The 49,739-nt window shown below is 64.2% G+C and carries 48 protein-coding genes and 2 tRNA genes (1 of these 50 only partly in view); 27 read left to right on the top strand and 23 right to left on the bottom strand.

Going from position 1 to position 49,739, the window contains the following annotated elements:
• The first annotated feature begins 421 nt into the window (after positions 1–421).
• Positions 422–670 carry an IS66 family insertion sequence element accessory protein TnpB gene (tnpB, locus tag H146_RS22460; protein WP_083920842.1) on the top strand — a complete coding sequence of 83 codons (249 nt, stop codon included), beginning with the start codon at positions 422–424 and terminating at the stop codon, positions 668–670.
• Between the two features lie 56 nt (positions 671–726).
• Here the strand turns inward: tnpB and H146_RS0110800 are convergent, their stop codons facing one another.
• Both H146_RS0110800 and H146_RS20725 read right to left on the bottom strand, forming a co-directional pair.
• On the bottom strand, positions 727–1,653 hold the full coding sequence (locus H146_RS0110800; protein WP_026351917.1) for an Rpn family recombination-promoting nuclease/putative transposase: 927 nt from the start codon (positions 1,651–1,653) through the stop codon (positions 727–729).
• A gap of 17 nt (positions 1,654–1,670) precedes the next feature.
• On the bottom strand, positions 1,671–1,838 hold the full coding sequence (locus H146_RS20725; RefSeq protein WP_083920841.1) for a BrnA antitoxin family protein: 168 nt from the start codon (positions 1,836–1,838) through the stop codon (positions 1,671–1,673).
• Between the two features lie 323 nt (positions 1,839–2,161).
• Between H146_RS20725 and H146_RS21385 the strand changes: the two genes are divergently transcribed.
• The 8 genes from H146_RS21385 (at position 2,162) to yjgA (ending at position 8,095) form a co-directional block, all read left to right on the top strand.
• Positions 2,162–2,353, top strand: coding sequence for a hypothetical protein (locus tag H146_RS21385; RefSeq protein WP_156826783.1), 192 nt, complete (start codon positions 2,162–2,164; stop codon positions 2,351–2,353).
• A gap of 165 nt (positions 2,354–2,518) precedes the next feature.
• A complete protein-coding gene (locus H146_RS0110795; protein ID WP_019951887.1) occupies positions 2,519–3,931 on the top strand; it encodes an RNA polymerase factor sigma-54 in 1,413 nt (470 codons plus the stop codon).
• Positions 3,932–4,053: 122 nt separating this feature from the next.
• Positions 4,054–4,365 carry a ribosome hibernation-promoting factor, HPF/YfiA family gene (gene hpf, locus H146_RS0110790; RefSeq protein WP_019951886.1) on the top strand — a complete coding sequence of 104 codons (312 nt, stop codon included), beginning with the start codon at positions 4,054–4,056 and terminating at the stop codon, positions 4,363–4,365.
• Between the two features lie 22 nt (positions 4,366–4,387).
• On the top strand, positions 4,388–4,861 hold the full coding sequence (gene ptsN / locus H146_RS0110785; protein WP_019951885.1) for a PTS IIA-like nitrogen regulatory protein PtsN: 474 nt from the start codon (positions 4,388–4,390) through the stop codon (positions 4,859–4,861).
• 5 nt (positions 4,862–4,866) lie between these two features.
• On the top strand, positions 4,867–5,763 hold the full coding sequence (gene rapZ, locus H146_RS0110780) for an RNase adapter RapZ (RefSeq protein ID WP_019951884.1): 897 nt from the start codon (positions 4,867–4,869) through the stop codon (positions 5,761–5,763).
• Positions 5,750–6,019: an HPr family phosphocarrier protein gene (locus tag H146_RS0110775; protein ID WP_019951883.1), complete on the top strand. Its 270-nt coding sequence runs from the start codon at positions 5,750–5,752 to the stop codon at positions 6,017–6,019. The genes rapZ and H146_RS0110775 overlap by 14 nt, the downstream gene beginning before the upstream one ends.
• A 108-nt stretch (positions 6,020–6,127) precedes the next feature.
• Positions 6,128–7,483, top strand: a complete 1,356-nt coding sequence (gene mgtE, locus H146_RS0110770; RefSeq protein WP_019951882.1) for a magnesium transporter — start codon at positions 6,128–6,130, stop codon at positions 7,481–7,483.
• Positions 7,484–7,528: 45 nt separating this feature from the next.
• Positions 7,529–8,095 (top strand): ribosome biogenesis factor YjgA, encoded by a 567-nt coding sequence (yjgA, locus tag H146_RS0110765; protein ID WP_019951881.1) that lies wholly within the window; start codon positions 7,529–7,531, stop codon positions 8,093–8,095.
• A gap of 36 nt (positions 8,096–8,131) precedes the next feature.
• On the opposite strand, the gene H146_RS0110760 is transcribed toward yjgA, so the two are convergent.
• From H146_RS0110760 to H146_RS0110735, 6 genes are all read right to left on the bottom strand, one after another.
• Complete coding sequence (locus H146_RS0110760; protein WP_019951880.1) at positions 8,132–11,965, bottom strand: YhdP family phospholipid transporter; 3,834 nt, start codon at positions 11,963–11,965, stop codon at positions 8,132–8,134.
• A gap of 4 nt (positions 11,966–11,969) precedes the next feature.
• Complete coding sequence (gene rng, locus H146_RS0110755; protein WP_019951879.1) at positions 11,970–13,427, bottom strand: ribonuclease G; 1,458 nt, start codon at positions 13,425–13,427, stop codon at positions 11,970–11,972.
• Between the two features lie 91 nt (positions 13,428–13,518).
• Positions 13,519–14,136 (bottom strand): Maf family protein, encoded by a 618-nt coding sequence (locus H146_RS0110750; protein WP_019951878.1) that lies wholly within the window; start codon positions 14,134–14,136, stop codon positions 13,519–13,521.
• Between the two features lie 52 nt (positions 14,137–14,188).
• A complete protein-coding gene (gene mreD / locus H146_RS0110745) occupies positions 14,189–14,665 on the bottom strand; it encodes a rod shape-determining protein MreD (RefSeq protein ID WP_019951877.1) in 477 nt (158 codons plus the stop codon).
• Positions 14,662–15,531, bottom strand: coding sequence for a rod shape-determining protein MreC (gene mreC, locus H146_RS0110740; RefSeq protein ID WP_019951876.1), 870 nt, complete (start codon positions 15,529–15,531; stop codon positions 14,662–14,664). The genes mreD and mreC overlap by 4 nt, the downstream gene beginning before the upstream one ends.
• A gap of 110 nt (positions 15,532–15,641) precedes the next feature.
• Entirely contained in the window at positions 15,642–16,679 is a 1,038-nt protein-coding gene (locus H146_RS0110735) for a rod shape-determining protein (protein ID WP_026351915.1), read from the bottom strand.
• 296 nt (positions 16,680–16,975) lie between these two features.
• Here H146_RS0110735 and gatC point away from each other — a divergent pair, with 296 nt between their 5' ends.
• The 7 genes from gatC to H146_RS0110700 all read left to right on the top strand — a co-directional run bounded on the left by gatC (position 16,976) and on the right by H146_RS0110700 (position 25,036).
• Positions 16,976–17,263 (top strand): Asp-tRNA(Asn)/Glu-tRNA(Gln) amidotransferase subunit GatC, encoded by a 288-nt coding sequence (gene gatC / locus H146_RS0110730; RefSeq protein WP_019951874.1) that lies wholly within the window; start codon positions 16,976–16,978, stop codon positions 17,261–17,263.
• A 90-nt stretch (positions 17,264–17,353) separates the two neighbouring features.
• On the top strand, positions 17,354–18,829 hold the full coding sequence (gatA, locus tag H146_RS0110725; RefSeq protein ID WP_019951873.1) for an Asp-tRNA(Asn)/Glu-tRNA(Gln) amidotransferase subunit GatA: 1,476 nt from the start codon (positions 17,354–17,356) through the stop codon (positions 18,827–18,829).
• A gap of 17 nt (positions 18,830–18,846) precedes the next feature.
• The gene (gatB, locus tag H146_RS0110720; protein WP_019951872.1) at positions 18,847–20,301 is read left to right on the top strand and encodes an Asp-tRNA(Asn)/Glu-tRNA(Gln) amidotransferase subunit GatB; all 1,455 of its coding nucleotides are present in this window, start codon (positions 18,847–18,849) and stop codon (positions 20,299–20,301) included.
• 236 nt (positions 20,302–20,537) lie between these two features.
• A complete protein-coding gene (locus H146_RS19110) occupies positions 20,538–21,461 on the top strand; it encodes a polyprenyl synthetase family protein (RefSeq protein ID WP_019951871.1) in 924 nt (307 codons plus the stop codon).
• Complete coding sequence (crtI, locus tag H146_RS0110710; RefSeq protein ID WP_019951870.1) at positions 21,458–22,930, top strand: phytoene desaturase family protein; 1,473 nt, start codon at positions 21,458–21,460, stop codon at positions 22,928–22,930. Before H146_RS19110 ends, crtI begins: the two co-directional genes overlap by 4 nt.
• Positions 22,927–23,913 (top strand): phytoene/squalene synthase family protein, encoded by a 987-nt coding sequence (locus H146_RS19105; protein WP_019951869.1) that lies wholly within the window; start codon positions 22,927–22,929, stop codon positions 23,911–23,913. The genes crtI and H146_RS19105 overlap by 4 nt, the downstream gene beginning before the upstream one ends.
• Positions 23,906–25,036 (top strand): lycopene cyclase family protein, encoded by a 1,131-nt coding sequence (locus H146_RS0110700; RefSeq protein ID WP_019951868.1) that lies wholly within the window; start codon positions 23,906–23,908, stop codon positions 25,034–25,036. The genes H146_RS19105 and H146_RS0110700 overlap by 8 nt, the downstream gene beginning before the upstream one ends.
• Before the next feature lie 66 nt (positions 25,037–25,102).
• Here the strand turns inward: H146_RS0110700 and H146_RS0110695 are convergent, their stop codons facing one another.
• Entirely contained in the window at positions 25,103–26,428 is a 1,326-nt protein-coding gene (locus H146_RS0110695; protein ID WP_019951867.1) for a dicarboxylate/amino acid:cation symporter, read from the bottom strand.
• Positions 26,429–26,748: 320 nt separating this feature from the next.
• Here H146_RS0110695 and H146_RS0110690 point away from each other — a divergent pair, with 320 nt between their 5' ends.
• The gene (locus H146_RS0110690) at positions 26,749–28,131 is read left to right on the top strand and encodes a glutamine synthetase family protein (protein WP_019951866.1); all 1,383 of its coding nucleotides are present in this window, start codon (positions 26,749–26,751) and stop codon (positions 28,129–28,131) included.
• Between the two features lie 9 nt (positions 28,132–28,140).
• Here the strand turns inward: H146_RS0110690 and H146_RS0110685 are convergent, their stop codons facing one another.
• From H146_RS0110685 to H146_RS0110650, 9 genes are all read right to left on the bottom strand, one after another.
• Positions 28,141–29,445, bottom strand: coding sequence for an NAD(P)/FAD-dependent oxidoreductase (locus H146_RS0110685; protein ID WP_019951865.1), 1,305 nt, complete (start codon positions 29,443–29,445; stop codon positions 28,141–28,143).
• A 13-nt stretch (positions 29,446–29,458) separates the two neighbouring features.
• The gene (locus H146_RS22320; RefSeq protein ID WP_019951864.1) at positions 29,459–29,593 is read right to left on the bottom strand and encodes a hypothetical protein; all 135 of its coding nucleotides are present in this window, start codon (positions 29,591–29,593) and stop codon (positions 29,459–29,461) included.
• 68 nt (positions 29,594–29,661) lie between these two features.
• Complete coding sequence (locus H146_RS0110675; RefSeq protein WP_019951863.1) at positions 29,662–31,044, bottom strand: glutamine synthetase family protein; 1,383 nt, start codon at positions 31,042–31,044, stop codon at positions 29,662–29,664.
• Between the two features lie 40 nt (positions 31,045–31,084).
• A complete protein-coding gene (locus H146_RS0110670) occupies positions 31,085–32,152 on the bottom strand; it encodes an ABC transporter substrate-binding protein (RefSeq protein WP_019951862.1) in 1,068 nt (355 codons plus the stop codon).
• Positions 32,153–32,209: 57 nt separating this feature from the next.
• Complete coding sequence (locus H146_RS0110665; RefSeq protein ID WP_019951861.1) at positions 32,210–33,010, bottom strand: ABC transporter permease; 801 nt, start codon at positions 33,008–33,010, stop codon at positions 32,210–32,212.
• Between the two features lie 11 nt (positions 33,011–33,021).
• Positions 33,022–33,933: an ABC transporter permease gene (locus H146_RS0110660; RefSeq protein WP_019951860.1), complete on the bottom strand. Its 912-nt coding sequence runs from the start codon at positions 33,931–33,933 to the stop codon at positions 33,022–33,024.
• Positions 33,930–35,075 carry an ABC transporter ATP-binding protein gene (locus H146_RS19100; protein WP_019951859.1) on the bottom strand — a complete coding sequence of 382 codons (1,146 nt, stop codon included), beginning with the start codon at positions 35,073–35,075 and terminating at the stop codon, positions 33,930–33,932. The genes H146_RS0110660 and H146_RS19100 overlap by 4 nt, the downstream gene beginning before the upstream one ends.
• 182 nt (positions 35,076–35,257) lie before the next feature.
• Positions 35,258–36,130, bottom strand: coding sequence for a hypothetical protein (locus H146_RS21380; protein WP_156826782.1), 873 nt, complete (start codon positions 36,128–36,130; stop codon positions 35,258–35,260).
• A gap of 121 nt (positions 36,131–36,251) precedes the next feature.
• The gene (locus H146_RS0110650; protein WP_019951858.1) at positions 36,252–37,550 is read right to left on the bottom strand and encodes an NAD(P)/FAD-dependent oxidoreductase; all 1,299 of its coding nucleotides are present in this window, start codon (positions 37,548–37,550) and stop codon (positions 36,252–36,254) included.
• A gap of 179 nt (positions 37,551–37,729) precedes the next feature.
• Between H146_RS0110650 and H146_RS21375 the strand changes: the two genes are divergently transcribed.
• Positions 37,730–37,930 carry a hypothetical protein gene (locus tag H146_RS21375; protein ID WP_156826781.1) on the top strand — a complete coding sequence of 67 codons (201 nt, stop codon included), beginning with the start codon at positions 37,730–37,732 and terminating at the stop codon, positions 37,928–37,930.
• Positions 37,931–37,950: 20 nt separating this feature from the next.
• Here H146_RS21375 and H146_RS0110640 read toward each other — a convergent pair whose 3' ends face one another.
• Genes H146_RS0110640 through hemA form a run of 4 tightly spaced genes read right to left on the bottom strand, consistent with a single transcriptional unit; the run spans position 37,951 to position 41,981 of the window.
• Positions 37,951–38,700, bottom strand: a complete 750-nt coding sequence (locus H146_RS0110640; RefSeq protein WP_019951856.1) for a HesA/MoeB/ThiF family protein — start codon at positions 38,698–38,700, stop codon at positions 37,951–37,953.
• Positions 38,697–39,578 carry a peptide chain release factor N(5)-glutamine methyltransferase gene (gene prmC / locus H146_RS0110635; RefSeq protein WP_019951855.1) on the bottom strand — a complete coding sequence of 294 codons (882 nt, stop codon included), beginning with the start codon at positions 39,576–39,578 and terminating at the stop codon, positions 38,697–38,699. Before prmC ends, H146_RS0110640 begins: the two co-directional genes overlap by 4 nt.
• 1 nt (position 39,579) lies before the next feature.
• A complete protein-coding gene (prfA, locus tag H146_RS0110630; protein ID WP_019951854.1) occupies positions 39,580–40,671 on the bottom strand; it encodes a peptide chain release factor 1 in 1,092 nt (363 codons plus the stop codon).
• Positions 40,668–41,981, bottom strand: coding sequence for a glutamyl-tRNA reductase (gene hemA / locus H146_RS0110625; RefSeq protein ID WP_019951853.1), 1,314 nt, complete (start codon positions 41,979–41,981; stop codon positions 40,668–40,670). The genes prfA and hemA overlap by 4 nt, the downstream gene beginning before the upstream one ends.
• Positions 41,982–42,333: 352 nt before the next feature.
• On the opposite strand from hemA, the gene H146_RS19095 reads away from it, so the two are divergent.
• The 9 genes from H146_RS19095 (at position 42,334) to H146_RS0110575 (ending at position 49,651) form a co-directional block, all read left to right on the top strand.
• Positions 42,334–44,151 carry a tetratricopeptide repeat protein gene (locus H146_RS19095; protein WP_169433474.1) on the top strand — a complete coding sequence of 606 codons (1,818 nt, stop codon included), beginning with the start codon at positions 42,334–42,336 and terminating at the stop codon, positions 44,149–44,151.
• Complete coding sequence (gene lolB / locus H146_RS0110610) at positions 44,148–44,774, top strand: lipoprotein insertase outer membrane protein LolB (RefSeq protein ID WP_019951850.1); 627 nt, start codon at positions 44,148–44,150, stop codon at positions 44,772–44,774. The genes H146_RS19095 and lolB overlap by 4 nt, the downstream gene beginning before the upstream one ends.
• Complete coding sequence (gene ispE / locus H146_RS0110605) at positions 44,771–45,667, top strand: 4-(cytidine 5'-diphospho)-2-C-methyl-D-erythritol kinase (RefSeq protein ID WP_019951849.1); 897 nt, start codon at positions 44,771–44,773, stop codon at positions 45,665–45,667. Before lolB ends, ispE begins: the two co-directional genes overlap by 4 nt.
• Positions 45,668–45,695: 28 nt before the next feature.
• Positions 45,696–45,770, top strand: a tRNA-Gln gene (locus H146_RS0110600).
• Between the two features lie 80 nt (positions 45,771–45,850).
• The gene (locus H146_RS0110595) at positions 45,851–46,792 is read left to right on the top strand and encodes a ribose-phosphate pyrophosphokinase (protein ID WP_026351914.1); all 942 of its coding nucleotides are present in this window, start codon (positions 45,851–45,853) and stop codon (positions 46,790–46,792) included.
• Between the two features lie 138 nt (positions 46,793–46,930).
• Entirely contained in the window at positions 46,931–47,620 is a 690-nt protein-coding gene (locus H146_RS0110590; RefSeq protein ID WP_019951847.1) for a 50S ribosomal protein L25/general stress protein Ctc, read from the top strand.
• Between the two features lie 172 nt (positions 47,621–47,792).
• Positions 47,793–48,392, top strand: a complete 600-nt coding sequence (gene pth, locus H146_RS0110585) for an aminoacyl-tRNA hydrolase (RefSeq protein WP_019951846.1) — start codon at positions 47,793–47,795, stop codon at positions 48,390–48,392.
• Positions 48,393–48,432: 40 nt separating this feature from the next.
• Positions 48,433–49,524 carry a redox-regulated ATPase YchF gene (ychF, locus tag H146_RS0110580; protein ID WP_019951845.1) on the top strand — a complete coding sequence of 364 codons (1,092 nt, stop codon included), beginning with the start codon at positions 48,433–48,435 and terminating at the stop codon, positions 49,522–49,524.
• A 50-nt stretch (positions 49,525–49,574) separates the two neighbouring features.
• Positions 49,575–49,651, top strand: a tRNA-Met gene (locus H146_RS0110575).
• A 50-nt stretch (positions 49,652–49,701) separates the two neighbouring features.
• Here the strand turns inward: H146_RS0110575 and H146_RS0110570 are convergent.
• Positions 49,702–49,739, bottom strand: the 3' end of a protein-coding gene (locus H146_RS0110570) for a M18 family aminopeptidase (RefSeq protein ID WP_019951844.1). It continues 1,267 nt past the right edge of the window; only the last 38 of its 1,305 coding nucleotides appear in the window; its start codon lies beyond the right edge, outside the window; its stop codon occupies positions 49,702–49,704.

Below are 49,739 nucleotides of genomic sequence, written 5' to 3'. Positions count from 1 at the left end.
ACCATCGCGCGCAGATCGAGGCCGTCGACGACCTCGACGATGAAGCGCGCCAGATGATCCTGAGGCAACCACTCATCAACGGATGGCGGAAGCAGATAGGGCGTGTGGCGATCGACAGGGCGGAAGTGGCTCATGGCGGATCCGGGATCAGATGGATGTCGGTATTATCTCATGCCCGGCGTGGAAAGTCCGACAGGCTGCTAGCTTGAAAAGTATACTAAGAGTGCGTTCCGGAACCGGCTTCTGCCACCGGGAGCAGGTTGCCACAAGGGCGCTATGAACCCCTCCATGGGCGCTACTATCGCTATCTGACCGCTATGGATGGCGGGAACGGCGGAAAATCAGGGAGTTTTTTCCGGCCATAGCGATAGACCCTTGTTTCAACCTCTCCTCGGCTACTGGTACATGGCAGTGTTTTGAAATGCGCTCTACAACCCGTGCGGGGCGGTCGACATGCGCAAGCAAATCGATGATCGGGCCCTTCTGGTGCAGGAAGCGATGGAGCTTGATCCCTTCGAGGCCGCGGAATCGCCAGCGCGACAAGGTGAAGCTGCTCCATTGGGAGCGCAACGGCTTCGTGGTCTGGTACAAGCGCCTGGAGCGCGAGCGGTTCACAGTGGCCAAAGCGCCTGGAATGCGACACCGCCAGCCGTTCTGCAACAGGCCATGAGTGTGTCTCCCTGTGCCAGCACCCGCGACACCAGTGTGACCAACAGTTCGCCAGAGTTACTGCCCGGCCTCACGCCGAATCTGCCGGACCTGTTCGATGTCGAGGCCGGCGACGCCGGCAATCGTCGTGTCATCCATCGAGGTCTGAGCAACAAGGTTACGCGCCACCTGCAAAGCACCTTCCTGACGGCCTTCCTGGCGGCCCTTCAGGATGCCGTGCTGCTCGCCTTCAGCCTTCAGCTGTTCTGCAATGGTCATGAGTGTGTCTCCCTGTGCCGGCACCCGCGACGCCAGTGTGGCCAACAGTTCGGCAGGAGCGCGGGTCTCGCCTGCCTGCAGCATGTAGTTGAGCAACGCCTGCAGTTGACTGCCATCAGTGTATCCCGCCATTAACAGCGTGACTATCTGCTCGACCAGTTCGGCCAGGTCGCGGTTGCGAATGTGTTTCTGCAGCAGTTCGAGCAGGGCCACCCGGCGGTGCTGCAGGATCTCGTCATCCGGCGTCACGGTGATGTCGATCAATGGAAAAGCATTGCCGTAGAGCTGTCCAGCCAGCGCTGGATCGTCAAACCCCTGCAGCCAGTTCATGGCGTACGGATAGGGACTGCGTTCGCCATGATAAAACAGCAGGGGAATGGCCAGCGGCAGTTGCTCGTGCCCTGCGGCCAGGTGCTGCTGCATGGCTGCAATGGCGTAGCGCATCAGGCGGAAGGCCATATGCCGGTCCGCCGTGCTCTGATGCTCGATGAGGCAGTAGACATAACCGTCACCGGCCGCGGTGTCGAGCGAATAGAGCACATCGGAACAGTAGGGGCGCAGGTCATCCTCCAGAAAGGAGCCGGGAGCCAGCTGTAGCGTCGCCAGATCGCACACCTCGCGCAGTACCACCGGCAGGTGGATAGCGAGAAAGTCCCGTGCGCTCTCGGGGTGCGACATGACAGCCCTGAAAGCGGCGTCATGGGGTGTCGGAGTTGGGTTTTTCATTCGGCAAGCCTACCACCTCATACCGTTGAGCTAACCTTCTGGCGCTGTTCCAGCGCAATTTCTACCACTGGTGAACCCGGCGACTCATGCTCGTGCATGTACTGTTTGCGTGCCGGGTCGATGCGGGTCTGCCATCCGGGCCCCTGATCCTTGAAGTGTTGCACCACCTCGGGGGAGAGCCGCATGGTGCCTGTCTGCCACGGGCTTTGCAGGTCACAGAAGTAGACGGCAATACCGGTATTTCGCGTGCCCCTGGCGTCATGTCATCCGCCAGGCCGAGCGGCTACCGACGTGCACCCAAAGCGCTGGAGGATCTGATTCAGTTTTTTGATGCGATGATGATTACGCCAACGATAGGGCGAGAGCGCACTGAGTTCACTCCTGCCGCGCGTATCCATCCACATCAGGGACATCTGATGTTTATACCCTGCCAATACCGCCCCGCGACACGAATTGTCGCCTGCACCGGCATAATGCACTCAGTGTCCCATTCCAAAGGAGCGCCCTTATGCCTACCTCGCCTATCCCGCTACACTTCTCCTGTCCCGCCTGTGGCTGGCACAAGACCACCAGACCCGCCAGCGATGCAGTGGTTCATGGCGTGGACTATTTCCGCCAGTGTCCGCACTGCAGCTACCACAAGCTGGACTCCCGTCGGGCCAGTCTGGTCGAGAAGCTGGCAGTCAACATAAGGCGATAGGCGCGCGGCGTTACCGGCAAATGCCAGTTGGCTACAGCGTCCGGCCAATAGCATCCTCCTGCCCGCTGGCATAAAAATTGCTTCACGTTTCACTTTTGCCTATTGCATGGCGGCGTCTGACTGGCTAGCGTGTTACCGAAAGGTAACCATCGGATTGACGCGCCCATGATGAAAACCTCGCTACAGCTTCGCGTCGGAACTCAGCTCACCATGACGCCCCAGTTGCAGCAGGCGATTCACCTGCTGCAGCTGTCGACGCTGGATCTGCAGCAGGAGATCCAGACAGCGCTGGAGAGCAATCCGATGCTGGAGCTCGAAGACGACGCCGGCTTCGAAGAGGTGCAGGCGGAAAGCGAAGCGGAGTGGTCGCAGGACATTCCCGACGACTACCCGCTCGACGCACGCTGGGACGACATCTACGCCGATGCCGGCGGCGGCTCGGCAGCGCCCGAAGGGCTCTCCGGCGTAGAGCATAATGCCGCCGATGCCAACCTGTGTGACCATCTGCGCCAGCAGATCGCGCTGCTGTCGCTCGATGAGCGCGAACGCCGCGTTGCCGCGGCCCTGCTCGATGCCGTTAACGTCAGCGGCTATCTCGACAGCACACTCGATGACATCACGGAGGGACTGCGCCAGCAGGGCATGAGCGGCCTGCGCGTCGCCGAGACAGAACGGGTGCTGATCACCCTGCAGCAGTGCGAGCCGGCCGGGGTGTTTGCGCGCGATCTGCGCGAGTGCCTGCTGATACAGCTCGACCAGCTGCCCGCCGACACGCCCTGGCTTGCCCAGACGCGCCGTCTGGTGCGCCAGTTTCTGGAAGCGCTGGGCAGCAACGACCGCCGTATGCTGAAGCGCCGGCTGGGGCTGGATGACAACGCCCTCGATGACGTCATCGCCACCATTCGTGCTCTATCGCCACATCCTGGCCACGCCTTCGAGAACGTCGACCAGCATCATGTCGTACCCGATCTGGTGCTGCACTACCATCGCGAACTGGGCTGGCAGGTCGAACTCAATCACCATGCCCTGCCGCGGCTGCGCATCCAGCCCGACTATGCCGCACTGATCCGCCGCGCCGATAAAAGCGACGACAACACCTTTCTCAAACAGCACCTGCAGGAGGCGCGCTGGCTGCTCAAGAGTTTGTCGAGCCGCAACGAAACCCTGTTGCGGGTGGGCAGCGAAATCATGGCGCGCCAGGCCGACTTCATCGAAGGCGGCGAGGAAGCGCTCAAGCCCATGATCCTCGCCGATATCGCCCGCGCCGTGGAGATGCACGAATCCACCATCTCGCGAGTGACGACCCGCAAATACATCCATACCCCGCGCGGCGTGGTCGAACTCAAGTACTTCTTCTCGAGCCAGGTCGGCCAGCAGGGCGACACCCATGCCAGCACCGCCATTCGCGCGCGCATCCGCAAGCTGATCGGCGATGAAACGCCGCGACGGCCCCTCTCCGACGCGCGTCTGGTGCAGTTGCTGGCCGACAATGGCATCGTGGTCGCGCGTCGCACCGTGGCCAAATACCGTGAGGCGATGGGCATTCCATCTTCAAGTGAACGCAAGCGGTTGGCCTGACACCAAAAGCGGGGTTTGCGCCACCGCGAAAAGCGTTACAATCACAGAGCAGCCATCGGGCTTGCTGATTCGGCAGCGCGGTCTCGCGTCGCCGGATAATTTCCGACTGAGGGGAGCCAGCCATGCAGGTCAATATCACCGGACACCACATCGAACTGACGGATGCACTGCGCGCTCATGTCAATCAGAAGTTCACCAAGCTGGAGCGGCACTACGACAACATCACCAACGTGCAGGTGACCCTGTCGGTCGAAAAGGAGCGTCAGCAGGCCGCCGCCACCCTGCACGCCGCTGGCGCCGAGCTGCATGCCCAGGCCGAGCAGGACGATCTATACGTCGCCATCGACGCCCTCACCGAGAAGCTTGACCGTCAGCTGGTCAAGCACAAGGAGAAAACCCAGGCACGCGCCCAGGGTAACGGTAAATACCTCTAGTCCAGGGATCTCACTTCCGCTCATGAATCTCGACCAGATACTGCCGCTCGAGCGTACGCTCTATAACGTCGAGGGGGGCAGCAAAAAGCGCGTGCTGGAGTTCTTCAGCAGTTTTATCGCGCAGAACACCCCCAGCCTCGACGGCCAGGAGATTTTTTCCCGCCTGATCAGCCGGGAGCGTCTGGGGAGTACCGGCGTGGGCAATGGCGTCGCCATTCCCCACGCCCGCAACGCCCACTGCCGCCAGCCGCTGGCGAGTTTCATGCGCCTTAAAAACCCGGTCGACTTCGACGCCATCGACGGCGAGCCGGTCGATATGCTGTTCGTGCTGCTCGTTCCCGAAGCCGCCGAGGATTCCCATCTGTCACTGCTGGCGCAGATCGCCGAGGTGATGAACAACGCCGATACCCGCCATGCGCTGCGTGCCGCCAGCGACCAGCCGTCGCTGCATGACACCCTGACCAACGCCATCCATCAGCTCTCGGGCAGGGGTTGAGCACCATGGAACTGGTGATCATCAGCGGCCGTTCCGGTTCGGGCAAGTCGATCGCCCTGCAGGCGCTGGAGGATCAGGGCTTTTACGCCATCGATAATCTGCCGGCCATGCTGCTGTCGCCGCTCATCGACGAACTGCAGGCCGGCAGTCCTCATCGCAGCCGGGTTGCGGTCAGCATCGACGCACGCAATCTGCCCGACGCGCTGGAACGTTTCCCGCAGCATCTGGATAACATCACCGGGCGCGGCATTCATTGCCAGGTGGTCTACTTGACCGCCGATTCTCGCGTTCTGCTGGAGCGCTACGCCGCCACCCGGCGCCGCCATCCGTTGACCCGCGGCACGCAGATGACTCTCGCCGAGGCGATCGAATCAGAGCATCAGTTTCTGTCGCCCATCCGTCATACCGCCGACCTGATCATCGACACCTCACAGCAGTCGGTGCATGATCTGCGTCGCCGAATCAGCGAACAGGTCGCGCGCCACGAAGCCAACGAACTGACCCTGACGCTGGAATCCTTCGGTTTCAAGCGCGGTGTACCGCCGGACGCCGATCTGGTTTTCGACGCCCGCTGCCTGCCCAACCCCTACTGGGATCCACGGCTGCGTGCCAGCACCGGACGCGATGCCGACGTCGTGGCCTTTCTGGAGTCCCACGAGGAGGTCAAGGCCATGTTCGACGACATCCGCGGCTGGCTGGAGCGCTGGCTGCCCGCCTACCGCGACAGCCACCGCAGTTACCTTACCGTGGCGGTGGGGTGCACCGGCGGACAGCACCGCTCGGTCTATCTGGTCGAGCGGCTGGGCGACCATTTTGCCGAGCGCTTCCCCACCGTACGCGTGCGTCATCGCGAATTGACCGTGCAGAGCCCTGTCGAAGAACGCCGCGATGCTGCAACGTGAGCTGACGCTGACCAACCGACGCGGCCTGCACGCCCGTGCCGCTACCCGGCTGGTCCAGTGCTGCCAACCCTGGAATGCCCGCGTCACGGTTTATCACGGCGAGCGCAGCGCCGACGCCGCCAACATCATGTCGCTTTTGATGCTTGCCGCCCCCTGCACCAGCGTACTGACCGTCACGGTGGAGGGCGACGACGCCGAACAGACCATGCAGGCGATCGTCGAGCTGTTCGAGGCACGCTTTTACGAAGACCACTGAGCAGGTTTCGCCAACGGCGTCATCTTCGCGACTTCTCCACGGTTTTCATTCCGCCCTCTGCTGGAATGAGCGCCTTTCAGGGCCCCTACTCTCTCGGAACGAGCGGCGATGAGTCACCATCCGGACAAGTTTCAAACTCGCCTCGAGCGCCTTGCCGAGGCGCTCGACAGCGGCGCCATGGACCAGGTGCGACGCCTGCTCAACCGCGGCCTGGCACCGGTGGATGTTGCTCGAGTACTGGAGTCAACGCCGCCGCGCGAACGCGAGCTGCTGTGGGAGCAGGTCGATATCGCCGCCCAGGGCGAGGTGCTGCAGTACCTCAACGAGGACATCCAGGGCACGTTTCTGACCCACATGGATGCGCCGCGGGTGGTCGAGGCGACCGAACCGCTCGACAACGACGACGCCGCCGACCTGCTGCAACAACTGCCCTACGCCAGACTGCAGGAAGTGCTCGACGTCATGCCCGTCGAGCGGCGCGCGCGGCTGGAAGCGGTGCTCTCCTATCCGGAGGACACCGCCGGCGGCCTGATGGACACCAATACCGTGACCATCCGTGCAGATGTCAGCCTCGAGGTGGTACTGCGCTATCTGCGCCGCCACAAGCGGCTGCCGGAGTCCACCGACAATCTGCTGGTGGTCAGCCGCCGCTTCGAGCTGATCGGTGCCCTGCCGATCAATCGCATTCTGGTCAGCGATCCAAGCGTTACCGTACGCGAGGTGATGGATACCGATATCGTCACCATCAACGCCCTCACCCATGAAGATGAGGTCGCCAGCGTATTCGAACGCCAGGACCTGATCTCGGCACCGGTCATCAGTCTCGACAACCGCCTGCTGGGACGAATCACCATCGACGACGTGGTGGACGTCATCCGCGAAAACGCCGCTCAGACCATGATGAACATGGGCGGCCTGGAAGATGAAGAGGACACCTTTGCGCCGGTGCTGCGCACCAGCCGACGGCGCGCCGTATGGCTGGGTATCAACCTGCTGGCGGCCACCGTGGTGTCGATCGCCATCGGCTTTTTCGAGGACACCATTCAACAGATCGCCGCGCTGGCCGTGCTGATGCCGATCGTCTCCAGCATGGGCGGTATCGCCGGCTCGCAGACCCTGACGGTGCTGATTCGCGGCATCTCGCTGGGCCACGTGTCGGGCGCCAATGTTCGCTGGTTGCTGGTGCGCGAGCTGATGGCCGGCACTCTCAACGGCCTCGTCTGGGCGGTGGTAGTGGCCGTCATGGCCATAGCCCGTTTTCAGGACTACCTGCTGGGGGGCATTATCGCCATGGCGATGGTGATCAACCTGATGGTGGCCGCGCTGATCGGCACTCTGATACCGATAGCGCTCAAGAAACTTGCCATCGATCCGGCGCTCTCCGGCGGCGTGCTGCTGACGACCATTACCGATATCGTCGGTTTCGTCGCCCTGCTGGGCCTGGCCACCATCTTTTATTTCTGACGCGAGGCGCCACGGCCGCCCGCTCCACTTTCATGGATATTCGATATGGCAAGAAAGTCTTCCCGCCGCCTCCAGCAGGAGGAAGAGCGCCGCCTGCTCGACGAACAGCGCGACGAATCGCTTTATCACGACAACGGCCGACCCAACAAGACGCGCCTCAAACACCAGGCCGAGGCGCTGCGCGAGCTGGGCGAGGCGATCATCGCCCTGCCGGAGGCTCAGCGCGCACGCCTGCCGCTTTCCGATGACATGCTGACGGCGATCGACGAGAGCCACCGCATCACCGCGCGTGAGGCGCAGCGCCGCCATCTGCACTATGTCGGCAAGGTCATGCGTCACGAGGATGTCGACGCCATTCGCGCCGAAATGGAGGCGATGGCGCGGGAGAAACGCCAGCGTGAGCTGCGCTTTCACCAGTTCGAGCAGTGGCGCGACCGCCTGATCGAGGGCGAAGGCGACGTGATTACCGAATTCGTCGCTCTCTACCCGAACGTCGACCGCCAGGCGCTGGGCCAGCTGGTGCGCAACGCCCGCGCCGAACGCGATGCCGGCAAGCCGCCGGTCAGCGCACGCAAACTGTTCCGGCTGATCCGCGATCACGCCGAGGCCTGACACCGCGATCAGGCGAAATCAGGCGCACAACATCGCCTATTCGCTGCGATCCAGCTTCACCTGCGGAGAGGTCCAGTCACCGCTGATGTTGTAATGCACCTGTGATACACGCTCGATCCAGGGCTTGAACAGCAGGTGCAGCAGATAGAGCGCGCCCCCTACCTGGGGAGCGCCCAGCGCCACCGCCGCCAGCGGCAGACTCTGGCTGACCGGTACCGTCACGCCAAGATCCAGATCGAGCTGCTGTGCCGGCAAATTGACACTGCCTGCGACCGAAAAGGCCGTGGCGGTACCGTCAACATGCACCGGCTCGGCCGTTTCCAGCACGCCGTCGTGCAATGTGGCGCGCCCATCGACCGACTGAAAGGCGACGCCCGAGCGGGTAACGTCGCTGAAATCAAGCCGCAGCCGGCGCACCAGATTATCCAGATTGAGCAGCGACACCAGGTTGGCCCATCGCGACTCGATGAAAGCCAAACGTCCCGGCCCCAGCGATATCCCGATACCGGCGTTGGCCTTTTCCAGATCGAACTGCCAGGGCCCTCCGGGCCACGCCATGCGCGTTTCGACGCTGCCGCTGTCGGTGTGAATCACATCGCTGATGCCCAGCGCCGCCAGCGTTCTCGCCAGATCGCCAAACTGCGCATCAAGGCGCAGGCGCGTCAGACTGCGCTCGTCGCCGGCGCTTTCCCATACCAGTCGACCACCGGCATCCAGGTCCGGCATGCGCAGCGTCAGCGGATCGATCTGCATGCCGTTGTCATCGGTGTGCCAGCGTCCGGAAAGGCTGGCCACGGTGGCACCGTCAAGCAGGATACGGTCGATATCGATCTCGCCGTCGCTCAACGCCGCCAGCCCCTCCGGCCAGGCAGCGGGCTCGCTGGCTTCCCGCGGTGTATTGTCGTCAACCCGCGCCAGTTCACGCCTGAAGGGGGTCAGATCGAGCCAATCGACCCAGGCGATGATCGGCAACTGCGGATCGTCACGCCAGTTGACCTCGCCGCGCATGAAAGAGCTGTCCGCCTCGATATGCCAGTCGTCGCCGCGCACGACGCCGAGGCCGGCGAAGTGACCCAGGCAGCCGACCTTGAATACGAGGCAGGGCGTGCGCACAAAGACACGCTCAATGGGCGCAATCTGCTGCGCCGGTGCACTGGGCCGGCGGCTCAGACTGTTCTCACCGGAACCGCTCGCCAGCCGCGAAATCGCCTGTTGCCAGGCCTCGACATCAAGGCGTTCGGGCCGCCAGTCGATGACCCAGTGCTCCTCGTCGGGCCAGGCAGTGGGCTCGGCCTGGGGCGGCAGGTTTTCGAGCCATACCTGGCCCTGGTTACTGTCGTGGCGCCAGCGCGCTCGCACCAGATCGCCGACGCGCAGATCGCCGGCACCGGCGTCGACGTTCACCTCCAGATCCAGCGGCAGTTCGCTGCCCGACGCCTTGCGGAAAGGCGTTGGCAGCAGCATGTTGAGTCCCGTCAGCGGCGATGTGGCGTGAATGCGGGTACCGCCTTCGCCAAAATCGACCTCGGAGCGGTAGTCGATACGACCGAATATCAGCGGCGTGATGCTCTCCAGCCCCAGCCAGCCGGCGACCCCGGCAACTTCACCTTCGCCGCTGACCGCTATGCCGTGCGGAAAGTCGAACTCGGCGCGTACCGGCCCCTCGAAAGCTCGCCCCTGCAGGTGACCATCGATATAACTCTGCTGCTGGCGATAGTGATAGCCCAGCCGGCCGGCGATATCGGTAATGGTCAGGTCCATGGGGGCGGCATAGAAACGCGTATCGTCGATACGCATGTCGCCGTCGAAGGTTACCGCCTCGGGATTGTCGGTGGGCAGTGACAGGCTGAGCGCTGCCAGCAGGCTGCCGTTGGCCCCCATCTGCTCGAGCGTCTGCCGCAGCGAGGCGTTATCCAGCGGCGCCTTTTGCAACACGCCGAGCAGCTCGCCAACGTTGCCGGTTACCAGCGCCGATGCCCTGAAGCGCTGATCGCGCAACGACGCCCGGGCACCGTGAGACTCGAGCCCCAGCAGACGGGCATGGGTCAGATTGGCTTCAAGGTTTTCGCCTGCCAGCTGCAGGTGGCCGTCGACGTCGGTCAACGGCGGCCACCCCTCCAGAAAGGTGAAAGCGGCATTGCGCGCCTCCAGCGAGACCCGCACCCGGTCGCGGTCCGGCGCCTGCGGCAGGTCATCGTTGAACACCAGGTGCAGCGCCAGCTCCCCCTCGGGAATGGTCGCCCGGTGAATGCGGCCGTCGAGCCACTGCCTGACCTCGGGATCGTCAACGGCGCGTACCGGCAGCCAGTCGCGCGGCGAATCGGTATCCACACCACCAAAGCCCAACTGCAGATCGAAGCTTTCCGGGCCGCTGCGCGGCACCACCAGTTTGAACGTGCCTTCGGCGCTGGCACCGCGCCGCTGCGCCCTGAGCCGTTCGGCGGCAAACAGAATGCGCCCCTCGTCGGCCACGCTGAAGGTCAGGGTGCCCGCAACGCTTTCGAGCTGCCAGGGGTCGAGAAATACGGTTGGCATCGCCAGTTGCGTATCGCGACCGGCAAACGCGAGCCGAGCGTCGAGGTCGTCCGCCTCCAGCCAGCCCGATATCGGCCCGTAGCCGGGAATTTCCTTGACCGGTCGGGCGCTGACATCGATCAGCGATGCCCGCGTATGCAGCGGGCCGTCGCCGTCACGCGACAGCGCCAGTCCACCCACCCGGCCCTGCAGCGACATCTGCGCCAGCATGCGCCGTAACTCGGCGTCCGACACCGGCAGCAGATCCGCGAGGGCCGACAGCGGCGAGAGCTCGAAACCGGTAGTATACAGAGCGAAGCGGGTAAAGTCGGGCGACGCCTCGAGCGAAGCGGCCTCCGGCAGCAGCCTCAACGCCCGGCCATCGCGACGCAGCTCACCGCTCTCCAGCGCGCCGCGCCAACCGCCGTTCTCATCGCGATGCAGATCGGCGGCCAGCCGCATGCCGCTCAGCTCGGCCTGCTCTTCGCCGGCGGCGAGTGCCAGCCGCGGCACATCGATGAGCAGCTGACTGCTCGCCAGCTCGCCCGACTGCCACTCCCCCCAGAGATCGAGCCTGCCCTCGATAGCGCCGGGCTCGAGCCGTGACGGCAGAGACGGTGCCAGCAGTGTCGCCAGGCGCAGCGCCTGGCGGGCATCGACGCCGAGTTGCAAACGCCCCGCCAGCGCGCCGCTCGCACCGAAACGTCCCGCCAGGGTAAAGCCGGGCGCGTCGCTGTCGTCCCAGCCCAGTTGCAGACTCAGCCGTCGCTCATCGCCGGTGCTGTCCACGAAAGCACGCCGGGCCACCAGTGTCGGGGTCGTCTCGCTTGCCAGCGGATGAAAGCGCAGCCGGGCGTCATTGATATCGAGACGCTGCGCCAGCAGTGTCTCGACCCAGCCGGTCAGACGCTCGGGACTGAAGTCGGGACCTTGCTGCGCAGAGGACGATTGCGATGGCTGCCAGCCCCATCCGCCGGCGTCGAACTGATACAGATCGAGGCGCACGCGATCGGCATCGAGGCCTTCGATAACCGGGCGCCGCTGCGTCAGGCTGGCCGCCAGATCGAGACGCGCATCGAGCTGACCGACGCTGGCAAGCGTTCGCCGGCCGCGATCATCTTCCAGCAGCAGATTGTCCACCGACACCACCAGCTCGCGCCCCTCAAGCTCGACGCTCAGATGCTGCCAGCGCATTTGCCAGGCCTGTGGCAGCGGCGCACGGCTCAGCAACCACTGCTGAACGCCACTTTGATCCAGCACCCCGAGGCGCAGCGACAATACCAGCGCGGCCAGCAGTGACAGCAGTACGGCGAACAGGGTCAGGAGCCAACGGACAAGAATGCGCAGCCAGTGCATATCGCTACATCAGTACGATGTCGTACTGCTCCTGTGCATAGTGCGGTTCGACCTGAAGGCGAATGGTGCCGCCGATATAGCCCTCCAGCTCGGCCAGGGGCGCCGACTCCTGATCGCGCAGGCGGTCGATCACGGCGGCCGAGGCCATTACCAGACAGTTTCTGGCAGAAGCGGTGCGCCCGCTGCGCACGATGTCGCGAAAAATGTCGTAGCACAGCGTCTCGGAACTGCGCAGACGGCCGCGCCCCTGACAGGTCGGGCAGGTTTCGCAGAGAATCTGTTCGAGGCTTTCGCGAGTGCGCTTGCGGGTCATCTGCACCAGCCCCAGCTCGGTTACGCCGGTCAGGCGATTACGGGCGTGATCGCGCTCGAGGGCCTTTTCCAGCGCCCGCAATACCTGGCGCTGATGCTCGCTGTCGAGCATGTCGATAAAGTCGACAATGATAATGCCACCAATATTACGCAGCCGCAGCTGGCGAGCGATGGCGCCGGCCGCCTCGAGGTTGGTCCTGAAAATGGTCTCCTCGAGATTGCGATGACCGACGAAAGTGCCGGTGTTGACGTCGATCGTACTCATCGCCTCGGTCTGATCGATGATCAGATAACCGCCCGACTTGAGGTCGACACGCCGCTGAAGCGCCCGTGCCAGTTCATCTTCCACCGAGAAAAGATCGAAAATCGGTCGCTCACCGGTATAGTGCTCCAGCCGCGACGCCACCCCGGGCATCAGCTGGCGGGCGAAGGCATGGACCTCTTCGAAGCTGTCACGGGAGTCGATACGTACCCGCTCGATATCGTCGCGCATCACATCGCGCAGCGTCCGGGTCGCCAACGACAAATCCTCGTAAAGCAACCGGGGCGGCTGCGCGCTGCGGCGCTCGTTGTCGATGTGTTGATACAGCCGCAGAACGAACGCCATGTCGGCGGCCAGCGCGGTCTCATCGGCGCCTTCGGCAGCAGTGCGTACGATAAACCCACCGCCGTGGTAACCACAGCTTTCGGCACTCGCCGTCACCAGTTGACGCAGCCGCTCGCGTTCACCGCTGTCCTCGATACGCTGGGAGACGCCGATGTGCGAAGCACCGGGCATGAATACCAGATAGCGCGACGGAATCGACAGCTGCGCGGTCAGCCGCGCGCCCTTGCTGCCGATCGGATCCTTGAGCACCTGCACCGTCAGGGGCTGGCCTTCGCGCAGCAGTTCACCGATCGGCCGCTCCGGCTCGCCCTGTCCCGACGGCGTAAGTTCATGAACGTGAAGGAAAGCGGTGCGATCGTGGCCGATATCCACGAATGCCGCCTGCATACCCGGCAGCACCCGCGCCACGCGCCCCAGATAGACATTGTTGACGATACCCCGACGGCGGCGACGTTCGATCCAGGCTTCCTGTAAAACGCCCCCTTCGACCACCGCGACGCGGGTCTCCATGGGCGTCAGGTTGATCAGAATCTCGCCACTCATCGACGCGCTACACTCCTTGACTTCAATACCCGCTGCCTTTGCCGTAGCCCAATACTGTAGACGTCATGAGCGGGTCGCTGCACAGGCCTTGTCATGATGAGAAAACGCTCTTCCGCAGTCTCTCCCCGTCGCGCCAGGGGGCTACCCCCTGACGCGCCAGCAGCTGCGCCGTCTCGCACAGCGGCAGACCGACGATCGCCGACCAGCTGCCCTCGATGCGCTCGACGAAAATCGCGCCCAGCCCCTGCAGCGCATAGCCGCCCGCCTTGTCGGCGCCCTCGCCGCTCGCCACATAGGCGGCGATCTCTTCCTCACCCAGCGGGCGAAAACGAACCTCGCTGACCACCAGCGCCTCCTCGAGCCCCGCCGGGCCGATCACCGCCACCGCGCTGATCACCTGGTGAGCACGCCCTGACAGCCGACGCAGCAGCGCCAGAGCATGGTCGGTGTCGCGGGGTTTGCCGATCAACTCCCCCTCCAGTGACAGCGCCGTATCGCCGCCCAGTACCGGCAGCGCGGCGTCACGGCAATGCCACCCGGCCTGCGCCTTGTGGCGCGCCAGTCGCTGCACCTGCTCAAGCGGTGACTCACCGGCCAGCGCTGACTCATCGAGATCGACGGGCAGAGCACGGGCGCTGATACCGATGCCGGCCAGCAGTTCGAGCCGGCGCGGCGACGCCGAGGCGAGAATCAGATCGAATGATGACATGACGGCAACCTGTCAGCAGATGAGTCGTCGCGAGGCGGCAGGCAGTGCGCCATCAGAAGGCAGCGAAACGTCGACGCAGAATCTGCATCAGAGTAAACAGCCAGGGCCACAGCACGCCACCCAGCAGTGCCGCCCCGACGAACTCGAGATGCAGCGCCCGCCCGGTAAACGTCGCATTGAGCCACTGATGAATCAGCTGCACCAGCGCCAGCACCAGGGTTACCAGCAGCGCCTGGCGCCACAGCGAATAGATCCGCATACGTTGGTAAAGCAGCAGTACCAGAAAGGCAATCAGCGCATAGAGCAGCGCATACATACCCAGCGCCGACCCCTGCAGCAGATCGAGCAGCAACCCCAGCGCGAAGCCGTGGAAAACCCCCACCCGCTGCGGATTCATGGTGCACCAGTAGATCAGCACCAGACCCGCCCAGTCCGGTCGCCACAGCAGCCACTGCTCCGGCAGGGGCATCATCTGCAGTACCAGCGCCGCCAGAAAGGAGAGCGGGATAATCACCGGATAACGACTCATGGCGCCTCTCCCGACTCGCCGGCGCGTGCTACCTCGAGCGCCACGCTGACCGCCTGCGGACTCAGCTCGGCGTGACGCCGCGCCAGCTGGTCGTGGGTAAACAGCAAAATGAAGTTGCGGCTGCGCTCGAGCTGCGCCACGGGAGCGGCCTCGACGGTCGCGAAGGGTGAACCGTCGTTGCGCACCATGCGGGTCACGCGCCCCACCGGATAGCCTTCGGGAAAGCGTCCGGCGAGTCCCGAGGTGACCAGCAGGTCACCGACCCGCACGTCGGTATTGTTGGGGACGTTATCCAGCGTCAGCATATTGGCCTGACCGGCGCCACGGGCGATGAAGCGCAGGCCGTTGCGGTTGACCTGCACCGGCACCGAGTGGCTGGCATCGGTAATCAGCAGCACCCGGCTGGAGTAGCGCGATACCGAGATCACCTGGCCTACCAGGCCCGCCGAATCGACAACCGGCTGACCGCTGTAGACGCCGCTGCGCTGGCCGCGGTCAATGATCATCTGCTGCAGGAAGGGGTCGTTATCGAGCGTCAGCAGACCCGCCGAGATCCACGGAATCTGCTGACGCGGTGCGGCGCGCAAAAGCGAGCGCAGACGGTCGTTTTCCGCCGACAGGCTGGCCATGCGCTGCACGCGCTGAGAAAGGGTGACAAGCCGCTCATGAAGGCGCCGATTTTCGTTGACCAGCCGGGTCTGGTCACTGAGCGCCAGCGAGGCGAGGCTCAGCCCGCGCGCCGGCAGGCTGACGATCCACTGCACCGGCGCCACCAGTGACGACACCTGAGCACGCACGTCTTCCATCCAGCTCATGCGCTGGTCGGCAAACATCAGAAAGGACGCCAGTATGACGCACAGAATCATCCGGTAACCGGGAATGGGACCGTGCGAAAAAAGCGGTTTGATAGACCTTACTCCCGCGGAACCGAGGCGGCCGGCGTGACCGGCCGCGCCCGGCTCATTCGGTGGACAGATCAGTCAGTAGACAGCAGCTCGAAGCTGTGCTGATCGATCATCTCCAGCGCCTTGCCACCGCCCCGCGCCACACAGGTCAGCGGATCCTCGGCGACGATGACCGGCAGACCGGTCTCCTCGGCGATCAGCTTGTCGATATCACGCAGCAGCGCGCCGCCGCCGGTGATCACCACACCGCGATCGGCGATATCGGAAGCCAGCTCCGGCGGCGATTGTTCCAGCGCGCTCTTGACCGCCGCCACGATCGACGACAGCGGCTCCTGCAGGGCATCGAGAATCTCGTTGGAGTTGAGCGTAAAGCTGCGCGGCACGCCCTCGGCAAGATTGCGGCCACGCACGTCGATCTCGCGCAGCTCGCCGCCGGGCCAGGCGCAGCCGATCTCCTCCTTGATGCGCTCGGCGGTCGACTCGCCGATCAGGCTGCCGTAGTGGCGGCGTACGTAGGAGGTGATCGCCTCGTCGAAGCGGTCGCCGCCGACGCGCACCGACTCCGAATAGACCACGCCGGAGAGCGAAATGATGGCGATCTCGGTGGTCCCGCCACCGATGTCGACCACCATCGACCCCTGCGCCTCTTCGACCGGCAGGCCGGCACCGATGGCAGCTGCCATCGGCTCCTCGATCAGAAAAACCTCGCGCGCGCCGGCGCCCTCGGCCGACTCCTTGATCGCGCGGCGCTCGACCTGGGTCGACATGCAGGGCACGCACACCAGTACACGCGGGCTGGGGGTCAAAAAGGTACTCTGGTGTACCTTGCGGATGAAGTACTGCAGCATCTGCTCGGTAACGGTGAAGTCGGCGATCACGCCGTCCTTCATGGGCCGGATGGCGGTGATGTTACCCGGCGTACGGCCCAGCATGCGCTTGGCATCCAGACCGACTGCGGCCACGGTGCGCATGCTGCCGGACTGGCGGATGGCAACAACCGACGGCTCGTCGAGAACGATACCGCGACCGCGGACATAAATCAGTGTGTTGGCCGTTCCCAGATCGATGGAGAGATCGCTGGAAAACAACCCCCGTAAACGTTTAAACATGAAAGTCTTTACCTGCGCCAGACCGGAACTTGTGCGGATGCAGACGGTACCATCGCCACCACAGAGCGGCAAGCTGGCCGCCTGCCATATAGAGGGCGCTTGTGGTACCGTCTCGACACCATGGAAAATATGTACCCGTTCGTACTCTAGCCACGTCGGGTTTTTGGCGTGGCGGGTTCACCGTTGCGCATTATCGCACGGAAACTGCTGGTACCCTACACCACAGCGTACTCGCGAGGCGCGTGGGAAACGATTTCACGACATTAAGCGGTACAACGTTACAGGAACGGAGCATCATGGCAATCGAACACGCCGACGTAATGCGCGCCGCCCATCTGGCGCGGCTGGGCCTCGACGATAACGACGCCGAGCGCTATGTCGAGGATCTGTCGCGCATTCTCGAGATGGTCGACCGCCTCGCCGAAGTCGATACCGAGGGTGTCACGCCGCTGTCGCATCCGCTGGACGCGACCCAGCCGCTGCGCGCCGATGAAGTGACCGAAGCGGACCGCCGCGACACTTTTCAGCGTATCGCACCGGCCACCGCCGACGGCCTCTACCTGGTGCCGCGAGTGGTCGAATAACGTCCGCTCTCACATCGCAAACGACAGGCGACGACCCGACAACACGACCGCCGGCGCGGCACGCCGGCGTCCGAGGAGCGACAGCCCCCCATGCATGACAGAACTCTTGCCGAACTGGCACGCGGACTCGCCGGCGGTGAATTCACCAGCCGCGAGCTGACCGCGGCACTGCTCGAACGCATCGAGCGCATCGACCCGGCGCTCAACAGCTTCATTAGCGTTACCGGTGAACAGGCATTGAACGCCGCCGAGCGTGCCGACAGCGCCCGTCAGCAGGGCAAAGCCGGTGCCCTTGCCGGCCTGCCGCTGGCCTACAAGGATATCTTCTGCACCGAAGGGGTGCGCACCAGCGCCGGCTCGCGCATGCTGGACAATTTCATCGCGCCCTACAGTGCCACCGTGGTGGACAAACTCGAACGCGCCGGTCTGGTCAGCCTTGGCAAGACCAATATGGATGAGTTCGCCATGGGCTCGTCCAACGAAAACAGCTGGTACGGCCCGGTCAAAAACCCCTGGAACAGTGAACTGGTGCCCGGCGGCTCCTCCGGCGGCAGCGCCGCTGCGGTGGCTGCCGGGCTGGTACCGGCAGCGCTGGGCACGGATACCGGCGGCTCGATCCGCCAGCCGGCCGCCTTCTGCGGCATCACCGGGCTCAAGCCGACCTATGGGCGGGTGTCGCGCTACGGCATGATCGCCTACGCCTCGAGCCTCGACCAGGCAGGCCCGATGGCGCGCTCGGCGGAGGACTGCGCGCTGCTGCTGAACGCCATGGCGGGCCACGACCCGCGCGACTCCACCAGCGTATCGCGCGCCGTGCCGGACTACAGCCGCGAACTCGACAAGCCGCTGGACGGCCTGCGCATCGGCCTGCCGGCGGAGTATTTCGGGGAAGGGCTCGACGCCGATGTCGAAAAGGCGGTTCGCGAGGCGGTGAAGGTCTACGAGTCGCTGGGCGCCAGGGTAATCGACGTCAGCCTGCCGCATACCGGCATGGCGATTCCGGCCTACTACGTCATCGCCCCCGCCGAGGCGTCGTCGAATCTGTCGCGCTTTGACGGCGTGCGCTTTGGCCATCGCTGCGACGATCCCGCCAGCCTCGAGGATCTCTACAAGCGCTCGCGCGCCGAAGGCTTCGGCGAGGAGGTCAAAAGGCGCATCCTGATCGGCACGCATACCCTCTCGGAAGGCTTTTTCGACGCCTACTATCGCAAGGCACAGCAGGTGCGCCGACTAATTCGTCAGGATTTCCTCGACGCCTTCGACAAGGTCGACGTACTGATGGGCCCCGCCGCGCCCACCACCGCCTTCAAACTGGGCGCCAAAGCCGATCCGGTGCAGATGTATCTGCAGGATATCTACACCATCGCCGTCAATCTGGCCGGCATTCCCGGTATCAGCATTCCGGCGGGACTGGTAGGCGGCAACCACCCGACGGATCATCGTCCGGTAGGCCTGCAGATTCTCGGCCCGCACTTCGGCGAGGCGCATCTTCTCAACGTCGCCCACGTTTATCAGCAGGCCACCGACTGGCATCAACGCCGTCCGCCGGTCGAGGGGCAGGCATGAATCAGGGAGCAGCGAACATGCAGTGGGAAGTCGTGATCGGGCTCGAGGTCCACGTTCAGCTTTCGACCCGCTCGAAAATCTTCTCCGGCGCCTCCACCGCCTTCGGCGCCGAGCCCAACCGTCAGGCCTGCGCCGTCGATCTGGGGCTGCCCGGCGTGCTGCCGGTGCTCAACGAAAACGCGGTGGCAATGGCGGTACGCTTCGGGCTGGCGATCGACGCCGAGATTCCCGAGTACTCGACCTTCGAGCGCAAGAACTACTTCTATCCGGACCTGCCCAAGGGCTACCAGACCAGCCAGATGGCGCACCCCATCATCGGCCGTGGCGAAGTGGAGATCACCCTGCCCGACGGCACTACCCGGACCGTGCGTATCCACCACGCCCATATGGAGGAGGACGCCGGCAAGTCGCTGCACGAGGACTACAGCGGCATGAGCGGCATCGACCTCAACCGCGCCGGCACGCCGCTGCTGGAGATCGTTTCCGAACCCGACATGCGCAGCGCCGAGGAAGCCTCCGCCTACCTGCGCGCGCTGCACGCCATCGTCACCTATCTGGGCATCTCCGACGGCAATATGGCCGAGGGCTCGATGCGCTGCGACGTCAACATCTCGCTGCGACCGCGCGGCCAGCAGACGCTGGGCACCCGCGCCGAGATCAAGAACGTCAACTCCTTTCGCTTCGTCGAGCGCGCCATCGCCTTCGAGATCGAGCGTCAGAGCGAGCTGCTCGAGGACGGCGGCATCGTGGTCCAGGAGACCCGACTCTACGACCCGGACAGTGACGAGACGCGCGCGATGCGCACCAAGGAGGAGGCCAACGACTACCGCTACTTCCCCTGCCCGGATCTGCTGCCGCTGATGCTCGACGAGGCCTATGTGGAGCACCAGCGTAGCCTGCTGCCGGAGCTGCCCTCCGAGAAGCGCCACCGCTTCACCGGCGAGCTGGGGCTGTCTGCCTACGACGCCGGCGTGCTGACCGCCAGTCGGCCGCTGGCGGAGTATTTCGAACGCGTTCACGCGGTTTGCGGCGACGCCAAGCTGGCCGCCAACTGGGTACAGGGCGACCTGATGGCGCGTCTCAACCAGGATGGCCTCGACATCAGCGAAAGCCCGGTCAGCGCCGAGCAGCTGGGCGGACTGCTGTCGCGCCTTGCCGACGACACCATCAACGGCAAGGCCGCCAAACAGGTGTTCGCTGACCTGTGGGCCTACAAGGGCGAGAGTGCCGACGAGATCATCGCCGCGCGCGGTCTCAAACAGGTCACCGACAGCGGCGAGATCGAGGCGCTGTGCGACCGGGTGATCGCCGACAACCCGGCCCAGGTCACCCAGTATCGCGAAGCCAGCGAGGACAAGCGCGGCAAGATGATCGGCTTTTTCGTCGGCCAGGTGATGAAAGCCTCGCGCGGTACCGCCAACCCGCCCCAGGTCAACGCCATGCTGAAAGAGAAGCTCGACGCGCTGCTTTAGGCTCGTCAGACGTCAGGGGCGCTACGGCGCCCTTTGCGTTGACGATCTGGCGCATTCGGAGCGCCGCCATCGACGTCAGCCCGGATAAAGCGAAGTGCCGATGACAGCGGCGTCGCTTTTCAGCTATCCTGGCACCATCCACCCCCTTGTTGCTCTGGATCAATCCAATGCCGCGCCTCGCCCGGCGACTTACGACATGGACGTCGAACGTGCATGCGTCAGACAAGGAGAACCCCATGACCGGCTCCACGTTCGTGACCCTCGAACGCCAGCCCGGGCAGGCGATCGACGACAGCCGCCTGCAGCGCGAGCTGCACGACACCATTAGCGGTGTGCTGCATGACAGTGCCCACCACGGCATTGTCCGCGACGCCGTCGACCATCATCTGGCCGCCGCCGGCGGTTATCTGCGCGCCCGTCTGGGCTACCGGGCCGCCGTGGCACTCGGCATCGATCATCGCGATGCGCTCCACTGCGCCTGCATCAGTGAACTCTTGCACAACGCCTCGCTGATCCACGACGACGTACTCGACCACGACAGCCAGCGTCGCGGCCAGCCCAGCGTCTGGCGCGTCTGGAACGAAAGCGTCGCCATCTGCCTGGGCGATCTATTCATCTCCGCCGCCTATGGCGTCATCGCACGACTGGAAAGTCATGCCGCGCGTCTGCCGGCGCTGCTGCTGCAGGTTCACCACCAGGTGCACAGCACCATCAATGGCCAGGCGGACAGCTTCGGGCTGGCGCTACAGGGCGAGGCCGATTTCGACCAGTACTGCCGTGCCGCCTGCGGCAAATCCGGCCCGCTGTTCGCGCTGGCACTGGAGGCGCCGCTGACGCTGACCGGCCACGACGACGAGACGCTCAAAAACGCGCGCGGTGCGGCACTGGCTTTCGCCACCGTCTATCAGCTGGTCGATGACATCGAGGACTACGAGGACGATATGCGCTGCGAAGGACCCGGTATCTGCAACATGCTGCATGCGCTGATCGAGCGTGGCGACGCCGCTCCCGAGCTGTCGGCACGCGACTATGGCCGCCTCAGGCTGGCGGAAACCCGCCACACCGCCGAGCGGCTGCCGGCGCGCTGCGGCGCGGCGCTGATCGGCGAGGCCAACCGGCTGGAGGCGCGACTGGTCGCCGTCAGTGGAGGTGAGCAATGAGCCGGGTCATCGTTATCGGCGGCGGTTTCGGTGGCATGGCGGCCGCCCTGCGAGCGCGCCGCAAGGGCTATGACGTCACCCTGATCGAGCGCTGCGACCGCCTCGGCGGCCGCGCCCAGGTCTTCGAGCAGGACGGCTTTCGCTTCGATGCCGGTCCCACCGTAATCACCGCGCCCTTCCTGTTCGAGGAGCTGTTCGAACTCTTCGATCGTCGCCTCGATGAGTACGTCGAGATGGTGCCGCTCGATGTCTGGTACCGCTTCTACTTCCAGGACGGTCGCACCTTCGACTACGGCAGCGACCTCGACGCCACCCTGGCCGATATCCGCCGCTTCAACGAAGCCGACGCCGACGGCTACCTGCGTCTGCTGGAGACCTCGCGGCAGATTTTCGAGGTGGGCTTCGAGCAGCTCGCCGACCGCAGCTTTCATCAATTCTCCACCATGGCGGCGCAGATTCCGGCGCTGCTGCGGCTCAAGAGCTATCGCTCGGTGTGGCAAATGGTGTGCGCTCATATCGAGGATGAACAGCTGCGTCAGGCCTTCTCGATTCCGCCGCTGCTGGTGGGGGGCAATCCCTTCCATACCACCAGCATCTACGCGCTGATCCCCTATCTGGAGCGCAAGTGGGGCGTGCACTTCCCCATTGGCGGCACCGGCGCGCTGGTGGCGGCGCTGGAGAAACTGATGCGCGAGCAGGGCATCGAAATCCGCACCGCCACCACCGTCGAGCGCATCAGCGCCGACAACGGCCGCGCCACCGGCGTGGCGCTGGAGAGCGGCGAGCAGCTCACGGCCGACGCAGTGATCAGTAACGCCGACGCGGCGCATCTTTACACCCACATGGTCGAGCAGCGCTCCACCAGCGCGCGTCTCAAGCTGGCCGGGGCGAAGTACTCGATGGGCCTCTACGTACTCTACCTCGGTACCCGCGCGCAGTTTCCCGACATCGAACACCACACCATCTGGATGGGGCCACGCTACCGCGAACTGCTGGAGGATATCTTCGAGCACCACGTGCTGGCCGAGGACTTCTCGCTCTACGTCCACCGCCCCACCGCGACCGACCCCTCCTTTGCCCCCGAGGGTTGCGACTCCTTCTACATTCTGGCCCCGGTACCCAATCTGCAGGGCGATATCGACTGGTCGCAGGAGGGCGAGCGCCTCGGCGACGCCATCATCGATGCCCTGGAGGCGAGCCTGCTGCCGGGACTGCGCGAATCGATCAGCGTACGTTTTCACATGACGCCCCGCGAGTTCAGCGAGCGCTACCTCTCCATGCACGGTAGCGGCTTTTCGGTGGCGCCCATCTTCCGCCAGTCCGCCTGGTTTCGCTTTCACAACAAGAGCGAAGTGCTGAACAACCTCTATCTCACCGGCGCCGGCACTCATCCCGGTGCCGGTCTGCCGGGGGTGCTCTCCAGCGCCCGCGTGGTCGACAACCTGCTGCCGGCCGCCGGTCACCAATGAGTGACGACGCAACGACGCGCGACGCCGAAGCGATTCTGGCCCGTCACGGCAAATCGTTTCGCTTCGCCAGCCGCTTCATGGAGCCGGGCGATGCCCGCGACGCCGCCCTGCTCTACCGGGTATGTCGCGAGCTGGACGACCTTGCCGACCAGGAGATGCCCACCGAGGCGCAGAATCGCGACGCCCACCGGCGACTGGCGCAGGTGCGCGAGGAGCTCGTCAACGACCGCGGCAATGACCTTCTGAGCCGCCTGCTGCTGGATCTACAGCGGCGGCGCGGCCTGGATACCCGCGCCGCAGTGGCGCTGATCGACGCCCTGATCGAGGATGTCGAAAGCCCCGCTCTGATCGTCGACGAGACCCGGCTGCTGCGCTACTGCTACGGCGTGGCGGGTGCGGTGGGGGTGCTGATGTGCCCGGTCGTGGGGGCGCCGCAAAGCGCCACGCCCCACGGCATCGACCTGGGACTGGCGATGCAGATGACCAACATCGCCCGCGACGTGCGCGAGGACGCCGAAATGGGCCGGCGCTACCTGCCCGCCGACTGGGTCGAGGGCATGACGCCCGCCGACATCGCCACCGCCGATGAGCGCCAGCAGATGCTGGTCTCCGGCGCCATCGACCGCCTCTTGAGCCTGGCCGAACGCTACTACGCCAGCGCCGCCGACGGCTTCGTCGCCATTCCGGGGCGCAACCGCCGGGCGATTGCGGTGGCCGCCGACGTCTATCGCGCCATCGGCTGGCGCCTGTATCGCCAGCGCCTCGCCTGGTGGCAGGGGCGCGTGGTGGTGCCGCTGCCCACCAAGCTGTGGCTCGCCACTCGCCGCGGGCTGGGGCGCGGCGCCATTCGCGCCGCCGGCCGCAACGACCATGACGCCAGCCTGCACCGCGCCATCGCCGATCTGCCCGGTGCCCACGACGCTGCCGGTATCTCGCGCGTTGACCCGCGCCTGCTGGCCGCCGACAGCGCTATCCATGAATAAGGGCATTGAGCTTTTGATCGTCGGCGGCGGCTGCGCCGGGCTAAGCCTCGCCTGGCGGCTGGCGCAGCGCCCCGATGCGCCGCGCACTCTGATTGTCGAACCACGCCGGCAGTATGATGACGACCGCACCTGGTGCGGCTGGCCGGTGACCAACCACCCCTTTCGCGCCGACGTCACCGCCCGCTGGGAGAGCCTTGGCGTGCACAGCCCACGGCGCAGCGTGCGCGTGGCGTGTCGGCGCTACCCCTACGAAATGCTGGAATCGGGACACTTTTATCAGCGCACGCTGGACGCCATAGCGCAGAGCGCGCCTGTCGAACTGCGCCGTGGCACACGTATCGCCGAGCTAAAGGAGAACGACAGCGGCGTCGTGGCGCATCTCGACAGCGGCGAACGTTTGAACGCCCGCTTCGCCGTCGACACCCGCCCTCGCCCGCGGCGTCTCGAAGCGCCCTGGCTGTGGCAGGATTTTGCCGGAATCAACGTCGAATCCCATCATATTGCGCCGCACGCTGAACTGATGGATTTCCGCGTGGGCGACGGCCGCGAAGGCGGCATTGACTTCCTCTACATGCTGCCCTATGCCTCCCATCGGGCACTGTTCGAGTGGACCCGTTTCGGCCGACCGCCGACCGATCCCGGGGTGCTGCAAAGGCGTCTGCAGAGCTGGCTGGATGAACGGCTGGGCAGCAGTTGGCAGGCGCTGCGGCGCGAAACCGGTACTCTGCCAATGGCCCCCGCAGCGCCCCACCACGGCCATCGTATCGCAGTGGCCGGCGCCTTTGGCGGCTCGATGCGCGCCGCCACCGGCTACGCCTTTCACGCCATCCAGCGCTGGGCCGAGCGCTGCGCCGAAGCACTGCTTGCCGGCAGCGCACCGCTCAGCGACACCCAGGGCCCCTGGCTTGCACGGCTTGACCGGGTTTTCATGAGTACGCTGGAGCGCTACCCGGAACGCGCCCCGGAGTTCTACTGCCAGCTGTTCGAGCGCGCGCCCACCGAATCACTGATCCGTTTTCTAAGCGGCGTGCCCACGCCCGGGGACACCCTGGCGGTGATGCGCGCCCTGCCCTGGTGGCCGCTGACCAGCACGGCGCTGAAGCAGTGGCGGCATCTATTCTGAGCAGGATATCGCCCCGCCGGTTGCCCGGCGGGGCGTGCATGAAGGCCTTGTGATCTCTGCCAGACGTCAGGCAGAGATCTGCCCATCACCGTGGGCAGGCTCCATTTTGGTCACTTCAACGGGAGCAGCGACCGGACGGCTCAGTACGTCGCGCAGCATGCTGCGGTCCAGCTCACGCTCCCAGGCGGAGACCACTACCGTGGCCACACCATTACCGATGAAGTTGGTCAGCGCACGGCACTCGCTCATGAAGCGGTCGACCCCCAGAATCAGCACCATACCGGCCACCGGAAGGCTGGGGACGACCGCAAGCGTCGCGCCCAGGGTGATAAAGCCGGCACCGGTGACACCGCTGGCACCCTTGGAGGTCAGCATCGCCACCAGCAGCAGAGTAATCTGTTGGGTCAGGGTCAGGTCGGTATTGGTCGCCTGAGCGATGAACAGCACCGCCATGGTCATGTAGATGTTGGTACCGTCAAGGTTGAAGGAGTAACCGGTGGGTACCACCAGACCAACCACCGAGCGCGAGCAGCCGGCACGCTCCAGTTTCTGCATCAGCTGCGGCAGCGCCGACTCCGAGGAGCTGGTACCCAGCACGATCAGCAGCTCCTCCTTGATGTAGCCGATAAAGCGAAAGATGTTGAAGCCCACCCGCCAGGCGACAATTCCCAACACCACGACGACGAAGAAGATAGCGGTAAAGTAGAAGGTGCCCACCAGCTTGAGCATCGGCAGTAGTGCACCCAGACCATATTTACCGATGGTAAAGGCAATGGCACCGAAGGCACCGATCGGTGCAAGGCGGGTAATGAAGCCAATGATTTTGAAAAAGACCTTCGACAGCAGCTCGATGCCATGAATCACCGGCGCGCCCTTGTCGCCCAGCGCCGAAACCGCGGCACCGGTCAGAATCGCCAGCAGCAGCACCTGCAGAATGTTGCCGTCGGAAAAAGCACTGATGAAAGTGTGCGGAATGATCCCCAGCAGGAAATCTACCGTACCGTGACTGGCCGCAGCGGTGGTGTACTGGGAAATGGCGCTGGTATCCAGCGTCGCAACGTCGACATTGAAACCGCTACCCGGACGAAAAAGATGGCCCGACAGCAGACCGATCAGCAACGCAAAGGTGGAGACGACTTCGAAGTAAAGCAGCGCCTTGCCACCTACCCGCCCCATCTGTTTCATGTTCTGCATACCGGCGATACCGCTGACCACGGTGCAGAAGATGATCGGGCCGATCACCATCTTGATCAGGGCGATAAAACCATCGCCCAGCGGCTTCATCTGCTGACCGAGAGCGGGGTAAAAGGCACCCAGAAGACCGCCCAGCACGATGGCGATGATGACCTGGATGTAAAGCACCTTGTAGAAGGGTCTTTGAAGCGTCTGCATGGTGATTCCCCTTGGGAAATCGGCCGCCCGACGGCGGCAGTCACAGAATGTCGGTTATCGGCGGCGGGAGATATTCGCGAGGATAGCCGGCGGTCTTTTTTGACCGGAGGGCGCGAGGGTATGGTCAGCCACTCGACACCGTCCGACACCGCGCGGTGTCAACTTCACCGGCGGGGTCGAGCGCAGTCTGCACCGTCGTTATCCGCGCCCCTATTCGACCAAGGTGGAAAAACGCCATTGTGAAAATATTTAAACCAAACGCGCCGTAACGCGCTTTACTTTATCCTGCCCACGACAATAATCGACCGCGAGGACAGCGCATGAACGCAAGCCAGGATCCGACCCGTGAAGCGCGAGATTTCCTCGCGGCGCATACCGACATCGCCCGGGTGGATGTGCTGATCAGCGACCTCAATGGCGTACTGCGCGGCAAACGCATTCCCCGCGACAGCCTTGAGGCGGCGTTCGCAAACGGCATCAATCTGCCCGCCTCCATCTTCGCCCTCGATATTACCGGTAACACTATCGAGGAGACCGGGCTGGGGCTCGACAGCGGCGACGGCGACCGCGCCTGTATGCCGATTGCCGGTACCCTGGCGGTCGTTCCCTGGCAGCAGCGCGCGCCGACCGCTCAGCTTTTGATGACCATGGTCGAACCCGACGGCCGCGGTTGGCACGCCGACCCACGCCAGGTACTGGCCGGCGTGCTGGCAGGCTTTACCCATCAGGGGCTGACCCCGGTAGTGGCGATCGAGCAGGAGTTCTACCTGCTCGATACCCAGCGCGGTGATCGCGGCCAGCCGCAGCCGCCGCGCTCGCCGCTGACCGGCGAACGGGCACGCTCCAGCCAGCTCTACTCGATCGGTGAACTGGACGAATACGCTGACTTCATCGAAGCCATCCACCACGCCTGCGAAGCACAGGAGCTACCGCTGGACACCGCCCTCAAGGAGTGTGCGCCGGGGCAGTTCGAGATCAATCTGCGTCACCGCCAGGACGCCCTGCGCGCCTGCGACGACGCCGTGATGCTCAAGCGTGCCATCAAGGGTGTCGCTCAGCAGCACGGCTTCGATGCCACCTTCATGGCCAAACCCTGGGGCGATGAGGCGGGTAGTGGCACCCATGTGCACATCAGCCTGCTCGACGGTGATGGTCACAACGTGCTGGCCGCCGCCGACGGCAATCCCATGGGCAGCGAGCGGCTGCGCCACGCCATCGCCGGGGTGCTGGAACTGATGCCGGCGTCGATGGCGGTCTGCGCCCCCAACCTCAACGCCTTTCGCCGCTTCCAGCCGGGACTCTACGTACCGTTGACGCCCTGCTGGGGCTTCGACAACCGCTCGGTCGCAGTGCGCATCCCCTCCGGTCCGGCCGCCGCTACCCGGCTGGAGCACCGTGTGGCCGGCGCCGATGTCAATGTTTATCTGCTCACCGCCGTACTGCTCGCCGCCATGGCGCACGGCCTCGATAACCGCCTTGAGCCCCCTGCGCCGGTCGAGGGCAACGCCTACGATCAGCTCGAGGCGAGCCTGCCCGACTCATGGGGCGTGGCGCTGGAGCTGTGGCTGGAAAACGAGGTGCTGGGGGAGCGGCTGGGGCATGACTTTCAGCGTATCTTTTATGCCAACCGCCAGGCGGAACGGGCGCTGGCCCAGCGCACCGTCAGCGCGCTGGAGTATGAGTGGTATCTGCGTCTGGTGTGAAGAGCAGCTCTACACCCCCAGCCGGTCGCGCAGCGCATAGTACCAGGCCCCCAGCGCCGAGATCGGCACCGAAAAGCGCTGGCCGCCGGGAAAGTGGCGATGCGGAATAGCCGCGAAGGCGTCGAAGCGTTCGCCCTCGCCGCGAACAACCTCGGCGATCAGTCGGCCGGCCAGGTGCGAAGCGGTGACCCCATGGCCGGAGTAGCCCTGGGCGTAGTAGACGTTATGGTTGAGCCGGCCGAACTGCGGCAGACGGTTGAGAGTGGCGAGAAACCGGCCGCTCCAGGCGTAGTCGATGCGCACCTTCTCCAGCTCGGGAAAGGTTGTGAGCATTTTGGGGCGAATGGCGCGCTCGATGCTGGCCGGGTCGCGGCCGCCATAGTTGACGCCACCGCCGTAGATCAGCCGCCGCTCGGCGCAGAGCCGGTAGTAGTCGAGCAGATAGTTGCCATCCTCCACCGCCCGGTCGGTGGGCAGCAGCCGCCGGGCGGTGGCGTCGTCCAGCACCTCGGTAGCGATGATCTGGGTCGCGCAGGGCATTGCGCGCGCCGCCAGCGCCGGCACCACGCGGCCGAGATAGGCGTTGCCGGCGATCACCGCGCGCTCGGCCTCGATGGCCCCGCCTTCGGTGTGCACCACGACCCGCTCGCCCTGCTCGAGCCGTGTCATCGGCGAGTTTTCGAAGATCACCCCGCCGAGCGTCTCCAGCGCTGCCGCCTGGCCCAGCACCAGCTTGAGCGGGTGCAGATGGCCGCCGGAGTGGTCCAGCAGCGCGCCGACGTAGCGGGCGCTGCCGACCTCGCGGCGGTAGTCGCTCTCCCCCAGCAGCGTCAGCTCACGATGGCCAAAACGCTCCCACAGCGTCTTCTGCTCGGCCATGGCGGCAAACTGTTGGCGGTTGCAGGCGGCGAACAGATTGCCTTGCCTGAGGTCGCAGCGAATCGCGTAGCGCTCGAGGCGCTCTCGAATGATGCGATTACCCTCGAAGGCCATCGATCCCAGCGCGCGAGCGCTATCCTCGCCGTAGCGCGCGGCGATGTGATCCATGTCGCGGCTATAGCTGTTGACGATCTGGCCGCCGTTGCGGCCGCTGGCCCCGAAGCCCACTCGCCGGCTCTCCAGCACCGCCACGCGAAAGCCCTGCTCGGCAAGATGCAGCGCCGCCGAAATACCCGTGTAGCCCGCCCCCACCACGCAGATGTCGAACTGCTGATGCCCCTCGAGCGCCGGCCGTGCCGGCGCCTCGCTGACGGTGGCGGCGTAGAGCGTCGCGGGGTAGCCATCGCGGCCGGCAGCGGATGTCTGTTTGTTCATGAGATCTTCGTGCTCAACGGCTGCGCATCTCCTGGTTGATTTGCGACAGCACCTCCAGTTGGGCGCTGTCGAGCGGCGTCTGGTCGGCCACAGCGGTGGCGGCCGCAGTGGCGCCAAGGGTCACGGCGCCCCTGATGGTGAATATCATCGCTTCTCTCCGATCTTGTTGTCGTCATTGAAGGTGGTGTTGGCGCCCTGCCGGGCGATGGCGCACCGCTATACCCGCAGCAGCAAATGCTCGCGCTCCCAGGAGCTGATCACCCGGTACCAGGCCAGGTGCTCGGCGCGCTTGACCGCCAGATAGCTGCGCACGAATCGCTCGCCCAGTATCCCGGCCAGCGGCTGGCACGCCTCCAGCGCATCCAGCGACGGCCCCACATCGTTGGGCAGCACGGAGCCGCCACTCCAGGCACTGCCGGAGAGCGGCGCGCGCGCCGTCAGGCCCTCCACAATGCCCAGATAGCCGCAGGCCAGCGACGCGGCCATGACCAGATAGGGGTTGGCATCCGCCCCCGGCAGGCGGTTCTCGATGCGGGTGCTCTCCGCGCTGCCCACCGGCACACGCAGCCCCACCGTGCGGTTGTCGTAACCCCACTCGATATTGTTGGGCGCCGAACCGGCGTAATGGTTGGGCATCAGCCGCCGCCATGAGTTGATATTGGGCGCGAACAGCGACATCGCAGCCGGCATATAGCGCTGCAGGCCACCGATGTAGTGCATGAACAGCTCCCCCGGGCGGCCGCTGTCGCCATCGGCCAGAGCGCTACCGGCGAACAGGTTGGCGCCGTCGGCGTCGACCAGGCTCTGGTGCAAATGCAGGGCGCTGCCCGGTTCGTTGGCCATCGGCTTGGCCATGAAGGTGGCGTACATGCCGTGGCGCAGCGCGGTCTCGCGCAGGGTGCGCTTGAAGATCACCACCTGGTCGGCCAGCGACAGCGGATCGCCGTGCTGGAAGTTGACCTCCATCTGCCCCGCCCCTTCCTCATGGATCAGGGTATCGATATCAAGCTGCTGCGCCTCACAGTAGTCGTACATCTCCTCGAACAGCGGATCGAACTCGTTGACCGCATCGATCGAGTAGGACTGGCGGCCGCTTTCCTGGCGCCCCGAACGGCCTACCGGCGGCTCAAGCGGGTAGTCCGGGTCGGTATTGGTTCTAACCAGGTAGAACTCTACCTCGGGGGCCACCACCGGCTTCCAGCCGCGCGCCTCAAAAAGCGCCAGCACCCGCTTGAGCACGTGGCGCGGGGAGATCTCCACCGGATCGCCGTTCATGTAGTAGCAGTCGTGAATGATCTGGGCGGTGGCATCCTCCGCCCAGGGCACCAGAAAGACCGCCGCGGGGTCGGCGATCAGCTGCATGTCGAGTTCGGCGGCGTTCCAGAAGCGCAGCGCGTCATCGTCGGGATAGTCGCCGGTCACCGACTGAATGAAAATCGAGTCGGGCAGCCGCGGCCGGCCGCCGTTGAGGTATTTGCCGGCGGGCATGATCTTGCCCTTGAGAATGCCGGTCATGTCGCTGACCAGACACTCCACCTCGGTAATGCCGTGCGCACTGAACCACTCATCGAGCACGACCGGCCCCTGCCTTGCACTCATTGCGATCTCCCTTGTTGCCGCTGTTCCGCCAGCCGCGAGCTTACCTCGACTGCACTTCGTTCCACAGCTGCTGAAAGCGCGACAGCGCCTCACCCGACAGGGTAGGGGTGAAACTCAGCCGCGCCATCTCCTCCTCGGTGGGCTGCGACGGCGGCTCGCGCAGGGCGTCATCGAGCAGCGGCAGGGCCGCCTCGTTGGGGGTCGAATAGAACGTGTAGTTGGACAACTGCGCCCCCACTTCCGGGTCGAGAATGAAGTTGATGAACCTGTGCGCCAGTTCGGGATGGGGCGCACCGGCCGGAATCACCATCGAGTCGACCCACAGCTCCGAGCCCTCCTTCGGGATCACGAACTCGGTGTTGGCAAAGCCCTCGGGGTCATCGGTACTGTACTGCAGATAGTCACCGTTGTAGGTCACGCCAAGGGCGTTGACGCCGCGATTGACCTGCCCCAGCACCGGCGTGGAGTCGCTGAAGCCGGTGAAGTTGTGACGCCTTTTGGTGGCCAGCATCAACTGGGCAGCGCTGACCATCTGCGCCTGCGACGTACAGTCATAGGGGTTGCCCTGGAAGGCGCAGGCGGCACCGAACATCACCTGGCCGTCGCCCAGCATGGCAAAGGGGTGATCCGGGTTGACCGATGCATCGAAGATCAGCGACCAGCTCGGCTCGGCATCGGGAAACACCTCGGTATTGACGATCAGCCCGGTGGTGCCCCACTGGTAAGCCGCCGTATAGCGGCCGCCGGGGTCGAAGGCAGGGTTCTTGAAGCGCGCCATCAGATTGGAAAAATTGGGCAGCTGCGACCTGTCCAGCGGCTGCAGAAGCCCCGCCTCGATCATGCGCGGCACATAGTAGTTGGAGGGCATCACCACATCGTACTGAGAGGCACCGCCGGCCTGCAGACGGGCGAACATCTCGCCCAGCGAGCCGTAGTAGTTCTGCACCACCTCGACATCGTAGCGCTGCTCAAAAGCCTCGATGATGGCCGGATCCATGTAGTCGGTCCAGTTGAACACGTAGAGCCGATCGGCGGCGCTCGCCTGGCCGGACAGCATCAGCGCGGCGGTAGCGGCCGCCAGGGTGAAGCGATGAAAACGCATGGTCATGATGCTCCCTCCGGGGGTAGGCCCCCTGTTGTGATGAAACCCGTGATGAAACCGCTTTCAGGCGCGGCCGCGGTGGCGGCCCAGCGCCAGACTGATGACCGCCACCAGCGCCACGGCGGCAATCATCAGGGTGGCGATGGCATTGATCTCCGGCGACACGCCGCGGCGGATGGCGCCCCAGATATAGATCGGCAGGGTGGCGCTCTCCGGGCCGGCGGTGAAGAAGCTGATCACAAAATCATCCACCGACAGCGTAAAGGAGAGAAAGAAGGCCGACAGCAGCGCCGGCCTTAACGTCGGCAGCAGAAAGTGCAATGCGCGCTGTGCAGGGCTGGCGTAAAGATCCTTCGCCGCGTCGAACAGGGTGGCGTCGAGCCCCACCAGCCGTGAGTAGACCAGCAGCGCCACGAAAGGAATCTGGAAGGTCACATGGGCGATAACCATGGTGGCCAGCCCCGGCGACAGCAGCCCGGTAAGGCGGTTGATGCCCACAAAGAAGGTCATGTCGGCGATGCCGAAGACAATGTCGGGCATCACGATCGGCAGATAGACCAGCGCGATCAAAAGCCCCAGCCGCCGCGCCCGGTGGCGATAGAGACCATAGCCGGTCAGCGCGCCAATGGCGACGGCGATCAGCGATGACACGATCGCCAGCACCAGGGTGTTACCGATGGCGGCGATAATCACCTCGTTGCCGGCCAGCTGGCGGTACCAGCGCAGCGAGAAACCGCCCCAGCGCGCCGAGGAGTTGATGCTGTTGAAGGAGTAGAACATCACCACCAGCAGCGGCGCGTAGAGAAACAGCAGCGTCACCCACCAGAAGATGCCCAGCGCTCTTTTGAATGATCGTCGCGTCATGGCCTCTCTCCCTAAATGACCATGTCATCGCCGCCCAACCGCCGCCCCAGGCGGCGCAGGATCACCAGCCCGACCAGGGTGGCCAGCAGCATTAAAAGCGCCCCCGCCGCACCCAGCGGCCAGTTGGCCGCCTGACCGAACTGCTGCGCCACCAGGTTGCCCAGCATCTGCGAACGCCCGCCGCCCAGCAGCTCGGGAATCACATACATCCCGAAGGCGGGGATCGCCACCAACACCGAACCGGCCAGTAGCCCCGCCAGGGTCTGCGGCAATACGGCAACGAAAAAGGCGCGCAGCGGCCCGGCGTAGAGATCCCGCGCCGCCTCGATGCGGGCGTGATCGAGCTTCTCGAAGGCGGCGTAGAGCGGCAGCACCATGAAGGGCAGGAAGTTGTAGACCAGCCCCAGGGTAACGGCGAAGGAGGAGGGAAAAAGCCCCAGATTGGGGGCCACCAGCCCCACCCTGACCGCCAGTTCGGAGAGCGGCGTGCCCGGCGCCAGCAGATTCATCCAGCCAAAGGCGCGAATCACCTGGTTGGTCCAGGAGGGCACCACCACCGCCAGCAGCATCAGAGGGCGCAACGGCGCGCGGCACAGGGCGATATACCAGGCGATGGGATAGGCCACCAGAATTACCAGCGCCAGCGACAGCAGCGCCTGCCATAGCGAGCGCAGCAGGGTGTAGAGATTACCCGGACTCCAGCCCAGAAAACCGAAGCCGGCCAGGTTGCGAAAGGCATCCAGCGTCAGCGGCAGCTGCGGCTGACCGTAGCCGCCGTTGGTCATGAAGGCCACCGACATCAGATAGAGACTCGGCAACACCAGAAAGACAAAAATCCATAGCGCGCCGGGCAGCACGCTCAGCAGCAGGTGGCGGGTTTCACGGTGGCGTCGGCGCCGCCAGACGGGGTCGGCACTGCTCATGAGGTGCTCCCCTCATCACCCAGCGCTACCACATCCTCGGGGTAGATCTCGGCGCGCACCCGATCCCCTACGCGGAACAGCCGCTCGCCGCAGTTGGAGATCTCGGCGATCAGCGTCGCCCCCGTGCCGCCCTCCTCCAGCGCCAGTCGATACTCGACGTTGTTGCCACGATAGAAGCGCTCCTCCACCCGGCAGAACAGCCGATTGAGCGGCTTGCCGGGCTCGACGCCCTCACTCTCCGGCGCGCTCAGCTCGATGGTTTCCGGGCGAATCAGCACGTGGGCGCCGTGGCAGGGTCGCTCGCCGGTCAGCTCACCGATCGGCGTGGTGATACGCCGCTCGTGACGCGCGGAGACTGCAAAAATATTGTCGTGGCCCATGAAACGCGCCACGAACAGATTGACCGGGCGTTCGTAAACCTGCTGGGGGGTACCGATCTGCTGAATCACACCGTCGTTGAGTACCGCAATGCGGTCCGACATCACCATCGCCTCCTCCTGATCGTGAGTCACGAACACGAAGGTCATGCCGAGGCGCTGCTGAGTACGCAGAAGTTCCACCTGCAGCTTGCGGCGCAGCCCGGCGTCGAGCGCCGACAGCGGCTCGTCGAGCAGCAGTACATCGGGCTCGCAGACCAGCGCACGGGCCAGCGCGATGCGCTGACGCTGGCCGCCGGAGAGTTGGTCAACGCGGCGCTCGACCAGTTCGCCGAGCTGAATGAAGTCGGCGATCCTTTTTACCCGCGTGTCGCGCTCGGCGCCGGCCACGCCGCGCATCTTCAGGCCAAAGGCGATGTTGTCGCGCACCGAAAGATGAGGAAAGAGCGCATAGGATTGAAACACGGTATTGACGCTGCGCTTGTGCGGCGGCGTCTCGGTCACCGCCACGCCGCCAATGGTGAGGCTACCGGCGCTGGGCTCGTCGAGCCCGGCCAGAATGCGCAGCAGCGTGGTCTTGCCGCATCCCGAGGGGCCCAGCAGGGTAAAGAACTCACCGGCACCGATCTGCAGGTCGACGCTTTCCAGCGCTACTACCCCGCCAGGATACTCCTTGCGGATGCCCTTCAACCCGATCGAGGAGGCGCGGCGCGCGGTGTCGCCCTGCTGCCTGGCGGCAGCAACGTCAGTGGCCGTATCGGGCATCAAAGCGGACTATTCTTTTAACATTATCCATAAAAATCATGATCCATTTAATTTCCTGCTCATATACTTTTAATTTCCTGCTCATATACTTTGACGCAAAGATAAAAATTCAAAACTTTGTTAATCAAGGTTAGCAACTAGAATTTTCAAAAACATTCGCAGATACGCTAACAAAACACCTATTAATCAGCCATCATATTTCTAATTCTAGCATCCCAGTTTTTCGCTCGTTCCAAGACCCATCTTAGAGAAGTATCTGTCTTTTTCAAGCCATATGCACTTTCAAAAAAAACAAGCTCGCAATACGGGCGGTCTGAATTTTTTAGAACTAAATTGATGGATATCTTGGAAATTCTTATCTCACTTTCATATTTGTTCTTTTTTCCTGCAACGGCTCCCACTATAGCGCCAACACCACCTGTCAAAATACCACCTACAGCTGCTCCGGCCAAACTACCACCTGCGCCTGAAGAGGATTTAGACAAAATCAAATCATCAACATAAAATTCTGATGCAAGCAGGTCACTACCGCTTAAAAATATGTAAGAAAAATTTGAGGAATTTTTCTTACCCAAAACAACGAGAATCTTTTCGTAATTTTTATCAATAAAAAAATTACATCTATCCATTTCATAGCTATCGGCGCACTCAAAATTGCGACTCACTAACTCTTGCCTTAGCTTGCCCCTATTGGAATTGACATCACCAGATGATATGAATTCCACTCCTTTTTTAAGAGTTCGAAGTCCCAAGAAAAAGGATAAAATTAAAGCAAAAACACTCACGCAAGCTGCATAAAAAAGTGAGCCATTCCATGCATAGCTCATGCTTTGGAAAAAGCCACCAACGCTAACAACCCTTACCAAAAAGAAGAAAAAAACAAAAACCATCATTGAAATTAAAAAGGCCGCACACCCTAACGAAATAGACGCAAAAAGCGCTGCTGCTATATCGCTAATATTTGCTTTCCTATTGTTCTCATCATCCTCGCCCGAAATATTACTATTATTTTTCAACAATTCATCTTCTGACCTTAAAAGATCAACCAAGTTCATTATACCTCCTATTAAACTAACAATATTATTAATTATGCTTTATCTTAGTGTAAAATAATGCTACTATAAAACATATCTCGCTACTTAAAGGCCAGCAATCCTAAAGCGGTATTAATTTTGACTATATCAGATCGCGCAGCCGATACCAACTGGTCGCCAGCACCAGCAGCGGCATACGCAGACGGCGTCCGCCGGGGAAATCGAGATGCTTCACCGCCGCGAACAGATCGAAACGCTCGTTCTGACCGGCGACCGCCTCGGCCATCAGCTGGCCCGCCAGCCCCGCCAGCGCCATGCCGTGGCCGGAGTAGCCGTGGGCAAAATGAATGTTGTCCGCCAGGCGGCCGAAATGCGGCGCGCGGTTGCGGGTGATCGCCACCCGGCCGCCCCAGCGATAGTCGATATTGACCCCTTGCAGCACCGGGAACAGCTCGGCCATCTTGCGCCGCATGATCGCGTCCAGGCCGCGCGGCTCGCGCCCGCTGTAGCTCACCTGGCCGCCGTAGAGAAGACGTCGCTGCCGGCCCTCGCCGCTGTTTGATGCTTGCCGGGCAAGACGATAGTAGTCCAGCACAAAATTGGCGTCCGATACCGCATCGCCCTGTGGCAGGGTGCGCGCGACCTGCTCGTCGCGCAGTGGCTCGGTGGCGATCACATAGTTGACCACCGGCATGATGCGCCTCGAAAGCGGCGGCAACAGCTCCCCCAGATAGGCGTTGCCGGCCACCAGCAGCTGGTCGCAGTCGATATGGCCCGCAGCGGTCGCAAGGCGCACCACCCGGCCCGGCGTCACCTGCGTGACCGCGCTGCGCTCGAAAAGCCGTGCCCCGGCGCACTGGGCGGCGCGCGCCAGGCCGAGAGTGTAGTTGAGCGGGTGCAGATGGCCCGCCTCGGCCTCATAAAGCCCGCCACGATAGGCATCGGTGACCACATGGCGCTGCAGCGCCGCGCCCTCGACCCACTCGAGTCCCTCATAGCCGTAGCGGCTCGCCATCTCGTCGCGCCAAACCTTCATCGCCCGCTCATGGCGCGGTTTGATCGCGGCGTGCAGATAACCCCGCGAGAAGTCGCAGTCGATAGCGTGGCGCTCGATCAGCGCCGCGCTGAGCGCCACCGCCTCACGGCTCATCTCCCAGATCGTGCGTGCCGCCTCATGGCCCAGCGCCCGCTCGATCACGCCGATGTCGGTCCCCAGGCCGGGCAGAATCTGCCCGCCGCTGCGCCCGGAAGCACCGGCGCCGATCTCGCCGGCTTCCAGCAGTGCGACCCGATAACCGCGCTCGGCGAGATGCAGCGCGGCGCTACACCCGGTCACCCCGCCGCCGATGATGGCCACATCAAAGCGCTGCGCACCCGCCAGGGGCGTAGTGTCATCGAGACTCAGCGTGCGGGAATGGGCGTACCAGGCGTCGTTGTGCATGAGCGATGATCACCTTCAGCGAATAGATGGCAGCGCGTGGCAAAGCATAGGGCAAAGACGTCAGGGTTGTAACCGACCGCCAACAGGTTATTTGCCTTTGAAACAGCAAGGCTCGACAAGCGGATAAACTTGAAACTGCCGCCATGCCAGCGTCACCGTCGCGGGGAGACATGCCAGCCATGTATCGCAAGAAAATACTACAGCTGCCGGGCGATAATCTGCCGGTCATGCAGCGGAAATTCGGCCAGCGGTTCTTTCTCAAAGACCTGCTGGAGCGACAGAGCGCTGCGCACAGAAATATATCCTTTTATCGAAGGGAAGCGCTGCGTGTCGGCACAGCGCTTGCTGCAAAGCCTGGATACCATGAGGCAGCACGGTAGCCCTGACTGATCGCCGCCCGCTACGCCCGAGCACCACACACCCCACAGCGCGGGTCGCGCCTCAGGCCAAAGTGTCGCCACTGGCCACTCAGGCCGTCGAAGGTGGTCAGCCCTCGCTGCGGCGTGCCGCAGCCGCTCAGCAGCTTGAGCGCTTCCAGCGCCTGCCAGCTGCCGATCACACCGACCAGCGGCGCGATGACGCCGCTCTCGGCGCAGGTCAGTTGCTCCTCATCGGCGCTTTCCCCGTAGAGGCAGGCGTAGCAGGGCGCCTCGGGGTCGCGCAGGTCGAATACCGCCAGTTGGCCGGAGAAGCGGATCGCCGCGCCGGAGACCAGCGGCGTGGCGCTCGCCACGCAGGCGCGGTTGATGGCGTCGCGGGACGCGAAGCGGTCGGTGCAGTCGAGCACCACGTCGGCCTTCGCCACGGCGTCATGCAGCGCCCTTTCGGCGAGGCGCTCGGTGATCACGCGGGTCTGACAGGCGCTATTGACGGCGGCGATGCTACGCGCCGCCGAATCGGCCTTGAAGGTGTCGATATCGGCCTCGCCGTGGGCGATCTGGCGCTGCAGATTGGAGAGATCGACGCGATCGTCGTCGGCCAGCGTCAGTTCGCCCACTCCGGCGGCCGCCAGGTAGAGCGCCGCCGGCGACCCCAGCCCGCCGAGGCCGATAATCAGCGCCCGGCTGTCGCGCAGCCGCTGCTGACCCGCGTAGTCGAGCTCGTTGAGCATGATCTGGCGGCTGTAGCGCAGCAGTTCGTCGTCGTTCATGGTGCCTCTGTCGAAAGTGATCGCGCCATGCGCCCCGCTGTGACCCGCTCGCGACCGCCCAGATCAAGGGTCGTGGCGGTCTCGTCGTAGCCGGCAGCGACCAGCGCCGTGCGCACCGCCTCTCCCTGCCGGTGGCCGTGCTCCAGCAAAAGCCAGCCCCCCGGCGCCAGAAAAGAGCCTGCCCGCTCGATGATGGTGAGCAGGTCGGCCATACCGCCATCCGCCGCGACCAGCGCCGAGCGCGGCTCGAAGCGCAGGTCGCCGCGACCGAGATGCTCATCGGCGGCGTCGATGTAGGGCGGGTTGCTGACGATCAACTCAAACCCTGAGGCGGGGTCGACAGCGGTGAAGAAATCGCCCACCTCGAAACAGGCGTTGGGCAGCGCCAGCGCCGCGGCGTTGTGCTGCGCCAGCGCCACGGCCTCGGCCACGCAGTCGATACCCAGCAGTTGCCAGCCGGGACGGTGAGCGGCCAGCGCCAGCGCAATGGCGCCGCTGCCGCTGCCCAGATCGAGCGCCCGGCCGCTGTTGCCGGTCATGCGCGCCAGCGCCTGCTCGACGAGAGTTTCGGTATCGGCGCGAGGAATCAGGGTGTGCGGCGAGACCGCCAGCTCAAGGCCGAAAAACTCGCGCCGCCCCAGCAGCCAGGCGATCGGCTCGCCCTTTTCGCGGCGCGCGACAAGCGCCTCGAAGCGCCCCCGGGGCGCCTCTTCCAGCGCACGGTCTCCCCGCGCGTAGAGCCAGCTGCGGCTCACCCCCAACACCTGCATCAGCAGCAGCTCGGCATCGAGCCGCGGGGTGGCGGTTTCGGCCTCCGAAGCGACACCGAGCCGGGCAGCGGCGGCGACCAGCGCCGCATCGATGCTGTCGGCTGTCATGTCAGGCGTTTTCGCCGGTCATCGCCGCCAGCTGATCGGCCTGATACTCATGGGTCAGCGGTTCGATCACGTCGTCGAGGCCGCCGGTGATCACTTCATTGAGCTTGTAGAGGGTCAGGTTGATGCGGTGATCGGTCACCCGCCCCTGGGGGAAGTTGTAGGTGCGAATGCGCTCGCTGCGATCCCCCGAGCCCACCAGCGAGCGGCGCATCTCGGACTGCTGCTGCTGACGTTCACTGACCGCGCTCTGCTTGAGCCGCGCAGCCAGCAGCGACATGGCGCGAGCGCGATTCTTGTGCTGACTGCGCTCGTCCTGGCACTCCACCACCGTGCCGGTGGGCAGGTGGGTGACGCGAATGGCAGAGTCGGTAGTGTTGACGTGCTGGCCGCCGGCGCCGCTGGCGCGGAAGGTGTCGACACGCAGATCGTTCGGGTTGAGTTCGATCTCCTCCACCTCGTCGGCCTCGGCCATTACCGCCACGGTGCAGGCCGAGGTGTGGATACGTCCCTGCGACTCGGTCGCCGGCACCCGCTGTACGCGGTGCACGCCGGACTCGAACTTGAGCCGGGCGTAAATCTCCTCGCCGCTGACGCGAGCGATAATCTCCTTGAAACCGCCCTGCTCGCCGTGACTGACGCTCAGCGTCTCCAGCCGCCAGCCGCGTCCTTCGGCGTAGCGCGAATACATGCGAAACAGATCGCCGGCGAACAGCGCCGCCTCGTCGCCGCCGGTGCCGGCGCGAATTTCGAGATAGACGTTGCGTCGGTCGTCGGGATCCTTCGGAATCAACAGCTGCATCAACGGCGCTTGCATGGCGGCAAGGCGCTCATCGATATCGGCGACTTCGTCGCGGGCCATATCGCGCATTTCGGCGTCGGCATCGTGGAGCATCTGCTCGGCGCCGGCGCGGTCACCCTCCAGCTCACGGTAGCGCGACCACTGGCCGACCAGTTCGTCGAGATCGGCATACTCCTGCGAGTAGCTGCGAAAACGCTTCTGATCGTTGATCACCTCGGGATCGGCCAGCAGGTGCGACAGCTCTTCAAAGCGCTCGACGAAGCCGTCGAGACGCTCGCGCAGCGACGCCTTCATAAAGGCTCTCTGTTCAGCGGGTCGTGCTGTGAACTGTCCGTGACACTGTCACGCTGCGATGGGGAATGATCGATCAAGAGCTCCTCCGCTGCCTGAATCAGATCCGCCCGCTCGGCGCCGGAAGCCTCACGAATGCGCGAGGTGGTGCCGTGCAGCAGACGATTGGTCAACTGCTGGGTCAACTTGTGGATCACCTTGTGCGGATCCTGACCCCGTGCCAGTGCCGACAGCGCCTCGCTCTCGGCCTCGGCGCGCAACCGCTCGGCCTGATGGCGGTGGCGGCGAATCAGGTCACCGGCACCGCGCACCCGCCGCTCATGCTGCCAGGCGGTGACGTTGGCGACGATCATCTCCTCGGCGTGCGAGGCCGCGCTTTCCCGCGAGCGGCGATTTTCGCTGATCACCTCGTTGAGATCGTCGATGGTATAGAGAAAGACGTCGTTGAGCGTGCCGACCTGAGGCTCGATATCCCGCGGTACGGCGATATCGACCATGAACAGCGGACGGTGTTTGCGGGTGCGCAGCGCCGACTCGACAACGCCCTTGCCGAGAATGGGACGCTCGCTGCCGGTGGACGAGATGACGATATCGGCGCATACCAGCGCGCTCTCCAGCTCGTCGAGATCGATCGCGACACCGCCGGTGTCGTCGGCCAGCGCCTGCGCCCGCTCGCGAGTGCGGTTGGCGACGATAATGCCCTGGATCCCCACCTCGCGCAGATGGCGCGCCACCAGCTCGATGGTTTCGCCGGCGCCGATCAAAAGCGCCCGGGAGTGGCGGATATCGTCAAAGATGCGGCCGGCCAGGTTGACCGCGGCGTAGGCGACAGATACCGGGTTCTCGCCGATGCCGGTCTCGGTGCGTACCTGCTTGGCCACCGCGAAGCTGTGCTGAAACAGGCGCTCCAGCTCGCTGCCCAGGCTATCGCAGGCACGCCCCTGCTGATAGGCGCTCTTGAGCTGGCCGAGAATCTGCGGCTCGCCCAGCACCAGTGAGTCGAGCCCGCAGGCGACACGCATCAGATGGCGCGCCGCCTCGCCGTCACGATACCAGTAGGCGCCGTGTGACAGCGCTTCGACCGGCAGGCGGTGAAAATCACCCAGCCACTCGAGCAGGCGGCGATGATCGGCACCCTCGAGACGACAGTAGATCTCGGTGCGATTGCAGGTGGAGAGAATCACCGCCTCCTCGACCTCATCGAGGGCGCAAAGGCTCTCCAGCGCCAGTTCGAGCTGGCTGGTGGAAAAGGCAACCTGCTCGCGCACTTCAAGCGTCGCGCTTTTATGATTGATGCCCAGGGTCAAAAGCATCGTGTTACCGTTTCTGGAGTGGTCGTCCGGGTATGCACCCGTAACGTGACCGGCCGCGAAGTCAGGTGGCCGATCGTGTCAGGTCCTTGCACGAGAGCAGAGGGTAAAAGGGTGTCGGCTTGTCTCTCTTGATGCATCGTGCCGATCTGTTGCCTCCACATCTCGCGCTCCATGGCGAGGGATTCTAACATAGCCTCTAACGCCGTGGGATGTAGCGCCTTTATCGCCATGATAATGACACCGGGCCTGTCGAGATGGCATGCGTCACCGCACCAGCGCGGATCGCGCATGGACTCCCGATAGCCCCCAATTTACGCACTGTCGCATGACAGTCCTTTCCGGGAGCGCCTGGATGCGTCGACATGGACACTGCCCGGCGACACTGTTGCTGATGGCTCTATTTATCGCACCGGCTCATGCCGCCCCCGCAGCGGCCGCGCCTTCCCGGGCGCCAATGCCGGCGCCGGTGTCGACACCGGAGATCGCGCAGGGCCTGGATGGCGACACTCTGCAAAAGCTGCTCAGCGCCGAACTCGCCGCCCGCCGCGGTCAGCCGGCGCTCGCCGCTCGCCTTTATCTCCAGGTCAGCGAGCGCCACCCCGACCCGGCGCTGGTCGAGCGCGCCATTCAAACGGCGCGTGCCGCAGGCGACATCGACCTGCTGACCCGCGCTGCCGAGCGCTGGCGAGCCATAAGTCCCGAGGCTATCGGCCCGCATCGGCTGCTGGCCGCCATCGCCGCCCAGCGCGGTGACTGGGAGGCTGCCATGAGCGCCCTGCTGGAGGTGCAGGCGGCCGGTGGCGATGCCCAACTGGAGCGCTTCATCGAAACCGCGCTGGAGGATGGCGCCTCGCTCGATGCCCTTGCCGCGGTGCTCGATGAGTGGCTCGACGCTCACCCCGACAGCGCCCACGCGCTGATCACAAGAGCACTGCTGCGCTCGGTGAAGAGTGATTTCGACGCCGCTCAGCGCGACCTGGAGCGAGCAGCGGCAGTCGATAATCAACTGCCGGCGCTGTGGCTGGCACGCAGCCAGCTGGCGCTGGACCGTGATGCCCCGCTTCAGGCGCTGGAGGACGCGCGCCGCGGCCACCAGCTGGCCCCCGATGACCGACGCTTCATCCTCGCCATGGCGCAGTCGCAGCTGGCGATGGGCGATATCGACGATGCCGAATCGCAGTTCAATACGCTGATTAACGCCATGCCGGAGAACCTGGAACTGCGGCAGGCGCTGACGCGCCTCTATCTGCAGCATGCCGAGTTCGAGGCCGCCCGGCGACTGCTGCAACCCGCGCTGGATGACAGTGCCGATGCCGAAACGCTGATGCTGGCAGCACGTGCCAGTGCTGGCATGGGCGACAGCGAAGGTGCCATGGCGCTCTACCAGCGCGTACCCGCCGACAGCGACGCTTTCATCGCCTCGCGCGCCGCCGGCGCTCGGCTACTGCTGAGCCAGCGCGATCTGGACGCCGCTCTCGACTGGCTTCAGGAGCAGCGCCGGCAGCACGGCGACCATAACGCCGAGCTGCTGGGCATATCGCTCTCCCTGCTGGATCGCAGCGGCCACAGCGAGCGCGCCGCCGCCCTGCTGGATGAGCAGATCGCCGCGCATCCTGACGATAACCGGCTACGCTACATGCGCGCCCTGCGAGCGCTGGCGCGCGAGGATATCGCCGCCATGGAGCGCGACATGACCACTCTGCTGGCGCGTGAGCCGAACAACGTTGAGGCGCTCAACGCCTGGGGCTATACGCTGGTGCAGTACACCGAGCGCTATCGCGAAGCACTCGAACTGCTGGAGCGTGCCCACCGGCTGGCGCCCGACTCGGCAGCGGTCACCGACAGCCTCGGCTGGGCGCTGTTCCATGTCGGCGAGCTGGAGCGTGCCGTCGAGCTGCTGCGGCAGGCCTGGCGCAATATGCCCGATGAAGAGATCGCCGCCCACCTGGCCGAAGCGCTGTGGGCCAGCGGCGATGCCGAAGCCGCACAGCAGCTGATCGCCAACGCACTGACGCGATTCGATCAACACCCGACACTGGATGAGCTGCTCGGCCGCTACCCGCTGCTGGCACCGCAGACGCCCGCCACGGCGGTCGAAATGCCGCCATCGATGTCCGGCCCTTCAACCCCTTCATCCGACACGCCCGCTACCTCGGAGAACACCCCATGAGTTTCATTCCGGCTCGTTTACGTCCCCTGCTGGCGCTGGCCGCCCTGCTATTTGTCAGCGGCTGTGCCACCCAGGTCAGCGAAGCGCCGTCATCGGACCGCCAGCTGGGCGACTGGCGCAGTCAGCAGAGTCGCCTCGAGGCGCTGCAGAGCTGGCAGGCGCTGGGCAAGGTCGGCATTCGCACCCCGGATGACAGCCAGAGCGCCAACCTCGACTGGGTGCAACAACCCGGGCAGTACCGTATCTCGGTCAGCGGCCCCTGGGGCACCGGCCGTAACACCCTCGAGGGCGACGACAGCGGCGTCACCCTGACCAATAGCGACGGTACTTTTCGCGCCGCCACGCCGGAGGCGCTGATGGCGCAGCAGATGGGCTGGTCGCTGCCGCTGTCATCACTCGATTACTGGGTGCGCGGCCTGCCCGACCCGCGCGGCCCCCATCGGGTGAGCGAGGATGATCGCGGCTTTCCGGCCACCCTCGATCAGGCCGGCTGGCATATCGAATACCGCGACTGGAGCCTGGCCGACGGGCTGTGGCTGCCGCGCCGGCTGATCATGACCTATGACGACATTCGCACCACCCTGGTCATCAACCGCTGGCAGCCGGGACCACCGCAGCCATGAGCCGCGCCGTCGCACCCGCAACGCTGACGCTACCGGCACCGGCCAAGCTCAACCGCATGCTGCATATCCTGGGGCGTCGCAATGATGGCTATCACGAGCTGCAGACGCTGTTTCAGTTTCTCGATTACGGCGACCGGCTGGGTTTTACACTGCGCGACGACGAGCGTCTCGAACTGACGCCGGCGACCGACGGCGTAGCCTTCAATGACAACCTGGTGGTGCGCGCCGCCCGCGCTCTACAGCACGCGGCCGGGCGACCGCTGCCGGGCGTAACGATCAACCTCGACAAACGCCTGCCGATGGGCGGCGGGCTGGGCGGCGGCAGCTCGAACGCCGCCACTACCCTGCTGGCGCTCGACCGGCTGTGGCAGTTGGAGCTGGGCATGGAGCGGCTGGCCGCTCTCGGCCTGCGACTGGGCGCCGACGTTCCTGTCTTCGTGCGCGGCTTCGCCGCCTGGGGCGAAGGCGTTGGCGAGCGGCTGATACCGGCGCCGCTGGATACGCCCTGGTTCGTGGTCATCCACCCCGGTGTGGAGGTGTCGACCGGCGCCGTCTTCGGTCATCCGCAATTGACCCGCGACACCCCCTCGATTAAGATGTCGCGCGCACTGCAGGGTGGAAAAAACGACTGCGAAGCCGTGGTGCGAAAGCTCGAACCGGAGATCGGTCGAGCGCTCGACTGTCTGCGTGAATTCGGGCCGGCGATGCTGACCGGTACCGGCGCCTGCGTGTTTTGCCCGTTTGACGATGCCGAGCGCGCGCTTGAAGTCGAGCAGCGACTTCTCTACGATAGCGCTCGCAGCTCGCAATCAGGCTGTTGGCGTATTTTCAGGGCACGCGGCTGCAACATCTCTCCGCTGCATCGGGCTCTGAAAACTACCGCAGCCGCATGAAGTTTCGAGCATCGCCATCGTGGATTATTGGGGTATAGCCAAGTGGTAAGGCACCGGTTTCTGGTACCGGCATTCCCAGGTTCGAATCCTGGTACCCCAGCCATATCCCCATTGATATGGCCCACGCTCCGATGTTGACCACCCCACTATTTATTATCCAGCGTCCACACAAGGTAGCTGCGCGTGTCTAAATTGATGGTCTTCGCGGGGAACGCCAACCCCGAACTTGCCCGCAAGGTAGCCGAATGCCTCGATAATCGGCTCGGCCACGCCACCGTGGGCCAGTTCAGTGACGGCGAGATCGCCGTCGAGATCAACGAGAACGTGCGTGGCAAGGACGTTTTTATTCTGCAGTCCACCTGCGCACCGACCAACGACAACCTGATGGAGCTGATCCTGATGGTTGACGCCCTGCGTCGTGCCAGCGCCACCCGCATTACCGCCGTGGTGCCCTATTTCGGCTACGCCCGTCAGGATCGTCGTGTGCGCTCGGCACGCGTCCCCATCTCGGCCAAGGTAGTCGCCGACATGATGGTCAAGGCCGGCGTCGACCGGGTCATGACCATGGACCTGCACGCCGATCAGATTCAGGGCTTTTTCGATGTGCCGGTGGACAACGTCTACGGCTCGCCGATTCTGCTCGACGATATCGAACGGCAGAATTATGACGATATCGCCATCGTCTCGCCGGACGTTGGCGGCGTGGTTCGCGCCCGCGCCATCGCCAAGCAGCTCAACGCCGATCTGGCGATCATCGACAAGCGCCGCCCCTCCGCCAACCAGGCGCAGGTAATGCATATCATCGGCGAGATCGGCGATCGCACCTGCGTGCTGGTCGACGATCTGGTGGATACCGCAGGCACGCTCTGCAAGGCCGCCGAAGCGCTCAAGGAGCGCGGCGCCCGGCGAGTGATGGCCTACGCCACCCACGCCATCCTTTCCGGACCGGCAGTGGACAACATTACCCACTCCCAGCTTGATGAGCTGGTGGTGGCCGATACCATTCCGCTTGCCGAACACGCACGCCGCAGCGGCAAGATCCGTCAACTGTCGGTGGCCGGGCTGATCGCCGAGGCGATCCGCCGAGTGAGCAACGAGGAGTCCGTCAGCGCCATGTTCCATTGAGAGCACGGGCGCTGACAGCGCATCCCCGTCCGGCACCGCTTTAAAGGCGGCGCCGAACGGGGATTTTCGATGAAAGCGATACTGGCCTGGTCGCGGGCGGTGTCGCTTTCCACATTGTGAGCAACGAGGGTTCAACCCATGAAACACGATTATCAACTGTCCGCCGTCGCTCGTACGGAGCTGGGGAAAGGTGCGAGCCGCCGCCTGCGCCGTGCGAACGTTCGCGTCGCGGCCATCATCTACGGCGGCAGTGCCGAGCCGCAGCCGATCGCCATCGACAAGCCGTCCTTTTACAAGGCGCTCGAAGACGAGTCCTTCTTCTCCTCGATCATCAACATTGATGTCGACGGCCGCAAGGAACAGGTGGTCATTCGCGATCTGCAGCGTCATCCCTACAAGGAGCTGATCACCCACGCCGACTTCATGCGCGTCGATGCCGGCCATGAGCTGACCATCACCGTGCCGCTGCACTTCAACGGCAGCGAGGAGTGCAAGGGCGTTCGCGAGCAGGAAGGCGTGCTCCACATGATGGCCAACGACGTCGAGATCAGCTGCCTGCCGGCCGATCTGCCCGAATATCTGGAAGTCGACGTCGCCAATCTCGAGCTGGGTGACACCCTGCACCTCTCCGACATTCCGCTGCCCAAAGGGGTCACTATCGTCGCCCTGAGCCACGGCGAAGAGCATGACACCGGCATCGTCTCGGTCACCTACCCCGACCGCGGCACCGAAGAAGAAGGTGATGACGGCGTCGAGGGCGATGAGTCGGAAAGCGGTGAGGCGCAGCGCCCCGAGTCGGATAACGACGGCGAAGGCGAAGAGGTATAATCACTACCGCCTTGCAGCATCGCGCCGGAGTGCGAAACGCCGCTACGGCGTGCGCTTTCGGATAACGGCGACGGGGCCGGCCGGGCGGGGCATCACTGCCCCGTCCCGCCGGCCTCTCTTTTTCACAGCCGGTCAGCCATCGACACGCGGTTATCGACACAGGGTGCCACCCATGAGTGATATCAGGGCCATCATTGGACTGGGCAATCCCGGCAGCCGCTACGCGCGCACTCGCCACAATGCAGGATACTGGTTGCTCGACGCGCTGGCCGAACGCTTTCAGGCGCCGCTGCGCAGCGAGCGCAAGCTGCTGGGGCAGCATGCCCGCGCGGTGATCGAAGGCCGCGACGTGCACCTGCTGGCGCCCGACACCTTCATGAACCACAGCGGCCAGTCGATCGGCGCACTGGCGGCGTTTTACAAGCTGGCCCCCGAGTCACTGCTGGTGGTGCACGACGAGCTCGACCTGCCGCCCGGCCAGGCGCGCTACAAGCAGGGCGGTGGCCATGGGGGTCACAACGGCCTGCGCGACACGATCAATGCCCTCTCCGGCAACCGCGACTTCTACCGCATTCGCCTCGGTATCGGCCATCCGGGCAGCGCCGCTCAGGTGGTCAACTACGTGCTGGGAGAACCCGGCAAGGGCGAACGTCAGGCGATCGATGCCTCGATCGATGCCGTTGTCGAGACCCTGCCACTGGCGCTGGCCGGCGACTGGTCGCGCGCCATGAATCGGCTGCACAGCTTCAGCACGGACAAACGTCCGCAGTAGCACGGCCTTCACTGCAATCGCACCCGGATCAGGAGCTCCCATGGGATTCAACTGCGGTATCGTCGGCCTGCCCAACGTGGGCAAATCGACGCTGTTCAATGCCCTGACCAAATCGGGCATCGATGCGGAAAACTTTCCTTTCTGCACCATTGAGCCCAACACCGGCATCGTGGCCATGCCCGACCCGCGTCTCGATCGGCTCGCCGAGATCGTCAAGCCCGAGAGGGTGGTGCCTACCACCATGGAGTTCGTCGATATCGCCGGGCTGGTGGCAGGCGCCTCGAAGGGCGAAGGGCTGGGCAACCAGTTTCTGGCCAATATTCGTGAGACCGACGCCATCGCCCACGTCGTGCGCTGCTTCGACGATGACAACGTCATCCACGTCGCCAATCGGGTGTCACCGCGCGACGACATCGAGACCATCAACATCGAGCTCGCGCTGGCCGATCTCGACAGCGTCGAACGCGCTCTGCCACGGCTGGCGCGCGTGGTCAAAAGCGGCGACAAGGAGGCGATCGCCACAAAGGAGCTGCTCGAGCGTATCCAGCCGCATCTCGCCGAAGGCCAGCCGCTGCGCAGCCTGAACCTCGACGACGACGAGAAAAAACTGGTCAGAAGCTACGGGTTTCTCACCCTCAAGCCCACCATGTACATCGCCAACGTCACCGAGGACGGCTTCGACAACAACCCCTGGCTTGACGAAGTGCGCGCCATTGCCGCCGACGAGGAGGCGGTCGTGGTACCGGTGTGCAACAAGATCGAGGCGGAGATCGCCGAGCTGGAAGAAGAAGAGCGCGCCATGTTTCTCGACGAGCTGGGCATGGCGGAGCCGGGCCTCGACCGGGTGATTCGCGGTGGCTTCGGCCTGCTTGGCCTGCAGATCTTCTTCACTGCCGGCGTCAAGGAAGTGCGTGCCTGGACCGTGCCGGTGGGCGCCACCGCCCCGCAGGGCGCCGGCGTGATCCATACCGATTTTCAGAAGGGCTTCATCCGCGCCGAGGTGGTCGGCTACGACGACTTCGTTACCCTTGGCGGCGAGCAGGGCGCGAAGGAAGCCGGCAAGTGGCGCCTGGAAGGCAAGGAGTACGTGCTGAAGGACGGCGATGTGGTGCATTTCCGCTTCAACGTTTGACGCTTTCTTGACGCCGAAAAAGTGCCCGGGTAGTATGCGCCGCGTTGAATGGCTACGTAGCTCAGCTGGTTAGAGCACATCACTCATAATGATGGGGTCCCCTGTTCGAATCAGGGCGTAGCCACCAGATCGACGAAAACGGCACCTCTTTACAGGGTGCCGTTTTTCTGTGTGCATTCAGTCGAGCAGGTCACGATTGCAAAAGGCCGTCAGCG

Origin of the sequence: Kushneria aurantia DSM 21353, from assembly GCF_000382245.1 — a bacterium.
GTDB classification, from domain to species: domain Bacteria; phylum Pseudomonadota; class Gammaproteobacteria; order Pseudomonadales; family Halomonadaceae; genus Kushneria; species Kushneria aurantia.
The sequence above is the reverse complement of the archived record's forward strand: the minus strand, read 5'-3'. Positions and strand labels throughout refer to the sequence as shown.

Coding starts and splice junctions, on each gene's coding strand:
- ptsN (WP_019951885.1), top strand. CDS start 4,388: ATGAATCTCGACCAGATACTGCCGCTCGAGCGTACGCTCTATAACGTC.
- rapZ (WP_019951884.1), top strand. CDS start 4,867: ATGGAACTGGTGATCATCAGCGGCCGTTCCGGTTCGGGCAAGTCGATC.
- mreC (WP_019951876.1), bottom strand. CDS start 15,531: ATGATTCTGTGCGTCATACTGGCGTCCTTTCTGATGTTTGCCGACCAG.
- H146_RS21375 (WP_156826781.1), top strand. CDS start 37,730: ATGTATCGCAAGAAAATACTACAGCTGCCGGGCGATAATCTGCCGGTC.
- H146_RS0110665 (WP_019951861.1), bottom strand. CDS start 33,010: ATGACGCGACGATCATTCAAAAGAGCGCTGGGCATCTTCTGGTGGGTG.
- rng (WP_019951879.1), bottom strand. CDS start 13,427: ATGAGTGGCGAGATTCTGATCAACCTGACGCCCATGGAGACCCGCGTC.
- gatC (WP_019951874.1), top strand. CDS start 16,976: ATGGCAATCGAACACGCCGACGTAATGCGCGCCGCCCATCTGGCGCGG.
- gatB (WP_019951872.1), top strand. CDS start 18,847: ATGCAGTGGGAAGTCGTGATCGGGCTCGAGGTCCACGTTCAGCTTTCG.
- prfA (WP_019951854.1), bottom strand. CDS start 40,671: ATGAAGGCGTCGCTGCGCGAGCGTCTCGACGGCTTCGTCGAGCGCTTT.
- mgtE (WP_019951882.1), top strand. CDS start 6,128: ATGAGTCACCATCCGGACAAGTTTCAAACTCGCCTCGAGCGCCTTGCC.
- H146_RS0110660 (WP_019951860.1), bottom strand. CDS start 33,933: ATGAGCAGTGCCGACCCCGTCTGGCGGCGCCGACGCCACCGTGAAACC.
- H146_RS21380 (WP_156826782.1), bottom strand. CDS start 36,130: ATGAACTTGGTTGATCTTTTAAGGTCAGAAGATGAATTGTTGAAAAAT.
- H146_RS0110590 (WP_019951847.1), top strand. CDS start 46,931: ATGAAACACGATTATCAACTGTCCGCCGTCGCTCGTACGGAGCTGGGG.
- mreD (WP_019951877.1), bottom strand. CDS start 14,665: ATGAGTCGTTATCCGGTGATTATCCCGCTCTCCTTTCTGGCGGCGCTG.
- H146_RS0110795 (WP_019951887.1), top strand. CDS start 2,519: ATGATGAAAACCTCGCTACAGCTTCGCGTCGGAACTCAGCTCACCATG.
- H146_RS0110675 (WP_019951863.1), bottom strand. CDS start 31,044: ATGAGTGCAAGGCAGGGGCCGGTCGTGCTCGATGAGTGGTTCAGTGCG.
- H146_RS20725 (WP_083920841.1), bottom strand. CDS start 1,838: ATGCGGCTCTCCCCCGAGGTGGTGCAACACTTCAAGGATCAGGGGCCC.
- yjgA (WP_019951881.1), top strand. CDS start 7,529: ATGGCAAGAAAGTCTTCCCGCCGCCTCCAGCAGGAGGAAGAGCGCCGC.
- lolB (WP_019951850.1), top strand. CDS start 44,148: ATGAGTTTCATTCCGGCTCGTTTACGTCCCCTGCTGGCGCTGGCCGCC.
- H146_RS0110735 (WP_026351915.1), bottom strand. CDS start 16,679: ATGTTTAAACGTTTACGGGGGTTGTTTTCCAGCGATCTCTCCATCGAT.
- H146_RS19105 (WP_019951869.1), top strand. CDS start 22,927: ATGAGTGACGACGCAACGACGCGCGACGCCGAAGCGATTCTGGCCCGT.
- H146_RS0110800 (WP_026351917.1), bottom strand. CDS start 1,653: ATGAAAAACCCAACTCCGACACCCCATGACGCCGCTTTCAGGGCTGTC.
- H146_RS21385 (WP_156826783.1), top strand. CDS start 2,162: ATGCCTACCTCGCCTATCCCGCTACACTTCTCCTGTCCCGCCTGTGGC.
- tnpB (WP_083920842.1), top strand. CDS start 422: ATGCGCTCTACAACCCGTGCGGGGCGGTCGACATGCGCAAGCAAATCG.
- H146_RS0110760 (WP_019951880.1), bottom strand. CDS start 11,965: ATGCACTGGCTGCGCATTCTTGTCCGTTGGCTCCTGACCCTGTTCGCC.
- H146_RS0110690 (WP_019951866.1), top strand. CDS start 26,749: ATGAACGCAAGCCAGGATCCGACCCGTGAAGCGCGAGATTTCCTCGCG.
- hemA (WP_019951853.1), bottom strand. CDS start 41,981: ATGCTTTTGACCCTGGGCATCAATCATAAAAGCGCGACGCTTGAAGTG.
- ispE (WP_019951849.1), top strand. CDS start 44,771: ATGAGCCGCGCCGTCGCACCCGCAACGCTGACGCTACCGGCACCGGCC.
- H146_RS0110750 (WP_019951878.1), bottom strand. CDS start 14,136: ATGTCATCATTCGATCTGATTCTCGCCTCGGCGTCGCCGCGCCGGCTC.
- H146_RS19100 (WP_019951859.1), bottom strand. CDS start 35,075: ATGCCCGATACGGCCACTGACGTTGCTGCCGCCAGGCAGCAGGGCGAC.
- hpf (WP_019951886.1), top strand. CDS start 4,054: ATGCAGGTCAATATCACCGGACACCACATCGAACTGACGGATGCACTG.
- prmC (WP_019951855.1), bottom strand. CDS start 39,578: ATGACAGCCGACAGCATCGATGCGGCGCTGGTCGCCGCCGCTGCCCGG.
- ychF (WP_019951845.1), top strand. CDS start 48,433: ATGGGATTCAACTGCGGTATCGTCGGCCTGCCCAACGTGGGCAAATCG.
- H146_RS0110640 (WP_019951856.1), bottom strand. CDS start 38,700: ATGAACGACGACGAACTGCTGCGCTACAGCCGCCAGATCATGCTCAAC.
- H146_RS0110695 (WP_019951867.1), bottom strand. CDS start 26,428: ATGCAGACGCTTCAAAGACCCTTCTACAAGGTGCTTTACATCCAGGTC.
- H146_RS0110775 (WP_019951883.1), top strand. CDS start 5,750: ATGCTGCAACGTGAGCTGACGCTGACCAACCGACGCGGCCTGCACGCC.
- H146_RS19110 (WP_019951871.1), top strand. CDS start 20,538: ATGACCGGCTCCACGTTCGTGACCCTCGAACGCCAGCCCGGGCAGGCG.
- H146_RS0110670 (WP_019951862.1), bottom strand. CDS start 32,152: ATGACCATGCGTTTTCATCGCTTCACCCTGGCGGCCGCTACCGCCGCG.
- H146_RS19095 (WP_169433474.1), top strand. CDS start 42,334: ATGCGTCGACATGGACACTGCCCGGCGACACTGTTGCTGATGGCTCTA.
- gatA (WP_019951873.1), top strand. CDS start 17,354: ATGCATGACAGAACTCTTGCCGAACTGGCACGCGGACTCGCCGGCGGT.
- pth (WP_019951846.1), top strand. CDS start 47,793: ATGAGTGATATCAGGGCCATCATTGGACTGGGCAATCCCGGCAGCCGC.
- H146_RS0110650 (WP_019951858.1), bottom strand. CDS start 37,550: ATGCACAACGACGCCTGGTACGCCCATTCCCGCACGCTGAGTCTCGAT.
- H146_RS0110700 (WP_019951868.1), top strand. CDS start 23,906: ATGAATAAGGGCATTGAGCTTTTGATCGTCGGCGGCGGCTGCGCCGGG.
- H146_RS22320 (WP_019951864.1), bottom strand. CDS start 29,593: ATGATATTCACCATCAGGGGCGCCGTGACCCTTGGCGCCACTGCGGCC.
- crtI (WP_019951870.1), top strand. CDS start 21,458: ATGAGCCGGGTCATCGTTATCGGCGGCGGTTTCGGTGGCATGGCGGCC.
- H146_RS0110685 (WP_019951865.1), bottom strand. CDS start 29,445: ATGAACAAACAGACATCCGCTGCCGGCCGCGATGGCTACCCCGCGACG.